General features: G+C 71.3%; 45 protein-coding genes and 3 pseudogenes. 23 read left to right on the top strand and 25 right to left on the bottom strand.

The annotated features are described in order from the left end of the window. Window positions 1-2,259, top strand: a pseudogene (locus EBH09_RS10145) (AfsR/SARP family transcriptional regulator); the annotation flags it as partial. A 35-nt stretch (window positions 2,260-2,294) separates the two neighbouring features. Here the strand turns inward: EBH09_RS10145 and EBH09_RS10140 are convergent. From EBH09_RS10140 to panB, 3 genes are all read right to left on the bottom strand, one after another. Continuing rightward, on the bottom strand, window positions 2,295-3,101 hold the full coding sequence (locus tag EBH09_RS10140) for an ABC transporter permease (protein ID WP_121746683.1): 807 nt from the start codon (window positions 3,099-3,101) through the stop codon (window positions 2,295-2,297). Next, a complete protein-coding gene (locus tag EBH09_RS10135) occupies window positions 3,098-4,123 on the bottom strand; it encodes an ATP-binding cassette domain-containing protein (protein ID WP_121746682.1) in 1,026 nt (341 codons plus the stop codon). Before EBH09_RS10135 ends, EBH09_RS10140 begins: the two co-directional genes overlap by 4 nt. 177 nt (window positions 4,124-4,300) lie before the next feature. Next, the gene (gene panB, locus EBH09_RS10130) at window positions 4,301-5,176 is read right to left on the bottom strand and encodes a 3-methyl-2-oxobutanoate hydroxymethyltransferase (protein WP_121746681.1); all 876 of its coding nucleotides are present in this window, start codon (window positions 5,174-5,176) and stop codon (window positions 4,301-4,303) included. A gap of 314 nt (window positions 5,177-5,490) precedes the next feature. On the opposite strand from panB, the gene EBH09_RS10125 reads away from it, so the two are divergent. From EBH09_RS10125 to EBH09_RS10110, 4 genes are all read left to right on the top strand, one after another. Further along, entirely contained in the window at window positions 5,491-6,543 is a 1,053-nt protein-coding gene (locus EBH09_RS10125) for an endonuclease/exonuclease/phosphatase family protein (protein ID WP_121746680.1), read from the top strand. A gap of 145 nt (window positions 6,544-6,688) precedes the next feature. Beyond that, complete coding sequence (locus tag EBH09_RS10120) at window positions 6,689-7,915, top strand: MFS transporter (RefSeq protein WP_121746679.1); 1,227 nt, start codon at window positions 6,689-6,691, stop codon at window positions 7,913-7,915. A 126-nt stretch (window positions 7,916-8,041) separates the two neighbouring features. After that, window positions 8,042-8,893 carry a helix-turn-helix transcriptional regulator gene (locus EBH09_RS10115; RefSeq protein ID WP_121746678.1) on the top strand — a complete coding sequence of 284 codons (852 nt, stop codon included), beginning with the start codon at window positions 8,042-8,044 and terminating at the stop codon, window positions 8,891-8,893. After that, complete coding sequence (locus EBH09_RS10110; RefSeq protein ID WP_121746677.1) at window positions 8,890-9,096, top strand: DUF397 domain-containing protein; 207 nt, start codon at window positions 8,890-8,892, stop codon at window positions 9,094-9,096. Before EBH09_RS10115 ends, EBH09_RS10110 begins: the two co-directional genes overlap by 4 nt. Before the next feature lie 52 nt (window positions 9,097-9,148). On the opposite strand, the gene EBH09_RS10105 is transcribed toward EBH09_RS10110, so the two are convergent. Then, window positions 9,149-9,382 (bottom strand): hypothetical protein, encoded by a 234-nt coding sequence (locus EBH09_RS10105; protein WP_121746676.1) that lies wholly within the window; start codon window positions 9,380-9,382, stop codon window positions 9,149-9,151. Window positions 9,383-9,914: 532 nt separating this feature from the next. Between EBH09_RS10105 and EBH09_RS10100 the strand changes: the two genes are divergently transcribed. Then, the gene (locus EBH09_RS10100; protein WP_153182625.1) at window positions 9,915-10,730 is read left to right on the top strand and encodes a hypothetical protein; all 816 of its coding nucleotides are present in this window, start codon (window positions 9,915-9,917) and stop codon (window positions 10,728-10,730) included. A gap of 69 nt (window positions 10,731-10,799) precedes the next feature. Here EBH09_RS10100 and glnA read toward each other — a convergent pair whose 3' ends face one another. Continuing rightward, window positions 10,800-12,161, bottom strand: a complete 1,362-nt coding sequence (gene glnA, locus EBH09_RS10095) for a type I glutamate--ammonia ligase (RefSeq protein ID WP_055416613.1) — start codon at window positions 12,159-12,161, stop codon at window positions 10,800-10,802. A gap of 276 nt (window positions 12,162-12,437) precedes the next feature. Between glnA and EBH09_RS10085 the strand changes: the two genes are divergently transcribed. From EBH09_RS10085 to EBH09_RS10075, 3 genes are read left to right on the top strand one after another with little or no spacing between them, the layout of a single operon-like run. Further along, window positions 12,438-13,106: a DUF3105 domain-containing protein gene (locus EBH09_RS10085; protein WP_121746673.1), complete on the top strand. Its 669-nt coding sequence runs from the start codon at window positions 12,438-12,440 to the stop codon at window positions 13,104-13,106. Then, window positions 13,103-13,729 carry a DUF305 domain-containing protein gene (locus EBH09_RS10080; RefSeq protein WP_121746672.1) on the top strand — a complete coding sequence of 209 codons (627 nt, stop codon included), beginning with the start codon at window positions 13,103-13,105 and terminating at the stop codon, window positions 13,727-13,729. The genes EBH09_RS10085 and EBH09_RS10080 overlap by 4 nt, the downstream gene beginning before the upstream one ends. Window positions 13,730-13,783: 54 nt before the next feature. After that, window positions 13,784-15,538, top strand: coding sequence for an NAD+ synthase (locus EBH09_RS10075; RefSeq protein ID WP_121747326.1), 1,755 nt, complete (start codon window positions 13,784-13,786; stop codon window positions 15,536-15,538). 18 nt (window positions 15,539-15,556) lie between these two features. Here EBH09_RS10075 and EBH09_RS10070 read toward each other — a convergent pair whose 3' ends face one another. The 3 genes from EBH09_RS10070 to EBH09_RS10060 form a co-directional block, all read right to left on the bottom strand. Further along, a complete protein-coding gene (locus EBH09_RS10070; protein ID WP_121746671.1) occupies window positions 15,557-16,003 on the bottom strand; it encodes a VOC family protein in 447 nt (148 codons plus the stop codon). 114 nt (window positions 16,004-16,117) lie between these two features. After that, a complete protein-coding gene (locus tag EBH09_RS10065; RefSeq protein ID WP_121746670.1) occupies window positions 16,118-16,372 on the bottom strand; it encodes a Txe/YoeB family addiction module toxin in 255 nt (84 codons plus the stop codon). Then, window positions 16,369-16,632: a type II toxin-antitoxin system prevent-host-death family antitoxin gene (locus EBH09_RS10060; protein WP_121746669.1), complete on the bottom strand. Its 264-nt coding sequence runs from the start codon at window positions 16,630-16,632 to the stop codon at window positions 16,369-16,371. Before EBH09_RS10060 ends, EBH09_RS10065 begins: the two co-directional genes overlap by 4 nt. 166 nt (window positions 16,633-16,798) lie before the next feature. Here EBH09_RS10060 and EBH09_RS10055 point away from each other — a divergent pair, with 166 nt between their 5' ends. Then, window positions 16,799-19,804 (top strand): bifunctional [glutamine synthetase] adenylyltransferase/[glutamine synthetase]-adenylyl-L-tyrosine phosphorylase, encoded by a 3,006-nt coding sequence (locus tag EBH09_RS10055; protein WP_121746668.1) that lies wholly within the window; start codon window positions 16,799-16,801, stop codon window positions 19,802-19,804. 22 nt (window positions 19,805-19,826) lie between these two features. Here the strand turns inward: EBH09_RS10055 and EBH09_RS10050 are convergent, their stop codons facing one another. Next, window positions 19,827-20,720: an NADP-dependent oxidoreductase gene (locus EBH09_RS10050; RefSeq protein WP_121746667.1), complete on the bottom strand. Its 894-nt coding sequence runs from the start codon at window positions 20,718-20,720 to the stop codon at window positions 19,827-19,829. Window positions 20,721-20,790: 70 nt separating this feature from the next. Between EBH09_RS10050 and EBH09_RS10045 the strand changes: the two genes are divergently transcribed. After that, the gene (locus EBH09_RS10045; protein WP_121746666.1) at window positions 20,791-21,378 is read left to right on the top strand and encodes a TetR/AcrR family transcriptional regulator; all 588 of its coding nucleotides are present in this window, start codon (window positions 20,791-20,793) and stop codon (window positions 21,376-21,378) included. Window positions 21,379-21,433: 55 nt separating this feature from the next. Here EBH09_RS10045 and EBH09_RS10040 read toward each other — a convergent pair whose 3' ends face one another. Next, entirely contained in the window at window positions 21,434-22,288 is an 855-nt protein-coding gene (locus EBH09_RS10040) for a phosphatase PAP2 family protein (RefSeq protein ID WP_121746665.1), read from the bottom strand. A 93-nt stretch (window positions 22,289-22,381) separates the two neighbouring features. Next, complete coding sequence (locus EBH09_RS10035; RefSeq protein WP_121746664.1) at window positions 22,382-23,413, bottom strand: LacI family DNA-binding transcriptional regulator; 1,032 nt, start codon at window positions 23,411-23,413, stop codon at window positions 22,382-22,384. A 378-nt stretch (window positions 23,414-23,791) separates the two neighbouring features. Between EBH09_RS10035 and EBH09_RS10030 the strand changes: the two genes are divergently transcribed. The 10 genes from EBH09_RS10030 (at window position 23,792) to EBH09_RS09985 (ending at window position 39,447) form a co-directional block, all read left to right on the top strand. After that, window positions 23,792-25,063, top strand: a complete 1,272-nt coding sequence (locus EBH09_RS10030; protein ID WP_121746663.1) for an extracellular solute-binding protein — start codon at window positions 23,792-23,794, stop codon at window positions 25,061-25,063. A gap of 113 nt (window positions 25,064-25,176) precedes the next feature. Further along, window positions 25,177-26,181: a sugar ABC transporter permease gene (locus tag EBH09_RS10025; RefSeq protein WP_121746662.1), complete on the top strand. Its 1,005-nt coding sequence runs from the start codon at window positions 25,177-25,179 to the stop codon at window positions 26,179-26,181. A gap of 13 nt (window positions 26,182-26,194) precedes the next feature. Further along, window positions 26,195-27,106 carry an ABC transporter permease subunit gene (locus tag EBH09_RS10020; protein ID WP_121746661.1) on the top strand — a complete coding sequence of 304 codons (912 nt, stop codon included), beginning with the start codon at window positions 26,195-26,197 and terminating at the stop codon, window positions 27,104-27,106. A 119-nt stretch (window positions 27,107-27,225) separates the two neighbouring features. Then, window positions 27,226-28,908 carry a glycoside hydrolase family 13 protein gene (locus tag EBH09_RS10015; RefSeq protein WP_121746660.1) on the top strand — a complete coding sequence of 561 codons (1,683 nt, stop codon included), beginning with the start codon at window positions 27,226-27,228 and terminating at the stop codon, window positions 28,906-28,908. Window positions 28,909-29,184: 276 nt separating this feature from the next. Next, the gene (locus EBH09_RS10010; protein WP_121746659.1) at window positions 29,185-29,772 is read left to right on the top strand and encodes a hypothetical protein; all 588 of its coding nucleotides are present in this window, start codon (window positions 29,185-29,187) and stop codon (window positions 29,770-29,772) included. A gap of 118 nt (window positions 29,773-29,890) precedes the next feature. Beyond that, a complete protein-coding gene (locus EBH09_RS10005; RefSeq protein WP_121746658.1) occupies window positions 29,891-32,122 on the top strand; it encodes a glycoside hydrolase domain-containing protein in 2,232 nt (743 codons plus the stop codon). Beyond that, window positions 32,119-32,640, top strand: coding sequence for a hypothetical protein (locus EBH09_RS10000; protein WP_121746657.1), 522 nt, complete (start codon window positions 32,119-32,121; stop codon window positions 32,638-32,640). Before EBH09_RS10005 ends, EBH09_RS10000 begins: the two co-directional genes overlap by 4 nt. Then, on the top strand, window positions 32,637-33,404 hold the full coding sequence (locus EBH09_RS09995; RefSeq protein WP_121746656.1) for a hypothetical protein: 768 nt from the start codon (window positions 32,637-32,639) through the stop codon (window positions 33,402-33,404). The genes EBH09_RS10000 and EBH09_RS09995 overlap by 4 nt, the downstream gene beginning before the upstream one ends. A 203-nt stretch (window positions 33,405-33,607) precedes the next feature. After that, entirely contained in the window at window positions 33,608-39,025 is a 5,418-nt protein-coding gene (pulA, locus tag EBH09_RS09990; protein WP_121746655.1) for a pullulanase-type alpha-1,6-glucosidase, read from the top strand. Window positions 39,026-39,090: 65 nt separating this feature from the next. Then, window positions 39,091-39,447, top strand: a complete 357-nt coding sequence (locus tag EBH09_RS09985) for a 5-carboxymethyl-2-hydroxymuconate Delta-isomerase (RefSeq protein WP_121746654.1) — start codon at window positions 39,091-39,093, stop codon at window positions 39,445-39,447. On the opposite strand, the gene EBH09_RS09980 is transcribed toward EBH09_RS09985, so the two are convergent. The 5 genes from EBH09_RS09980 to EBH09_RS09960 all read right to left on the bottom strand — a co-directional run bounded on the left by EBH09_RS09980 (window position 39,444) and on the right by EBH09_RS09960 (window position 44,729). Beyond that, a complete protein-coding gene (locus EBH09_RS09980; protein WP_121746653.1) occupies window positions 39,444-40,133 on the bottom strand; it encodes a TetR/AcrR family transcriptional regulator in 690 nt (229 codons plus the stop codon). The genes EBH09_RS09985 and EBH09_RS09980 overlap by 4 nt on opposite strands. Window positions 40,134-40,190: 57 nt before the next feature. Continuing rightward, the gene (locus EBH09_RS09975; RefSeq protein ID WP_121746652.1) at window positions 40,191-41,261 is read right to left on the bottom strand and encodes a PDR/VanB family oxidoreductase; all 1,071 of its coding nucleotides are present in this window, start codon (window positions 41,259-41,261) and stop codon (window positions 40,191-40,193) included. Beyond that, complete coding sequence (locus EBH09_RS09970; RefSeq protein WP_121746651.1) at window positions 41,258-42,148, bottom strand: metal-dependent hydrolase; 891 nt, start codon at window positions 42,146-42,148, stop codon at window positions 41,258-41,260. The genes EBH09_RS09975 and EBH09_RS09970 overlap by 4 nt, the downstream gene beginning before the upstream one ends. A gap of 95 nt (window positions 42,149-42,243) precedes the next feature. Then, complete coding sequence (locus EBH09_RS09965; protein WP_121746650.1) at window positions 42,244-44,175, bottom strand: hypothetical protein; 1,932 nt, start codon at window positions 44,173-44,175, stop codon at window positions 42,244-42,246. Window positions 44,176-44,219: 44 nt separating this feature from the next. Then, the gene (locus EBH09_RS09960; RefSeq protein WP_238697256.1) at window positions 44,220-44,729 is read right to left on the bottom strand and encodes a tetratricopeptide repeat protein; all 510 of its coding nucleotides are present in this window, start codon (window positions 44,727-44,729) and stop codon (window positions 44,220-44,222) included. Between the two features lie 131 nt (window positions 44,730-44,860). On the opposite strand from EBH09_RS09960, the gene EBH09_RS09955 reads away from it, so the two are divergent. Continuing rightward, window positions 44,861-45,310: a hypothetical protein gene (locus EBH09_RS09955; protein WP_121746648.1), complete on the top strand. Its 450-nt coding sequence runs from the start codon at window positions 44,861-44,863 to the stop codon at window positions 45,308-45,310. 74 nt (window positions 45,311-45,384) lie between these two features. Here the strand turns inward: EBH09_RS09955 and EBH09_RS09950 are convergent, their stop codons facing one another. The 7 genes from EBH09_RS09950 to EBH09_RS09910 all read right to left on the bottom strand — a co-directional run bounded on the left by EBH09_RS09950 (window position 45,385) and on the right by EBH09_RS09910 (window position 53,091). Continuing rightward, window positions 45,385-46,923, bottom strand: coding sequence for a DUF1996 domain-containing protein (locus EBH09_RS09950; RefSeq protein WP_121746647.1), 1,539 nt, complete (start codon window positions 46,921-46,923; stop codon window positions 45,385-45,387). Window positions 46,924-47,067: 144 nt separating this feature from the next. After that, a complete protein-coding gene (locus EBH09_RS09945) occupies window positions 47,068-47,721 on the bottom strand; it encodes a response regulator transcription factor (RefSeq protein ID WP_121746646.1) in 654 nt (217 codons plus the stop codon). Further along, window positions 47,706-48,983 (bottom strand): sensor histidine kinase, encoded by a 1,278-nt coding sequence (locus tag EBH09_RS09940; protein ID WP_121746645.1) that lies wholly within the window; start codon window positions 48,981-48,983, stop codon window positions 47,706-47,708. The genes EBH09_RS09945 and EBH09_RS09940 overlap by 16 nt, the downstream gene beginning before the upstream one ends. A 52-nt stretch (window positions 48,984-49,035) precedes the next feature. After that, window positions 49,036-50,070 carry an NAD-dependent epimerase/dehydratase family protein gene (locus EBH09_RS09935; RefSeq protein ID WP_121746644.1) on the bottom strand — a complete coding sequence of 345 codons (1,035 nt, stop codon included), beginning with the start codon at window positions 50,068-50,070 and terminating at the stop codon, window positions 49,036-49,038. A 329-nt stretch (window positions 50,071-50,399) separates the two neighbouring features. Next, entirely contained in the window at window positions 50,400-51,329 is a 930-nt protein-coding gene (locus EBH09_RS09920) for a hypothetical protein (protein WP_121746643.1), read from the bottom strand. A gap of 117 nt (window positions 51,330-51,446) precedes the next feature. Further along, window positions 51,447-52,478: a glutamine synthetase gene (gene glnII, locus EBH09_RS09915; RefSeq protein ID WP_121746642.1), complete on the bottom strand. Its 1,032-nt coding sequence runs from the start codon at window positions 52,476-52,478 to the stop codon at window positions 51,447-51,449. 175 nt (window positions 52,479-52,653) lie between these two features. After that, a complete protein-coding gene (locus EBH09_RS09910; RefSeq protein WP_238697255.1) occupies window positions 52,654-53,091 on the bottom strand; it encodes a MarR family transcriptional regulator in 438 nt (145 codons plus the stop codon). A gap of 67 nt (window positions 53,092-53,158) precedes the next feature. Between EBH09_RS09910 and EBH09_RS09905 the strand changes: the two are divergent. Beyond that, a pseudogene (locus EBH09_RS09905) lies at window positions 53,159-54,006 on the top strand (alpha/beta hydrolase). A gap of 3 nt (window positions 54,007-54,009) precedes the next feature. Here EBH09_RS09905 and EBH09_RS09900 read toward each other — a convergent pair. After that, window positions 54,010-54,729: a hypothetical protein gene (locus tag EBH09_RS09900; protein ID WP_121746640.1), complete on the bottom strand. Its 720-nt coding sequence runs from the start codon at window positions 54,727-54,729 to the stop codon at window positions 54,010-54,012. 98 nt (window positions 54,730-54,827) lie between these two features. Continuing rightward, window positions 54,828-55,315: pseudogene (locus tag EBH09_RS09895) on the bottom strand (hypothetical protein); the annotation flags it as partial.

Raw genomic sequence — 55,315 nt, 5'->3', positions numbered from 1 at the left:
GTGCTGTACGGCGCCGGCGCCGAGGAGATGCGGGCCGTCGCCGCCCCCGACCGGCGGGCCACCGCCGTGGAGCGCCTCGTCGAGCACTGCGGCCGGCGCCGCATGCTGATCGTCCTCGACAACTGCGAGCACGTCGTCGACGCCGCCGCCCGCCTCGCCGAGGAACTGCTCGCCCGCTGCCCGGGCCTGACCGTCCTCGCCACCAGCCGCGAACCCCTCGGCGTACCGGGGGAGTCGCTGCGTCCGGTGGAGCCACTGCCCGAGCCGGCCGCGCTGCGGCTGCTCGCCGACCGGGGTGCCGCCGCCCGCCCCGGCTTCCGCACCGACGTGGACGAGGAGACCGCGGCCGCCTGCGCCGAGATCTGCCGCCGCCTCGACGGGCTGCCGCTGGCCATCGAACTGGCCGCCGCCCGGCTCCGCATGCTCACCCCGCGTCAGATCGCCGACCGCCTCGACGACCGCTTCCGCCTGCTCACCTCTGGCAGCCGCACCGTCCTGCCCCGCCAGCAGACCCTGCGCGCGGTCGTCGACTGGTCCTGGGACCTGCTGGACGCGGAGGAACGGGACGTGCTGGGGCGACTGTCCGTCTTCGCTGGCGGCTGCGACCTCACCGCCGCCGAGGCCGTGTGCGGACCCGCCGCCCTGGACGCCCTCGGCTCCCTCGTCGACAAGTCCCTGGTCGTCGCCGCACCGTCCGGCGGCGACGGCATGCGCTACCGGCTCCTGGAGACCGTCGCCGAATACGCCGCCGAACGCCTCGACGAGACCGGCGGCCGGCCCGCCGCCGAGCGCGCGCACCTGACGTACTACCGCGAACTCGCCCGGACCTCGGACCCCTTGCTGCGCGGACCGCGACAGCTCACCGCCATCGAACGGCTGGAGCGCGAGTACGAGAACCTGCGCACCGCCCTGCGCCACGCCATCGCCGAGCGCGACGAACAGGAGGCGCTCAGCCTGTCCCTCTCGCTGGTCTGGTACTGGCAGATGCGCGACCTGCGAGTGGAGGCCCGGAACTGGTTCAGCGAGATCATGGCCCTCGGCCCGGATCCGTTCGCCGAGCCGGTGCGCCCCGCCGAGCCCGTGTGGGAGCGGTGCACGGCCGCCCCGCCCCCGATGACCGGCGAAGTGCTCGCCGAGGCCCGGCGCGGTGCCCACCTCGCGCACCTCGCCTGCATGGACACCGAGCTGGAGGCCTGGCAGCAACCGGCGGCCAGGCGGAAACTGCGCGCCATCGCCGCGACGTACGAACCAGGCATGCCCCAGGTCTGTTCCTCTCCCGGCCTGCTGTGGTTCTTCGCCGTGATGCTCTCCGGTGACGTGGAGCGACTGCGCGAGATCATGGACGCCGCCGTGCGCACCTGCCGTGCGACACCCGGGTTCGAGTGGTCGCTGGCCGGCTGTCTCCAGATGCGCGCCAACTTCCGCGCCAACCGCACCGAGTGGGCGGGCGACGCGGCCGGCGACGCCGACGAGGCTCTGGAGATCTACCGTCGCCTCGGCGACGCCTGGGGCACCGCCGAGGCGCTCGCCGCCCGCGCCGAGGCCCGTGAGCGCAAGGGCGAGTACCAACTCGCCGCCGCCGACTACCGGCTTGCCGCGGTGCACGCCGAACGGCTCGGTGCGCACGCCCAGGTGGACGTCCTGGAGGCCCGCCTCGGCAGCGTGCTGCTGGAGGCGGGCGACGGCGAGGAGGGCGAGCGCATCCTGACCGCCGTGATCGACCGGACCGAGGGGACCGGGCACAACGGCGCCATGCCGGCCGCCCGGCTCTTCCTCGCCGGCTGGCTCGGCATGACCGGCCGGACCGCCGAGGCGCGTATGCAGCTGCGGCTGCTGCGCGAGGACTTCACCATCTCCCACTTCATCGTCTTCGACGCCTTCATCCTCGCCGCGGAGGCCTGGATCGCCACGCTGGAGGACCGTCACGAGGAGTGCCTGGACAAGGTCCGCGAGTCACTGGTGCGGGCCGAGGACCCGCTGTCCGCGGCCATCGCCCCGCACATGCGCTCCGGGTACCTGACCATCGCCGCGATGGCGCTGGCCCGCGTGGACGGCGGGCGCCGGGCCGCGGACGCCGCCCGCTGCGTCGGCGCCGCCGTCGCGATGCTGCCGCCGGAGCACGTCTCGATGGGCCTGGAGCGGGACGCGCGCGCCCGGGCCACCGAGCGGGTCCGCGAGGTACTCGGCGGCGAGGCGTACGAGGCCGCCTACGCCGAGGGCGCCGGTCTCTCCGTGGAGGAGGCCGTCGCCCTCGTCTGACCCCGTCCGACCGCCGGCCGACCGCCGGCCGGCGGTCAGGTCTTGGTCCGGAACTTGTGGATGGCGACCGGCGCCATCACCGCCGTGATCGCCACCGACCAGCCGAGCGTGATCCACAGGTCGTGCGCGACCGGGCCGCCCACCATCAGCCCGCGCGCCGCGTCGGCGAGCGTGGACAGCGGGTTGTAGTCGGTGAAGGCCTGCAGCCAGCCCGGCATCGACTGCGTCGGCGCGAAGATCGAGGAACCGAACTGCAGCGGGAACAGCACCATGAATCCCATCGCCTGCACGGACTGCGCGTTCTTCAGGATCACGCCCAGCGTGAGGAAGACCCACATGATCGAGGAGGCGAACACCGCGGACAGGCCCACCGCCGCGAACAGACCGGGCCAGCTCCGGATGTCGAAGCCGACCAGGACGGCCACGACCATCAGCACGGCGGTCGCGAACAGCATCCGCAGCATCTCCACCGCGATCTTCGCGAAGAGCACCGAGCCGCGCCCGATCGGCAACGACCGGAAGCGGTCCATGACACCGGAGTTGAAGTCCTGGCTGAACCCGGTGCCGACGCCCTGGGACAGCGTCATGCTCATCATCGCGATCATGCCGGGAATCACGTACTGCACATAGCCGTCCTGCCCGCCGCCCAGGGCCTGGCCGATCGACCCGCCGAAGACGTACACGAAGAGCAGGGTGAAGACGACCGGCATCAGCAGGGCGTCGAACATCGACTCCGGGTCCTGCCGGATCCACAGCAGGTTGCGGCGGACCAGGGCGCCGGTGTGCCGCAGATGCCCGCGCGGGGTGATCCGGGCGTCGGGACTGACAGTGGTGGCGCTCATACGGCGACCTCCTCGCGGGCGTCGGCGGGCGCGGGGTCCTGCGGGGCACTGGCGCGGTGGCCGGTGAGGGACAGGAAGACCTCGTCCAGGCTGGGCAGTTCGGTGGTGATGGAGGCGATCGTGACGCCGCGGGCGGTGACCGCGCCGACCACGGCGGTCAGCTGCTCGTCGCTGAGGATCGGTACCAGGACGGCACCGCGCTGCGCGTCCACCGTGGAGTTGGCGAGCCCGGTGATGCCCAGCTCGTCCAGGAAGGCGGCGAGCGGACGCAGCTGGAGCGGGTCGGCCGGGCGTACGCGCAGGGTGCGCCCGCCGACCTTGGCCTTCAGCTCCTCGATGCCGCCGTTCGCGATGACCTTGCCGCGGTCGACGACGGTCAGCTCGGAGGCGAGCTGCTCGGCCTCCTCCATGTACTGGGTGGTGAGCAGTACGGTGACGCCGTCGCCGACCATGCGCTTGACCTCGTCCCACACCTCGTTGCGGGTGCGCGGATCCAGGCCGGTGGTGGGCTCGTCGAGGTAGAGGACCGCCGGGTGCCCGATCATGGAGGCCGCCAGGTCCAGCCGCCGCCGCATGCCGCCCGAGTACGTGGCCGCGGGCCGCTTGCCGGCCTCGGTGAGGGAGAACCGCTCCAGCAGTTCGTCGGCCCGTGCGCGGGCGTCCCTGCGGGGCAGGTCGAGCAGCCGGCCGATCATGTAGAGGTTCTCCCAGCCGGGGAGCTTCTCGTCCACGGACGCGTACTGCCCGGTCAGCCCTATCACCCGCCGCAGCTGCCGCGGCTGCCGTACGACGTCGTAGCCGGCGACGTGCGCCTGGCCGGCGTCGGGCGTGATGAGGGTGGACAGGATGCGGACGAGAGTGGTCTTGCCGGCCCCGTTCGGCCCGAGCACACCCATCACGGTGCCCTCGCGCACGTCCAGGTCGACGCCGTCCAGCGCCTTGGTCTCGCCGTAGTGCTTGACCAGCCCCCGCACGGTGACCGCGCTGCCCGCGGCCGGAGGGTTCTTGTCGAATCGCTTCATGCCGACGACGTTGTCAGCCCCCGCCGACAAACCGCCGACATCCCACCGACAGCCGCCCGGCACCGCCGACAGCCCGCCGACGGGACGGATCGGAGGGCGGCGGGGCGCCGAACGGCGGAAAGCACCGGCCCCGCCGACGGGGGAAGATCGGCGGGGCCGGTGTCGTACCGCGGTGGCTCAGTGGACGGAGTGCTCCTCCTGCGGGAACGTTCCGCCGACGACGTCCTCGGCGAAGGCCTTCGCCGCGCCGCCGATGACCTGACGCAGGTCGGCGTACTGCTTGACGAACTTCGGCATCCGGCCGCCGGTCAGCCCGAGCATGTCGGTCCACACCAGCACCTGCGCGTCCGTCTCCGGACCCGCGCCGATACCGACCGTCGGGATGTGCAGTGTCCGCGTCACCTCGGCGGCCAGTTCGGCCGGCACCAGCTCCAGGACGACCGCGAAGGCGCCCGCGTCCTGCACCGCCTTGGCGTCGCGCAGCAGCTGCTGGGCCGCCTCCTCGCCCCGGCCCTGCACGCGGTAGCCCATGGCGTTGACGGACTGCGGGGTGAGGCCGATGTGCGCCATCACGGGGATGCCGGACTCGACGAGCAGCCGGATCTGCTCGTGCGACCGCTCACCGCCCTCCAGCTTGACCGCCCCGACCCCCGCCTCCTTCACCAGCCGGGTGGCCGAGCGCAGCGCCTGCACCGGACCCTCCTGGTAGGAACCGAAGGGCAGGTCGCCGACGATCAGGGCGCGGCTGGTGCCGCGCACGACCGCGGCCGAGAGCATCGTCATCTCGTCCAGCGTGACGGGCACGGTCGTTTCGTAGCCGAGGTGGCAGTTGCCCGCGGAGTCGCCGACGAGCATGACCGGGATGCCGGCCTCGTCGAAGACGGACGCGGTCATCGCGTCGTAGGCGGTGAGCATGGGCCACTTCTCGCCGCGCTCCTTGGCGGCGGCGATGTCCCGGACGGTGATTCGACGGTTGCTCTTGCCCCCGTACAGCGCCTTGCTCCCGTCGGAGGGCTTGCGCTGAGGCGTCGGGGCAGCCGAAAGCTGCGTCATGGCAACGGCTCCTTCATGTCATCTCGAGGCACCCTGACGGTGTCCCCGGATCCCTTCCATGGTGGCACCTGTCGCGCCCCGACGGCTAGGGGACCTTCGACACGAGCGTGTCCCGAGGAGAGGAGGAGGGGGCGAATGTGATCGTTGTGTCACAGAGCGGCCCGTGTCGACGGTGTTCGGAACTCCGGACGCCGACTCGTACGTCCTCGTGCCAGTACGGCCGTCACGGGACGGCGGGTTCGGAACCGATCATCCCCTAGGGTGCTGAGTCACAGGGGGCGACGGTGTTGCACGGCAGGTTGTGAGGCGACGGTATGGCGCAGCAGGCGTACATGACGGAGACGGACGGCGGCGGCTCGGGACCCGAGCGCCGGGAGCCCCGGATTCGGCGCCTGTTCGAGCGGGCGGTCACCGGCTGGCGCGGCGACCCGCGGATCTGGCGCCGGGGTCTGGTCACCGCCGCGGTGGCCGTCGTCCTGGCCGTCGTCATGGCGGGTCACTCGCGCATCCCGAACGCCATCGGCAACCTCGGCAGCCTCACGGAGACCTTCCTGCCGTGGTTCGGCCTGCTGGTCCCGGTGCTCCTGGTGATCGCCCTCGCCCGCAAGTCGGCGACGGCGCTGATCGCGCTCCTGCTGCCGATTTCCGTGTGGTTCAACCTCTTCGGCGGCCTGCTCTTCGACAAGACCGGCACCGGCGGCGACCTCACGGTGGCCACGCACAACGTCAACGCCGACAACGCCGACCCGGCCGGCACCGCCCGCGCCGTGGCCGCCGCCGGCGCGGACGTGATGGCCCTGGAGGAACTCAAGGCGTCCGCCGTACCGACGTACGAGAAGGCGCTCGCGGCGAAGTATCCCCATCACGCGGTCGTCGGCACCGTCGGGCTGTGGAGCAAGTACCCGCTCAGCGGCGTCAAGGCGGTCGACATCCAGCTGGGCTGGAAGCGGGCGATGCGCGCCACCGTCGCCACCCCGTCCGGGCCGGTCGCGGTGTACGTCGCCCACCTGCCCTCCGTACGGGTGAAGCTGGAGGCCGGTTTCACCGCCCGGCAGCGGGACAAGAGCGCCGAGGCCCTCGGCGAGGCCATCGCCGACGAGAAGCTGCCCCGCAAGATCCTGCTCGGCGACCTCAACGGCACCATGAACGACCGCGCCCTCACCGCGATCACCTCCCAGATGCGCTCCCCGCAGGGCGCCGTGGGCGACGGCTTCGGCTTCAGCTGGCCGGCGTCCTTCCCGATGGCCCGCATCGACCAGATCCTGGTGAGCGGCGTGGAACCGACGACCAGCTGGACCCTCCCGGCGACCGGCAGCGACCACCTCCCGATCGCCGCGCGTGTGAGGGTCGACACAACGGCGTCCTGAAAGTCCCTGGTCAGCGCCGTATGGGCGACTGCCGGAAACCCACGCGGCACCTCACGGAATACTCGGCCTGAGAGGCTTTGTTCCGTACGGGAACATAGCGAAGAAGTCCCGTACGCACCTCCGCTCTCGAAAGGCGAGACACTTCATGCCCCTGGCCCTGCTCGCCCTTGCCGTGGGCGCCTTCGGCATCGGTACGACCGAGTTCGTGATGATGGGCCTGCTGCCCGAAGTCGCGTACGACCTGCACATCTCGATCCCCGCCGCGGGCCACCTGGTCTCGGCCTACGCGCTCGGCGTCGTCATCGGCGCACCGCTGCTCGCCGCGGCGACCGCGCGGATGTCCCGCCGCACGGTCCTCATCGCCCTGATGGCGTTGTTCGTGCTCGGAAACGCCCTGTCGGCGTTCGCCCCCGGTGAGGTCTCCCTCCTCGCCGCCCGCTTCGTCAGCGGCCTGCCGCACGGCGCCTTCTTCGGCGTCGGCGCGGTGGTCGCCACCGGCATGGTCGCGCCGGAACGCAGGGCCCGCTCCGTCTCCCTGATGTTCCTGGGCCTGACCGTCGCCAACATCGTCGGTGTCCCCGCGGCCACCGCCATGGGCCAGCACCTCGGCTGGCGGGCGACCTTCCTCGGCGTGAGCGCCATCGGCGTCGCGGCGATAGCGGCGCTCGTCGCCCTGATACCCCGCGACCACGCCCCCGCCCCCACCACCGGCCTGCGCGGCGAACTGGCCGCTCTGCGCTCCGTCCCCGTCTGGCTGGCCCTCGGCACGACCGTCGCGGGTTTCGGCGCGCTCTTCTCCGCGTACAGCTACATCACCCCGATGCTCACGGACGCCGCCGGATTCGCCGAGGCCGGCGTGACGCTGCTGCTGGCCCTCTTCGGCGTCGGCGCCACCGCGGGCAACCTGCTGGGCGGCCGCCTGGCCGACCACTCCCTGCGGGGCACCCTCTTCGGCGGCCTCGCCTCGCTGGTCGTGGTCCTCGCCCTCTTCCCGCTCCTGATGCGCACGGAGGTCAGCGCGGCCGCAGCGGTGGCCCTGCTCGGCATGGCCGCCTTCGTCACCGGCTCCCCGCTCCAGCTGATGGTCATGGAGAAGGCCGCCGCGGCCCCCTCCCTGGCCTCCTCGGCCAACCAGGCCGCCTTCAACCTCGCCAACGCCGGCGGCGCCTGGATCGGCGGCCTCGCCCTCGCGGCGGGCTTCGGCGCCACGTCCCCGGCGACGGCGGGCGCGGGGCTGGCGGTCCTCGGCCTGGGCGTCGCGGGCGCGGCCTACGCCGTGGACCGGCGCCGGATCGCAGCCGCTCCGGCGGGCGGGCGCGAGCGCGTGGTCGCGACGCACGTGCCCGAGGGGGCGGAGGCGGTACGGCGGTGACGGCCCGGACAGCGCTGCCGGCCCGTCACTCGTTGGCGTGCGCGGAGGCCCGTTCCCGCCCATGGGCGTAGTGCGGCCCCCTACCGTGTGGCCCCTCGCGATACGACGCGTACGGCGGAGGGATGGATGTCGGTGGACGGTGGGGCGGAGGAGCCGGGCTGGGAGGTCGACCCGGACGACGAGTGGGGCGTGGCCGTCCTCACCACAGTGGGGCGGCAACTGAAGCTGCGCCGCGAGGCGGTGGGGATGCGGGCGGGCGACTTCGGAGTGGCCGTCGGATACGGGGAGGACCTCGTCTACAAGGTCGAGGGCGGGAAGCGGATTCCGCGGCGGGAGTATCTGGAGCGGGCGGACCAGGTGTTGCGGGCGGGTGGTCTCGTCGCCGCGGCCTGGGAGGACGTGAAGAAGGTCCGGTACCCCAAGCAGGTGCGGGATCTGGCGAAGATGGAGTCCCGGGCGGTCGAATCGCTCTCGTACGGCAGCTACAGCCTGCACGGGCTTCTCCAGACCGAGGAGTACGCGCGCGCACTGCTCGGCAGGCGACGGCCGGCCCTCACCGAGGACGAGGTGGAGAACGCCGTCGCCGCGCGTATGGGCCGTAAGTCGATGTTCGAACGGGCCCCGGCCCCGGAACTCAGCTTTGTCCAGGAGGAGGCGACCCTCAGACGTCCTGTCGGAGGCATGATGGTTCTGCGTCGGCAACTCGAACACCTGCTGGAAGTCGGGCGATTGCGGCACGTGGAGATCCAGGTGATGCCGACGTCTCGCGGTGACCATCCGGGAGGTGGGCGGATGCAGGTGCTCAAGTTCGAGGACGGCACGGCGGTCGGTCGGGCCGACGACGAGTTCGGCGGCCGGCCCGTCACCGATCCCCGGCAGCTGCGCATCCTCGAACTGCGCTATGGCAGTATCCGGGCCGAGGCACTGTCCGCCCGGGAGTCAGTGGCCTTCATCGAACAACTGCTGGGGGAGACATGAGCCGTAAGGACACATCCGGACACCTCGCCGACCTGGCGTGGTTCAAGAGCAGCTACAGCGACACCAGCAACCCGAGCGACTGCGTCGAGGTCGCGATAACCCCCGCCACCATCCACGTCCGCGACTCCAAGCGCCCCGACGGCCCCCGCCTGGCCATGGCCCCGGCCATGTGGGCCGCGTTCGTGGCGGGCACCGGCACGTGAGAAGCCCCGGACGCGGTGGTCCGGGGCCTCACACGCGCGTCAGCCGTGCGGCTCAGACCATGGTCGTGTGCGCGTGGCCCTGCGCCGTGGCGCCGCCGAGCGACGCGGAGCCGCCGAGACCGGCACCGAGGGCGAACGGGCCGGCCTCCGCGTAGAGACCGGCGCCGACCGCGCCACCGGCCGTTATGACGGCCGCGCCGGCGTCGATGCCGATGTTGCCGCCGGACACCTGGTCCAGGTCCGCGTCGGAGATTTCAGCCGTTTCGACCTGGGGGACGAGGTTCATGGCAGGTCTTTCCTTTCGTGCGAACGAAATGGGAGCGGTGAGGCACGCCCGCCCGGAACGCGAAGTGGGGGGAATCCGGAACCGACCGCCGGCGCGCCGCGCACTGATCCAAGCACGCTGCTCAACGGCCGACTATCGGCACGCTGTCGAGGGGCCGTTCCCGGCGTCTCCGCATCCATCAGTGTGCCCATGCGGTCAGGGAAAGGGCCCCCGTCTTCACGCTACCCACCGGTAAGGAGAGCCCTCCGGAGCCGCGGCGCGCACAGCCGGCCCCATCCGCCTCCGCCACGCCCGTTCTGTGCGACCGAACGATGAACGGTGTGCAGGTCCGAGGGATTTTCGGGGGCGGCCCCGGGCCGGCGGCCGGTTCAGGGGAGTAACACGCCGGGGGCTCGGCCGGGTGACGGACCGAGGACACCGGAGGAATGGAGCAACGAGCATGGTCAGCGCGCGGCAGGCTGGGGAGGAGGCCCGCAGGAGGCGTGCGAGGCATCCCGCCCTGCCGGCGGTCGGTATCGGCTGCTACGTGGTCGTGGTGATCGCGGCGATGTCCCTCCTCGTGGACGGAGCCGGGCCTTTCGCTGAGATCGCTCTGTGGATCCTGCACGGGCTGCTGCTCGTCGCGCTGATCCGAAGGCTCGGGGCGCGGGAGTCGAGCACGTATGCGGCTCTGTTCGTCGTGATCACGTCCGTGATGTCGGTGTACGTGTTCGACCTGGCGCGCGACGACCTCACGCTTCAGCATCGTGGTGAGGGAGTCACTGCCACGGTCGTGAAGGAGAGGATCGACCCGGCGCAGGGGCGCCGGGCCCGCCACTCCCATTACGAGCTGCGGAGGGAAGACGGCTCCCGCGTGCCTGGGCCCGAGATGATGACGACGTCCGATCTCTACGACGTCGGTCAAGTGCTGACCGTGATCGAGGATCCCGAGGGCGCGCTTCGACCCCGGACGCCGGGACAGGCGGATGCCACTGGTGAGCTGTTCGGCGCGGGGGCGCCGGCCTTCGCCGCGCTGGGCGCCGTCGGGTGGATGACGTGGCGCGGATCGGATGCCGCGAGGCGACGCGACGAGAGGATGCGGCCGGGTGGCATGAGCAGGGTGTACAAGCGCGCTACCGGCAACGCCAGCACGCGGGAGGAGCAGGAGGAGAGGCTGCGCGAGGTCCTGCGTACCCAGCCTGCCGACCGGCGCGGCTACATCAAGGTGCAGCCCGAGGAGTACCCGGACGTCCCGCAGCAGCGGGCCGCACGGATCGCCTGGGAGACGGGCCTGCGCGCGGAGGCACTGGGCAACCGGGGCTCGTGGCGGTTCGGGGAAAAGGTGATCGAGGAAGTCCCGCACGACTGAGCCGTCAGCAGGTGAGTCGGTGGGGTCGAAGGGTCGGCGCGCCCCTTCGACCCCGCCCCCGGCGGAGCGTCACAGCACCGGCAACGACTTCCGCAGCTCGAAGGCCGTGACCTGGGAGCGGTACTCCTCCCACTCCTGCCGCTTGTTGCGGAGGAAGAAGTCGAAGACGTGCTCGCCGAGGGTCTCGGCGACCAGGTCGCTGCGTTCCATCAGGGCGAGGGCCTCGCCGAGGTTCTGGGGGAGGGGCTCGATGCCCAGTGCGCGGCGTTCCGAGTCGGACAGGGCCCAGACGTCGTCCTCGGCGCCCGGCGGGAGTTCGTAGCCCTCCTCGATGCCCTTGAGGCCGGCGGCGAGGAGGACGGCGTAGGTCAGGTACGGGTTGGCGCCGGAGTCGATGGAGCGGACCTCGACGCGGGCCGAGCCGGTCTTGCCGGGCTTGTACATGGGGACGCGGACCAGGGCCGAGCGGTTGTTGTGGCCCCAGCAGATGTAGGAGGGGGCCTCGCCGCCGGCGCCCGCCGTGCGCTCGGAGCCGCCCCAGATGCGCTTGTAGCTGTTCACCCACTGGTTGGTGACCGCCGAGATCTCCGCCGCGTGCCGCAGCAGGCCCGCGATGAAGGAGCGGCCGACCTTGGAGAGCTGGTACTCGGCGCCGGACTCGTAGAAGGCGTTGCGGTCGCCTTCGAAGAGGGACAGGTGCGAGTGCATGCCCGAGCCCGGGTACTCCGAGAACGGCTTCGGCATGAAGGTGGCCTGGAGGCCCTGCTCCAGTGCGACCTGCTTCATGACCAGGCGGAAGGTCATGATGTTGTCGGCAGTGGAGAGCGCGTCGGCGTAGCGGAGGTCGATCTCCTGCTGGCCGGGGGCGCCCTCGTGGTGGGAGAACTCCACCGAGATGCCCATCGACTCCAGCATGGTGATCGCCTGGCGGCGGAAGTCCATGCCGATGTTCTGCGGGGTGTGGTCGAAGTAGCCGGAGTTGTCGGCGGGGGTGGGGACCGTGCCGTCGACGGGCTTGTCCTTCAGCAGGAAGAACTCGATCTCCGGGTGGGTGTAGAACGTGAAACCCAGGTCGGAGGTGCGGGCCAGGGCGCGCTTGAGGACGTAGCGCGGGTCGGCGAAGGACGGGGAACCGTCCGGCATGAGGATGTCGCAGAACATGCGGGCCGTGCCGGGGGCCTCCGCGCGCCAGGGCAGGACCTGGAAGGTGGAGGGGTCCGGCTTGGCGATCATGTCGGACTCGTAGACCCGGGCGAAGCCCTCGATCGCGGAGCCGTCGAAGCCGATGCCCTCGTCGAAGGCCTGCTCCAGTTCGGCCGGGGCCACGGCGACGGACTTGAGGAAGCCCAGTACGTCCGTGAACCACAGGCGTACGAACCGGATGTCGCGCTCCTCCAGCGTCCGGATCACGAACTCCTGCTGCTTGTCCATCTTCCGCTTCCCCATCCTTGCTGGTCAGGCCGCCTGTCTCCGGTACGGGGGGAGGCGGTCGGGCACCTGAGCATCACACCACAGCACGGTTTCGTACGCGTTGCGGGCCTCGATCGGACCACCGGCTCTCCCCGCAGCGTAGAGGCCACCTGTTCGATCGGGCCATTCCTGGGCTCCCGCCGCGACGGATCCTGTGATCTCCCTACGATTCAGCCCTCCTCCGCCATTACGATCAGCGGACTCCACCGCCTCCCTTTTCCCAGAAGGGCACTCCCCATGGGTTCCGCCAAGAAGAGCAGCAACACGGCGCGACAGACACGCATAGCCGAGATGCGGCGCGCCGAGGAGGCCCGCGACCGCCGGAACCGGATCCTCACCATCGCGGTCAGCGCCGTGGTCGTCGCCGGTCTCGTCGTCGGCGGGGTCGTCCTCGTCCGGTCGCAGTCCGGTGACTCCGACGACGCCGCGGCGTCGGACGGCAAGACCTCCGGCAAGTTCGCCGCCGGGGCGGACGGGGTGCGGACCTGGAAGGGCGACCTGTCCCGCAACCACGTCGCCAAGAAGGTGTCCTACCCGGCCGAGCCCCCGGTCGGCGGCGACCACAACCAGGTCTGGATGAACTGCAACGGCGACGTCTACACCAAGCCGCTGGAGAACGAGAACGCCGTGCACTCGCTGGAGCACGGCGCCGTCTGGGTGACGTACACCGACAAGGCGCCCGAGGCCGAGGTGGAGAAGCTGGCGGCGAAGGTGAAGAAGACGCCGTACTCGCTGATGAGCCCGAACGACAAGCAGAAGGACCCGATCATGCTCACCGCCTGGGGCCACCAGCGCACGGTGACGGGCGCCGACGACCCGAACGTGGACAAGTTCTTCGAGAAGTTCGTGCAGGGCGAGCAGACCCCGGAGCCGGGTGCCGCCTGCACGAACGGCCTGTCGCAGTGACACCGAAACGGGCCGGCTGGATCGCGGGGGCCGCCGCCGCGGCCCTCGTCGCGGCCGGCGGCATCACCTACGCCGTCGCCGGGGACGACGGCGCGGGCCGGGTCCCGACGGCCGACTCCGCGGACGCCGGCTTCGCGCGGGACATGTCGGTGCACCACCAGCAGGCCGTGGAGATGTCGTACATCGTGCGCGACCGCACGAAGGACGAGGAGGTGCGGCGCCTCGCGTACGACATCGCGCAGACCCAGGCCAACCAGCGAGGCATGATGATCGGCTGGCTCGACCTGTGGGGGCTGCCGAAGGTGTCGTCCGACCCGCCGATGAGCTGGATGGGCATGGGCGGCATGCCGTCGGCGGGGGAGGGCTCCCTGATGCCGGGGATGGCCACCGACGCCGAGATGGAGAAACTGGCCACGCTCGACGGGAAACGGGCGGAGGTCTACTACCTCCAGCTCATGACCGAGCATCACAAGGGCGGCGTCCACATGGCCCAGGGGTGCGCCGACACGTGCGCGGTCGGGGTGGAGAAGCGGCTGGCGCAGGGGATGGTGGAGTCGCAGGAGTCGGAGATCCGGCTGATGGCGGACCTGCTGGCGGAGCGGGGCGCGAAGCCGCGGACATGAGGCGGGTACCGGCACGCCACCCCATCGCGTCGTTCTGACGATTACACTGTGCGCGTGCCTCAACTACGACTCGCCCTGAACCAGATCGACTCGTGTGTCGGCGACATCGCCTCGAACGCGGAGTCGGTCGTCCGCTGGACCCGGCACTCGGCCGAGCGGGGAGCGCACCTGGTGGCGTTCCCGGAGATGGTCCTGACCGGGTACCCCGTCGAGGACCTGGCGCTCAGACCGTCCTTCGTGGAGGCGTCCCGCGCGGCCCTGCGCTCGCTGGCGGCGCGTCTGGCGCGGGAGGGCTTCGGCACCCTGCCGGTGGTCGTCGGCTACCTCGACCGCTCCGCGACCGCCCAGCCGAAGTACGGCCAGCCGGCCGGCGCCCCGCAGAACGCGGCGGCCGTGCTGTACGGCGGCGAGGTGGTGCTGAGCTTCGCCAAGCACCACCTGCCCAACTACGGCGTCTTCGACGAGTTCCGGTACTTCGTGCCCGGCGACACCATGCCGGTGGTGCGGGTGCGCGGCGTCGACGTGGCGCTGGCCATCTGCGAGGACCTGTGGCAGGACGGCGGCCGGGTGCCGGCCGCTCGCTCGGCGCGGGCCGGGCTGCTGCTCTCCGTCAACGCCTCGCCGTACGAGCGAGACAAGGACGACACCCGGCTGGAACTGGTGCGCGGGCGCGCCCGGGAGGCCGGCTGCACGACCGCCTACCTCGCGATGACCGGCGGGCAGGACGAGCTGGTCTTCGACGGCGACTCGATCGTGGTCGACCGGGACGGGAAGGTCGTGGCGCGGGCGCCGCAGTTCTCCGAGGACTGCGTGGTCGTCGACCTGGACCTGCCGGCCGCCGAGGCGGACGCGCCGACCGGCGTGGTGGACGACGGCCTGCGCGTCGACCGGGTCGTGCTGTCCGAGGAGCCGGTGCCGGCCTACCCGCCGGAGCTGTCCGGCGGGCACGCGGAGCGGCTCGACGACGACGAGGAGGTCTACTCGGCGCTGGTCGCCGGACTGCGGGCGTACGTCGCGAAGAACGGCTTCCGCTCGGTGCTGATCGGACTGTCCGGAGGCATCGACTCCGCGCTGGTCGCGGCGATCGCCTGCGACGCGGTCGGCGCGGAGAACGTGTACGGCGTCTCGATGCCGTCCAAGTACTCCTCCGGGCACTCCCGGGACGACGCGGCGGAGCTGGCGCGGCGCACCGGACTGAACTACCGCACCGTGGCGATCGAGCCGATGTTCGACGCGTACATGGGGGCGCTGGACCTGACCGGACTGGCGGAGGAGAACCTCCAGTCGCGGGTGCGCGGGACGCTGCTGATGGCCATCTCCAACCAGGAGGGCCACCTCGTGCTCGCGCCCGGCAACAAGTCGGAGCTGGCGGTGGGGTACTCCACGCTGTACGGCGACTCGGTCGGCGCGTACGGACCCATCAAGGACGTGTACAAGACGTCCGTCTTCCGCCTCGCCGAGTGGCGCAACCGGTCGGCCGGGGAACGTGGCCGGACCCCGCCGATCCCCGAGAACTCGATCACCAAGCCGCCGAGCGCGGAGCTGCGCCCGGGCCAGGTCGACACGGACTCGCTGCCGGACTACCCGGTGCTGGACGCGATCCTCGAGCTGTACGTCGACCGGGACCGGGGCGCGGACGAGATCGTGGCCGCCGGGTACGACCGGGAGCTGGTGACGAGGACACTGCGCATGGTCGACACCGCGGAGTACAAGCGGCGCCAGTACCCGCCGGGCACCAAGATCTCGCCGAAGGGCTTCGGCAAGGACCGCCGGCTCCCGATCACCAACCGGTGGCGGGAGGCCGACTGATCCGAACGGCCGTCCCTCCTAGCCCTGCCGCTTCTGGTCCGCCAGCAGCTGGTGCAGCGGCTCCGTCGCCCGGCGGCGGTACTCCTGGACCGCCCAGCCGTTGCCGTCCGGGTCCTTGAAGTACATGAACGTGGCGCCGTCGTCCGGCGCGTACTGCACCGGCTCGGAGACCTCGAGGCCGCGCCCCACCAGCTCCGCGTGGGCCGCCTTGATGTCGGTGACGCACAGCTGGAGTCCCTGGTACGAGCCGGGGGCCGGCGTGGTCTGGCCCTGGGCCATGTCCCAGATGGCCTCGCCGAGGGCGATGGAGCAGCCCGAGCCGGGCGGCGTCAGCTGGACGATGCGCATGCCCGGCATGACCTCCTGGTCGATGTCGACGTGGAAGCCGACCTTGTCCCGGTAGAAGTCCCGGGACCGGTCGATGTCGGTCACGGGCAGCGGGATCACTTCGAGCGTGAAGTCCATGGCATGGCTCCTTCGACGTCCTTGTCGAGCACGGTGTCGTGATGCGTGATGCGTGATGCGTGATGTCGTGATGCCGGTTCTGTCGGTATCCGTATCGTCAGCCGTCGGTATCCGTCAGTAGTGGTACCGCGCCTGCACGATGACCAGCACACCGTCGGCGGGCTTGTACACCAGACGGTGCGTGTCGTCGATGCGTCGTGACCAGTAGCCCGACAGGTCGCCCTTCAGGGGTTCCGGCTTGCCGATGCCCTTGAACGGGTCACGTGTGATGTCGGTGATCAGTCTGTTGATCCGCTTGGTCACCTTCCGGTCGCTCTCGGCCCAGTGGACGTAGTCCTCCCAGCCGTGCGACGTGAAAGTGATCTTCACGTGCGCTCCGCGTCCGGATCGATCAGCTCGCGCCGCCGTGCGCCGCCGGACTCGGCCTCGGCGATGGAGTCGAGCAGGCGGCGGGCGTTCTTGGGGGAACGCAGGAGGTGCACCGTCTCCGTCCAGGCCGTGAAGTCCTCCTCGGACATGAGCACGGCGTTGCCCTTGCGGGAGGTGATGTGCACCGGGGCATGGTCCTCGTTGACCTGCTCTATCAGGGGGAACAGGTTCTGACGGGCTTCGCTTGCGGTAATGGACATACCGGTGCCTCCCTTCACGGCTTGTACAAGATATCGTACGAGTGTGGAGCGGTCCACCGGAGGCCGGAAACGGGGAGCGAGAGCGGTGCCCCGGCGCCCCCGCGCTGCTCCCCGGTTACGCTCAGGCCGTACGACCTTGATCCCACAGGTCCGACAGGAGGCCGAGATGACGGCGCCGGGGCGCAGGAGCAGTACCTTCACGCGGCTGCTGCGGCACGGCTTCACCGATCCCTCGGCCGCCGAGCGGCTGCTGGACGGCGTGGAGCTGGCACCGGTCCGCAGCGACCCGGTCCTGCTGGAGGCGCTGGGCGCCACCGCCGACCCGGACCTCGCCCTGCAGGGACTGGTCCGGCTCCTGGAGGCGCAGCCCGAGCCCACCGCCCGCCAGGAGCTGCTGGACACCCTGATAGCGGCCAAGCCGCTGCGCGACCGTCTCCTCGGTGTGCTCGGCGCCTCCGAGGCGCTCGCCGACCACCTCGCCCGGCACGCCGGCGACTGGCAGGCCCTGGTCACCTACGAGCCGCAGGACCTGCACCGCGGGGTGACGGAGTTCGAGCGCGGCCTCGCCGAGGCCACCGACCCCGTCTCCCTGCGCGTCGCCTACCGGCGCTGCCTGCTGTCCATCGCCGCCCGCGACGTGTGCGGCACCATCGACGTCGCCGAGACCGCCGCCGAGCTGGCCGACCTCGCCACCGCCACGCTGCGCGCCGCCCTCGCGCTCGCCGAGGCCGACGCGCCCGAGGACGCGGCGCTGTGCCGGCTCGCGGTGATCGCGATGGGCAAGTGCGGCGGACACGAGCTGAACTACGTCTCCGACGTGGACGTGATCTTCGTCGGCGAGCCCGCGGAAGGCGCGGACGGAGCGGCCGACGAGGCCAGGGCGATGCGGGCCGCGACCGCGCTCGCCTCGCACCTGATGCGGATCTGCTCCGAGACCACCGTCGAGGGCTCCATCTGGCCGGTCGACGCCAACCTACGCCCCGAGGGACGCAACGGCCCGCTGGTGCGCACCCTCAGCAGCCACCTCGCCTACTACCAGCGCTGGGCCAAGACCTGGGAGTTCCAGGCGCTGCTCAAGGCCCGCCCGGTGGCCGGCGACCCCGGCCTCGGCGCCGAGTACGTGGCCGCCCTCCAGCCGCTGGTGTGGCAGGCCGCCGACCGCGAGAACTTCGTCCCGGACGTGCAGAAGATGCGCCGCCGGGTGGTGGAGACCATCCCCGTCGCCGAGGTCGACCGGCAGCTGAAACTGGGTCCGGGCGGGCTCAGGGACGTCGAGTTCGCCGTCCAGCTGCTCCAGCTGGTGCACGGGCGGTCGGACACGTCCCTGCACAGCGGTACGACGCTGGACGCGCTGGAGTCCCTCGCCGCGGGCGGGTACGTGGGCCGGGCGGACGCCGCCCAGCTCGACGAGGCGTACCGCTTCCTGCGTTCCATGGAGCACCGCATCCAGCTCCACCGGCTGCGGCGCACCCACCTCGTCCCCGAGGGCGAGGCCGACCTGCGCCGCCTCGGCCGCTCCCTCGGCCTGCGCACCGACCCGGTCACCGGGCTGCTGCGTGCGTGGAAGCGGCACGCGTCCGTCGTACGCCGGCTGCACGAGAAGCTGTTCTACCGGCCGCTGCTCGACGCCGTCGCCCAGCTGGCGCCCGGCGAGGCCCGGCTGAGCCCCGAGGCGGCGAGGGAGCGGATGGTCGCCCTCGGGTACGCCGACCCGGCCGCCGCGCTCCGCCACCTGGAGGCGCTGGCGTCCGGCGTCACCCGCAAGGCGGCCATCCAGCGGACCCTGCTGCCCGTGCTGCTCGGCTGGTTCGCCGACTCCGCCGACCCGGACACCGGCCTGCTCAACTTCCGCAAGGTCTCCGACGCGCTCGGCACGACGCCCTGGTACCTGCGGCTGCTGCGGGACGAGGGTGCCGCGGCCGAGAACCTCGCCCGGGTGCTCTCCGCCGGGCGGCTCGCCCCCGACCTGCTGATGCGGGCGCCCGAGGCCGTCGCACTGCTCGGGGACGGCAACGCCGGAGGGCTGGCGCCGCGCGGGCGGCTCCAGCTGGAGCAGGAGACACTCGCCGCGGTCCGCCGGGCCGACGGCGCGGTGCAGGCGGTCACGGCGGCGCGCGGGGTCCGGCGCCGGGAGCTGTTCCGTACGGCCGCCGCGGACATCGTCGGCTCCTACGGCACCGAGGCGCAGCCCGTCGAGGCCGACCAGGGCGCCCTGGTGGACCTGGTCGGCGGCGCCGTCTCCGACCTGACGGCGGCGACCCTGGCGGGCACGCTCCGGGCCGTCGTACGGGAGGGCTGGGGCGACACGCTGCCGACCCGGTTCGCGATCATCGGCATGGGCCGGTTCGGCGGGCACGAGCTGGGCTACGGCTCGGACGCGGACGTGCTGTTCGTGCACGAGCCGCGCGACGGGGTCGAGGAACGGGAGGCGTCGGACGCGGCGAACAAGGTCGTCTCCGAGATGCGCCGCCTGCTCCAGGTCCCCAGCGCCGACCCGCCCCTCCTCATCGACGCGGGCCTGCGTCCCGAGGGCAAGTCCGGCCCGCTGGTGCGGACCCTGAAGTCGTACGAGGCCTACTACCGGCGCTGGTCGCTGGGGTGGGAGCGGCACGCGCTGCTGCGGGCCGAGTTCGTCGCCGGCGACGCGGACCTGGGGCGCCGGTTCACCGAGCTGGTCGATCCGCTGCGGTACCCGGCGGACGGGCTCGGGGAGGACGCCGTACGGGAGATCCGGCGGCTCAAGGCCCGGATGGAGTCCGAGCGGCTGCCGCGCGGCGCGGACCCCAAGCTGCACGCCAAACTGGGGCCGGGCGGGCTGTCCGACGTGGAGTGGACCGTGCAGCTGATGCAGCTGCGGCACGGGCACGCGGAGCGGGGGCTGCGTACCACCCGGACGCGCCAGGCGCTGTCCGCCGCCTGCGACGCCGGGCTCATCTCGGCGGAGAACGCCGGGACACTCGACGAGGCGTGGGTACTGGCGACGCGCGTCCGCAACGCGGTGATGCTGGTGCGCGGCCGGGCCGCCGACACCTTCCCGACCGACCCCCGCGAACTGGCGGCGGTGGGCCGCTACCTGGGCCACGGCCCGGGCCGCGCGGGCGACATGCTCGACGAGTACCGCCGCACGGCCCGCCGGGCCCGGGCGGTGGTGGAGGACCTGTTCTACGCCTAGCGGGCGTCGCTCGGATCAGGGCTCAGACGACCACGACCCGCCGCCCGCGCGTGTGGCCGGCCTGGCTGTCGATGTGCGCCGCCGCGGCCTCGGCCAGTGGGTACGACTTCTCGACCGGGATGTGGAGCCTTCCCCGTGAGATGAGGTCGACGGCCTCGGCGAGCGCGTCCGGCACGCTGCCGGCCACGCCGGAGAACCGGACACCGGACTCCGGCGCACCGAGGTCGGCGATGGACACTACCCTGCTCGGGTCCCCCGTCAGCTCGACGAGCTCGCGGATCACGCCCGCGCCGGCCAGATCGAGAGCCGCGTCGACGTGGCCGAGCCCCCGCACCCGCTCGACCCAGCCCTCCCCGTACGTCGTGGCGTGGGCACCCAGGCTCCGCAGGTAGTCCTGGTTCGCGGCCCCGGCCGTGCCGATCACCTTGATGCCACGGTCGCGGGCGATCTGCAGCACCGCCGACCCGACACCCCCGGACGCACCGCTGACCAGCAGCGTCTGCCCGGGCCGCACTCCGACCTCGCGGATGACGCGCAGCGCGGTCTCCACCACCGAGGGGTATCCGGCCGCCTCCTCGAACGTCAGCCCCTCGGGCATCCGGGCCCAGGCGCCCAGCACGGCGAACTCCGCGTAGGTGCTCGAACCCTCACCGAACACGTGGTCGCCGACCTCGACGCCTTCGACGCCCTCGCCGACCTCGTCCACCACCCCCGAGGCGTCCAGCCCGACTCCGGCGGGCAACCGGAGCGGATGGGCCCGCAGCATCTGGCCTTCACGGACCCGCCAGTCGACGGGGTTGACGCCCGCGGCCCGCACGGCGACGCGCACCTGGCCGGGGCCCGCGTGGGGCTCCTCGGCGTCTATGACTCGCAGGACGTCCGGACCGCCGAACTCGGCGAAGCTCACTTTTCTCATGTCGGCGACCGTAACACTAACGGTTAGGTTTTCGAAACGGTTACACCTTCGGATTTGGTAGTGTCAGCGCATGACCGTGCCGACCGGGCGCCGGGAACGCAAGAAGGCCGCGACCCGCCAGAAGATCGCCGACGCCGCCCTGCGGCTCTTCCTGGAACGCGGCTACGACGCGGTGGGCATCCGGGATGTGGCCGCCGAGGCCGACGTGGCCGTCACCACGCTCTTCGCCCACTTCGCCTCGAAAGAGGCCCTGGTGTTCGAGCAGGACCGGGACTTCGAGCATCGCCTCACGCGGGCGGTCACCGACCGGGCGCCGCACGAGCCGCTCGTCCCCGCGCTGCGCCGCGAGGTCCTGGCCCTGGTGCGGCACTGCACGGCGGACGGCGCCGCCCCGATCCGGCGCATGGTCGACGGATCACCCGCCCTGCGGGAGTACGAGGAGTCGATGCGGCTTCGCCACGCGGAGTCGCTGGCGGCGGCCATCGCCGCCGATCCCGGCCTGACGCAGGGCACGACGGTCTGCCGGACGATCGCGAGGTTCGCGGTCGACGCCTATTCGCTGGCCCGTGAGGCGCCCGATCCGGAGGCCGCGCTGGATGAGATCTTCCGGATGATCGAGGCGGCCTGGGAGGTCACCCGCCCTCCTCGGTGCGGCTGAGGAGCCGTCCCGCCGCGCGGGGCCGGGGCCGGAGCCCGTCCGGGGGCGGCCGGCCCTACGCCCGCGTGGGCGACCACGCCCGCCACCGCGCCGGCACCGTCCGCGGCAGCGCGTACGGCAGGCGTCCGTACCAGGCCGCCGCCACCATGTATCCGAACCCGAGACACAGCATCCCGCCCACCGCGTCCAGCCAGAAGTGGTTGGCGGTGGCGACGATCACGACCAGAGTCAGCGCCGGATACACCAGCCCCAGCACCCGCACCCACGGCACGGAAGCCAGCGCGAAGATGGTCAGCCCGCACCACACCGACCACCCGATGTGCATCGAGGGCATCGCCGCGTACTGGTTCGACATGTTCTTCAGGTCGCCGGACGCCATCGAGCCCCACGTCTCGTGGACCATCACCGTGTCGATGAAGCGCCCGCCGTTCATCAGACGGGGCGGGGCGAGCGGATACAGGTAGTAACCGACCAGGGCGACGCCCGTCGTCGCGAAGAGCACGAGCCGGGTCGCCGCGTACCGCCCGGGGTGGCCGCGGTACAGCCACACCAGCACACCCAGGGTCACCACGAAGTGCAGCGTGGCGTAGTAGTAGTTCATGCCGACGACCAGCCAAGTCACCGAGTTCACGGCATGGTTGACGGTCTGCTCCACGGCGATGCCGAGCTGCTGCTCGACGCGCCAGATCCAGTCGGCGTTGCGCAGCGCCTGCGTCCGCTGCTCCGGTACCGCGTTCCGGATGAGGGAGTACGTCCAGTAACTGACGGCGATCAGCAGGATCTCGAACCACAGCCGGGGTCGGCGCGGTGCACGGAGCCGGCGCAGCGGGCCCCGCCCCGTCTCCTCCGTGACGGGGTGCGGAACGCCCTCTTCCAGGCGTTCCGAAGTCCTCACGGTCGCGTCACCCATAGGCATGAAGTCTGCCAGAAAAGCCCTCTCCCACCGATCATCCCCCAGTCGGATCCGGGCCGCATCCGGCCACCTCGCGGAGGAGGGGCAGGGCTACCGGTTGCGTTCGCCCGGCGCCGACGCCGTCGAGCCGCGCACCACCAGCTCCGGCATGAACACGAACTCACTGTGCGGCGCGGGCGTTCCGCCGATCTCCTCCAGCAGCGTGCGCACCGCCGCCTGCCCCATCGCCGGGACCGGCTTGCGGACGGTCGTCAGCGGCGGGTCGGTGAAGGCGATCAGCGGCGAGTCGTCGAAGCCGACGACCGAGAAGTCCTTGGGCACCTCCAGGCCCCGCTGCCGGGCCGCCCGTATGGCGCCCAGCGCCATCATGTCGCTGGCGCAGACCACCGCCGTGCAGTTCCGCTCGATGAGCGCGGTGGCCGCCGCCTGGCCGCCCTCCAGGGTGTAGAGGGAGTGCTGGACGAGATCCTTCTCCACGGTCTCGGCACTCAGGTCCAGTTGGTCCTGGATCGTGCGGACGAAGCCCTCGATCTTGCGCTGCACCGGCACGAACCGCTTCGGGCCGAGGGCCAGCCCGATGCGGGTGTGGCCGAGCGAGACGAGGTGCGTGACCGCGAGGCTCATCGCGGCGCGGTCGTCGGGTGAGATGAACGGCGCCTGCACCTTCGACGAGAAACCGTCGACGAGGACGAAGGGCACGCCCTGTGCGCGCAGCCGTTCGTAGCGCTGCATGTCGGCGGTGGTGTCGGCGTGCAGCCCGGAGACGTAGATGATGCCGGCGACCCCTCGGTCGACCAGCATCTCCGTCAGCTCGTCCTCCGTGGAACCGCCCGGGGTCTGGGTGGCGAGGACCGGTGTGTAGCCCTGACGTGTCAGCGCCTGGCCGATGACCTGGGCGAGCGCCGGGAATATCGGGTTCTCCAGCTCCGGCGTGATCAGGCCGACCAGGCCCTCGCTGCGCTGCCGCAGGCGCACGGGACGTTCGTAGCCCAGGACGTCGAGGGCGGCGAGTACGGACTGTCGGGTGGTGGCGGCGACGCCCGGCTTCCCGTTGAGGACGCGGCTGACCGTCGCTTCGCTCACCCCCGCCTGGGCGGCGATGTCGGCAAGCCGTGTGGTCACAGGGGTGGACTGTACCTGTCGGCCGCCGCCTTGCACACCGATAGGGCGCCGTGCACGGCCTGTTGGACGGCCCGGCGCGGGCTGCTGCGTCATCGCGCTCCCTCGAGAAAGTGGCGGCAAGAGCTTGCAGAGTCTTGCACAACCGGCCCGATACCGCTCGACCCTCGTAAACAAGCGTCTCATGACGGTCGCCAGGAGGTCACGCACGGATAACTTCGGAGATCTCTTGCACTTTTTTGCTGCAAGCACTTTCGCGCCGCTTACAACGCTGTTACGTTCACGTCGCCCGACGGCGGCAAGGACGCGGTCGGTGTCGGCAGGAGCGGCGGACGGGCCCGCACCCTGCACCACACGGGCTTTCACCCTCAAGGAGAACTCATGCGGCGTGGCATAGCGGCCACCGCTCTGGTGGCGTCCCTCGCCCTCGCGGCGACGGCGTGCGGCGGGGACGGCGACAGCGACAGCGAGTCGGGCGGACCGGTCACCATCACGTACTGGGACACCTCGAACGCGACCAACGAGGCGCCGACCTACAAGGCCCTGGTCAAGGAGTTCGAGGCCGCCAACAAGGACGTCAAGGTCAACTACGTCAACGTCCCCTTCGACCAGGCGCAGAACAAGTTCGACACCGCCGCCGGTTCCAAGGGTGCCCCCGACGTGCTGCGTGCCGAGGTCGGCTGGACCCCCGCCTTCGCCAAGAAGGGCTTCTTCCTGCCGCTGGACGGTACCGAGGCCCTCGCCGAGCAGGACAAGTTCCAGCCCAACCTGATCGAGCAGGCCAAGTACGAGGGCAAGACCTACGGCGTCCCGCTGGTCACCGACACCCTCGCCTTCGTATACAACAAGGCACTCTTCGAGAAGGCCGGCGTCGAGGCCCCCAAGACCTGGGACGACCTGAAGAAGGCCGCCGCCACCATCAAGGACAAGACCGGCACCGACGGCTACTGGGCCTCCACGGCCGGGTACTACGCGCAGCCGTTCCTGTACGGCGAGGGCACCGACACGGTCGACGCCGAGGGCAAGAAGATCACCGTCAACTCGCCCGAGGCGAAGAAGGCGTACGGCACCTGGCTGAGCCTCTTCGAGGGCAAGGGCCTGCACAAGGCCGACGTCACCGCCGACGCCTACGCCCACATCCAGGAGGCGTTCGTCAGCGGCAAGGTCGCCTCGATCGTCCAGGGCCCGTGGGAGATCACCAACTTCTACAAGGGCTCCGCCTTCAAGGACAAGAACAACCTCGGCATCGCCACCGTCCCGGCCGGCTCCACCGGCAAGGCGGGCGCCCCGACCGGCGGCCACAACCTGTCGGTGTACGCCGGCTCGGACAAGGCCCACCAGGAGGCGTCGCTGAAGTTCGTGAAGTTCATGACCTCGGCGAAGTCCCAGGAGACCGTCGCCCTGAAGAACTCCACGCTGCCGACCCGCGACGACGCGTACACCGCCGAGGTCAAGGCCGACCCGGGCATCGCCGGCTTCCAGACGGTCCTGCCCGCCGCCCAGCCGCGTCCGGCCCTGCCGGAGTACAGCTCCCTGTGGACGCCGCTCGACGACGAGCTGCCCCAGATCGCCGGCGGCAAGAAGTCCCTGGACGAGGGGCTGAGCGACGCCGAGACCGCGATCGCCAAGCTGGTGCCGGACTTCAGCAAGTGAGTCCGGGTGGCCGCCGGGTCCCCAACCGGAGGGGAGGGACCCGGCGGCCACCGCACCGAGCGCCGCACCCCCTGACGTTCCGCTCGTCCTGATGCTCCCGAAGGTGTCGAACCATGACAGTCGCCATCGACCGCGCGACCGGCAAGCGCCGCGGTGACCGCACCCCGCGGCCCGGCCTTGGCCGGCGTCTGAAAGACGGCTACCAGAAGCACTGGTACGCCTACGCCATGATCGCGCCGGTGGCCGTCGTGATCGGCGTCCTCGTGCTGTACCCGCTGGGTTACGGCCTCTACCTCACCCTCACCGACGCCAACAGCCTCAACACCGGGCGCACGATCGGCGTCAACGAGATCGAGGCCACGTACGAGTTCGTCGGCCTGGACAACTACGCCGACATCCTGTGGGGCCCGACGGCGTACGACCGCTTCTGGTCGCACTTCATCTGGACCATCGTGTGGACGGCGGTCTGCGTCGGCCTGCACTTCTTCATCGGCCTCGGTCTGGCCCTGCTGCTCAACCAGAAGCTGCGCGGCCGCACCTTCTACCGGCTGATCCTGGTCCTGCCGTGGGCCGTGCCCACCTTCGTCACCGTCTTCGGCTGGCGCTTCATGCTCGCCGACGCCGGCATCGTCAACTCCGCCCTGGACTGGCTGCACCTGCCGACCCCCGCGTGGCTGGAGGACACCTTCTGGCAGCGGTTCTCCGCGATCATGGTCAACACCTGGTGCGGCGTGCCGTTCATGATGGTCTCGCTCCTCGGCGGCCTGCAGTCCATCGACAACACGCTCTACGAGGCCTCCGAGATGGACGGCGCGAACGCCTGGCAGCGGTTCCGCCACGTCACTCTCCCCGGTCTGCGGGCGGTCAGCTCCACGGTCGTCCTGCTCGGCATCATCTGGACCTTCAACCAGTTCGCCGTGATCTTCCTGCTGTTCGGCAACACCGCTCCCGAGGCGCAGATCCTCGTCACCTGGGCCTACCAGCTCGGTTTCGGACAGCAGCCGCGCGACTTCGCGCAGTCCGCCGCCTACGGCATCCTGCTGCTGGCCATCCTGATCGTCTTCACCTCCTTCTACCGCCGCTGGCTGAACCGCAATGAGCAGCAGCTCGCGAACTGAGGCAGGAGCCGCCATGAGTACTACAACCGCGCCCACCAAGGCCCCGGCGGAGCAGGCCGACGCGTCCACCGCGCCGCCGCGCCGGGTGCGCGGCCGCGGCGAACGCAGCCGCGCCGCGTCCCTCGCCTCCCACGGCATCCTGTCCGTCGCGAGCCTCATCGCGCTCTTCCCGGTCGCCTGGCTGGTCTACCTGTCGCTCGGCCCGGACAAGAACGACTACCTGCACCCCGAGCGCATCTGGTCGAAGATGACCTTCGACAACTACGCGTTCGTGCTCCAGCACACGCAGTTCTTCGACTGGCTGAAGAGTTCGCTTATCGTCTCGCTGGGGACCACGGTCATCGGCGTCATGGTCGCCGCCACCACCGGCTACGCGGTCTCGCGGATGCGCTTCCCGGGCTACAAGAAGCTCATGTGGGTGCTGCTGGTCACCCAGATGTTCCCCATCGCCGTACTGATCGTGCCGATGTACCAGATCCTGTCCGAGCTCCAGCTCGTCGACAGCTACCTCGGCCTGATCCTCGTCTACTGCTCGACCGCGGTGCCGTACTGCGCGTGGCTGCTCAAGGGCTACTTCGACACCATCCCGTTCGAGATCGACGAGGCCGGGCGCGTCGACGGGCTGAGCCCCTTCGGCACCTTCTTCCGGCTGATCCTGCCGCTCGCCCGGCCGGGCCTCGCGGTCGCCGGCTTCTACAGCTTCATCACCGCTTTCGGCGAGGTCGCCTTCGCCTCGACGTTCATGCTGAGCGACACGAAGTACACCTTCGCCGTCGGCCTGCAGAGCTTCGTCAGCGAGCACGACGCGCAGCGCCACCTGATGGCGGCCACCGCCGTACTCGTGGCGATACCCGTCTCCGCGTTCTTCTACCTGGTGCAGAAGAACCTGGTGACCGGCCTCACCGCCGGCGGCACGAAGGGCTGACGCCCCGCCGGGAAAACGTCCGGCCGCGGTGCCCATCCGACCCCGCTGCACCGCGGCCGGCCGCCTCGTCGCCCACCCGTACCTCCATGACCCGAACTCCGTCACATCACAAGGACGACATGAGCCAGCAGCACTCCGCCGCACCGGCCTCCGCCTCCGCCGTCGCCACCGTCGCAGGGCGCCACGACTGGTGGCGGGACGCGGTCATCTACCAGGTGTACCCGCGCAGCTTCGCCGACAGCAACGGCGACGGCATGGGAGACCTGGAGGGCGTCCGCACCCGCCTGCCGTACCTGCGCGACCTCGGCGTGGACGCCGTGTGGCTCAGCCCCTTCTACGCCTCGCCGCAGGCCGACGCCGGCTACGACGTCGCCGACTACCGGGCCGTCGACCCCATGTTCGGCACCCTGCTGGACGCCGACGCGCTGATCCGCGACGCCCACGCGCTGGACCTGCGCATCATCGTCGACCTGGTCCCCAACCACTCCTCCGACCAGTACGAGTGGTTCAGGCGCGCCCTCGCCGAGGGCCCCGGCTCGCCGTCGCGCGACCGCTACCACTTCCGCCCCGGCAAGGGTGAGAACGGCGAACTGCCGCCCAACGACTGGGAGTCCATCTTCGGCGGCCCCGCCTGGACCCGGGTCACCGAGCCCGACGGCACGCCGGGGGAGTGGTACCTGCACCTGTTCGCCCCGGAGCAGCCCGACTTCAACTGGGAGCACCCGGCTGTCGGCGACGAGTTCCGCTCCATCCTGCGGTTCTGGCTGGACATGGGCGTCGACGGCTTCCGGATCGACGTCGCGCACGGCATGGTGAAGGCCGAGGGTCTGCCCGACCTTGGATCACACGAGCAGCTGAAGCTGCTGGGCAACGATGTCATGCCGTTCTTCGACCAGGACGGAGTCCACGACATCTACCGCCAGTGGCGGCTCATCCTGGACGAGTACAGCGGCGAGCGCATCTTCGTCGCCGAGGCGTGGACCCCCACCGTCGAGCGCACCGCGAACTACGTCCGCCCCGACGAGCTGCACCAGGCCTTCAACTTCCAGTACCTGGGAACCCACTGGGACGCCGAGGAGCTGCGCACGGTCATCGACCGCACGCTGGACGCCATGCGCCCGGTCGGCGCCCCGGCCACCTGGGTCCTGTCCAACCACGACGTCACCCGGCACGCCACCCGCTTCGCCAACCCGGCGGGGCTCGGCACCCAGATCCGTCTGGCCGGCGACCGTGAACTGGGCCTGCGCAGGGCGCGCGCGGCGACCCTGCTGATGCTGGCGCTGCCCGGCTCGGCCTACGTCTACCAGGGCGAGGAGCTGGGTCTGCCGGACGTCGTCGACCTGCCGGACGAGGTGCGCCAGGACCCGGCGTACTTCCGGGGCGCGGGACAGGACGGCTTCCGCGACGGCTGCCGGGTGCCGATCCCCTGGACGCGCACGGGGACGTCGTACGGCTTCGGCGACGGCGGCAGCTGGCTGCCGCAGCCGGCGGGCTGGGGAGAGCTGAGCGTCGAGGCGCAGACCGGCGAGCCCGGTTCGACCCTGGAGCTGTACCGCGCCGCGCTGGCCGTGCGCCGCGAGCAGGCCGACCTGGGCGCGGGCGACGCCGTCGAGTGGCTGCGCGCGCCCGAGGGCGTCGTCGCCTTCCGGCGCGGCGAGTTCGTGTGCGTCGCCAACACCACCGGCGAGTCGGTGCCGATGCCCGCGTACGGGCGGGTACTCCTGGCCAGCGGTGAGGTGACCGAGGCGGCCGGCGAGGCGAAGGTGCCGGCGGACACGACGGTGTGGTGGGCGACCGGCTGACGGACCGTCGGTCCGGCGCATCGGCGTCCGGGCGGCCACGAGGGCCCGCCGCCCCCTGCTCCAGGGGGCGGCGGGCCCTCACTCGTATGCGTCCGCGCGCGGGGGGAGAGGGTTGTACGCCCGGGCGCATCGATTGCGCATCCATGCGATTGCAAGATCATAAGCAGATCGGGGGAACCCGGCCGAACGGCGCGAAGCGGTCTTGCTCCGGCAGTCGATCTTCATGAAGGGTTCACACGTTTGGCAATTCCTTCGAAGTCGACAGGAGAAAATTCCATGCGTTTCCTTCGCAACATACGGCGTGCCGCTGTGGCCGCGACCGCCACTCTCGCCCTGGTGGGATGGGGGTCCCAGACGACGGTGTCGGCCGCCGGGCAGAGTGCCGGCGGATACGAGTGGAACCTCAGCGAAGAGATGCCGCAGGAAATGCGCGAATTCGTGACCGCCCACTACCCCGAAGGTCCCCCGCGCGACGGCGCCACGCTGACCCGCGGCGCGATCGGCGAGCCGTGCACCGGCACCCTCCAGCGCGCCGTCCCGCTGCCGGCCGGAGTGGACCCGTCCGTCCGCAAGGCCACGCTCTTCACGTACTGGAACAACAGCACCGAGACGTCCTGCGCGCTCATGGACAACAACACCTCGGGCGCGAAGTACATGGTCCTGAGCCTGTGTTCCAACACCTTCCCCGCGGGGATGGACCAGCCCTGCATCGTGGACGCGGGCAACTTCACCTACTACGCCGGTGAGGTCAAGCTCTACGCCACCGACTACGCCACCCGCTGCGACAACGTCTACGCCTACATGCGGGACTCCGCCGGAAAGGTGCTCGTGAAGCACAACACGCCCCTTTCGTACTGCGACTAGGGCTTCATCCGCCCTCCACCGAAAAAGGGCGACATCGGCGGCGGATGCGGTGCATTTCATGTGCGGTTTCCGCCGCCTTCTCGGCTCCACTCATTTTCACTCTCAGTAGGGATGCGGCATGGCCGACGAAATGGTGCTTCGGGCACAGAGATTCGTGAACGAGACATACGGCAGTGTCATCGGCATGACGGTCGAGGAAAACGGGCAGACCGGCTGGAACACGATGTACGCCCTCACCAGGGCGCTCCAGTACGAGCTGGGAATATCCGCGCTGTCGAACAATTTCGGGCCGACCACCCTGTCGACGCTCCGGTCGAAGTACCCGTCGATCACCGCCTCGACGTCCCTCTCCGAGAACTTCTGCCGGATCATCCAGTCGGGCCTGTACTGCAAGGGCTACGACGGTGGCGGCATCGACGGGGTCTTCAGCTCCCGGGTCGAGACCTCCCTGACCCAGCTCAAGGCCGACATGGGCGTCGGCCAGGCGTACCCGGGCAGTGCCCTGACGCCGAAGGTGTTCAAAGGGCTGCTCAACATGGACGCCTACGTCACCGTGAACGGCGGCTCGGGCGCCGTCCGCAGCGTGCAGCAGTGGCTCAACGGCCGGTTCGTCGACCGGCGGGACTTCTACGTCATCCCCTGCGACGGGCACCACTCACGGGACGTCGCGAAGTCCATGCTCTTCGCCGTCCAGTACTCGCTGGGCATGGCCGACGGCGTGGCCAACGGCGTCTTCGGTCCCGGGACCCGGGCAGGCCTGCGGGAACACACGGTGTCCACCGGCTCCACCGGGGTGTGGGTGCAGCTCTTCTCCGCGGGCATGGTCCTCAACCAGCGCCCGGTCTCCTTCACCAGCACCTTCACCTCGGCGCTCGCGGCGGCCGTCAGCGACTTCCAGTCCTTCGTCAAACTCCCGGTCACGGGCAGCGGCAACTTCTCCACCTGGGCTTCGCTCCTCGTCTCCTACGGCGACCAGGACCGCAACGGCGAGGCGTGCGACGGCGTCACCATGATCACCTCCGCCCGCGCGCAGACGCTCAAGGCGGCGGGCATCAAGTACGTGGGCCGCTATCTGACCAACCCCAGCACGACCAGCCTGCCCGAGAAGGCGATCCAGCCGGGCGAGCTGCAGACCATCGCCGACCACGGGCTGCGCTGCTTCCCGATCTACCAGACCTACGGCCGGGACGCCGACGGCTTCACCTACCCGGCCGGGCGGGCCGCCGGGCAGGCCGCCGTGAACGCGGCCCTCGACCACGGTTTCAAGCGGGGCACCCGCATCTTCTTCGCGGTCGACTTCGACGCCCTCGACTACCAGGTCACCGACAACGTCCTCCCGTACTTCAAGGGCATCGAGGACGCGATGGCCAACAACGGGAACGTCTACACGGTCGGCGTCTACGGCCCGCGCAACGTGTGCACCCGGGTCGGGGAGGCCGGGCACGCCACCGCCTCGTTCGTGTCCGACATGTCCTCGGGCTTCTCCGGCAACTTCGGCTACCCGCTGCCCGCGAACTGGGCCTACGACCAGATCGTCACCCGGACCATCGGATCCGGCACCGGCTCCATCAACATCGACGTCAACATCGCCTCCGGCCGCGACACCGGCCAGGGGTCCTTCGACCCGCCGGCCTCGCACGCCCCGGACGTCCTGTTCAACACGGCCTACTGGCCCGGACTGCTCGCGGACGTCCGGAACTACATGGAGTCCATCGGCTTCGCCGAGTCCGACGGGCGCATCTACACCACCACCCAGTGCCTGGAGACGATCCTCGCCCACGACGTCGCGGTGACCAACACGGCGCGGGCGTACGGCATGCGCAAGGCGCTGATCCAGGCCACCTCGTTCTGGGAGTTCCGGCACTACGGCAACGAGGACCTCGGCAAGGACGCCGCGGTGTGGCTCTACCACAACGGCTACGTCCCCGACTGGGCCCAGGACCTGCCAGTGGTCGAGTCGCTGCGGGACAGCAGCACCGGAGTGGCCCAGATGTTCGGCTTCGCCGGCATCCTCGCCTGGAACAACTCGATCCGCAGGGGACTGGTCACCGGCACGCCCAAGGACACGGCGAAGGACGCCGACGTCTTCAGCGTCTGGGACAAGCTGCGCACCGACAACGACTTCGCCCTCACCAGCGTCGGGCACGCCCACATGTGGGCGGCCGACGGCAAGCCCGGCGGCGACGAGGAGGAGCCGATGGACCGCCTCCCCACGCTGGACTACACCGACTCCGAGATCTACGAGGTTCTGCGCCGCTACCAGGGACCGAAGGAGCCGGCCTTCACCGACGCGCGCAAGAGAATGCCGCTGTACTACATCTTCGAGAAGTACAACAGGATGATGCGATGAGCCACGGCACGCCCATCGCCGCCGGGGAATCCGCGGCGGCCGTCGGCATCGGGGGGATCGCCCTCCTCTTCGTCCTGCTGATCGGCCTGATACTCGTCCTCTCCCTGATCGCCTACCTGTGCTCCAGCGTCGCGCGCCGCGGACAACTGCCCCCCGGCAGGCTGCGGTTCCGGGCCGGGGTGGTCCTGAGTGTCTGCGGGGCCGTCTGCGTGTACCTGTGGGGCCTGCTCCACATGCCCTCCGACGAGGCCGAGTACCTGCGCCAGGCGTGTACGCGGGCAGGCGGGGAGCAATGGGCGGCCAGGGTCGACGGCTATGAGACGAGCTTCGTTCCGCTGCGGTTCGTCTGCCGCGTCGACGGGGACGGCGGCGTCTCCGCCATCCCGTCGTGGATCAACCCGACCGTGGGCGTGCTGGCCTCGCTGGCCCTGATCAGCGCGGCGGCCGCGCTGCTCACCCGTGGCACGTCCGGTGGCCGCACCAAGCAGACCACTCCGAAAGGGAACTCGAACCCATGACCGACTCCAACCTGACCCGTCGCGGTCTGCTCGCCCGGTCGGGGGCGGTGGCCGGCGCGGCACTCCTGGCCTCCGTGGCCGGATCGGTGGTGCTCTCCACACCGGCCTACGCCGACTCCGCCGCCACCACACCCACCGGCGAGGACATCCGCGAGGCGCTGCGCCGCTACGAGACCAACCGCGGCCGGGTGCGCAGCGGCAAGCCCAGCCCCAACGGCTGGGAGATGGAGAAGAGGACCGACGGCGGGGGGAGCGTCTGGACCCGGCCGGTGCCCGGCACCCCGCTCGACGGGGTCGCCGTCCGCATCGGTGAGGTGGAGGCCGTCCTGGTGCACGTGATCCGGCGCTTCCACTACGAGATCGACCAGCTCCGCAAGGGCGAGGTGACCGGCTGGCGCAGTCCGGGCAAGGTACGCAAGGGCCTGCCCGAGGGCAACCAGGCGTCCGGTACGGCGGTCCGGATCCGACCGGAGTTCTACCCCGCGGGGTCGACCGGCGGCTTCTTCCCGCACCAGCTCCTGGTGATCCGCGACATCCTGGCCGAACTCGACGGCGTGGTGCGCTGGGGCGGGGACGACCGCAAGGCGGACGAGTCCCTCTTCTACATCGACGTCAAGCCGGGGGACCCCCGGCTGGCCGCACTGGTGGAGAAGCTCCGAACCTGGCAGGACACACCGTCAGAGGGCGCCGGGACGCCGGTCGACGTGCTGGCCGACGACCGGCGCAGGGCCGCCAAGGCGCTCCAGCGCAGCCAGCGGTCGTAGCTTCTCCAAGCAACTTCCGACGGCCCGCTGCCCTTTCGGGTGGCGGGCCGTCGGCAGCTGCGTCACGGAACCCGGGAGCCCTCCTGAAGGGTTGTGAAAATTCTTGCCGCTGCTTTCACAGCTCTTGCCGCAAGTCTTGCGTGAGCGTTACCGTCTCGCCGGGGTCGGACCCAACGAGCCGCAAGCACAAGGAGTTCACGCCTGTGATACGGAGATGGGTGGCGCCCCCGACGCGCCGCACCGCCCACGCGAGACGGGTCGCGACCGTCACCGTGGCCGCGCTCGCCGCAGCGCTCGTCCAGCCCCTCGCCGCGCGGGCCGACGCCCCGCCCGCGCCCCCGTCGGACGCCAGGCTCGCGAGGGCCGACGCCCGGCACGACCTCACCCGCGAGCAGTTCTACTTCGTCCTGCCGGACCGCTTCGCCAACGGCGACGCCCGCAACGACCGGGGCGGTCTGACCGGCACCCGGCTCGCCACCGGCTACGACCCCACCGACAAGGGCTTCTACCAGGGCGGCGACCTCAAGGGCCTGACCGAGAAGCTCGACTACATCAAGGGCCTGGGCACCACCTCCATCTGGATGGCGCCCATCTTCAAGAACCAGCCCGTGCAGGGCACCGGGGAGAACGCCTCCGCGGGCTACCACGGCTACTGGATCACCGACTTCACCCAGGTCGACCCGCACTTCGGTACCAACCAGGACCTCAAGAACCTCATCTCCAAGGCGCACGCCAAGGGCATGAAGGTCTTCTTCGACGTCATCACCAACCACACCGCCGACGTCGTCGACTACGAGGAGAAGTCCTACGACTACCTCTCCAAGGGCGCCTTCCCGTACCTGACCAAGGACGGCGAGCCCTTCGACGACGCCGATTACGCGAAGGGCGACCGCCGGTTCCCGCGCGTGGACGCCGGCTCCTTCCCGCGTACGCCGGTCGTCCCCGCCGCCAAGAAGGACCTCAAGGTTCCGGGGTGGCTCAACGACCCGGCGATGTACCACAACCGCGGCGACTCCACCTGGGCCGGCGAGTCCGCCACCTACGGCGACTTCTCCGGCCTCGACGACCTGTGGACCGAACGGCCCGAGGTCGTCGACGGCATGGAGAAGATCTACCAGCGGTGGGTCGAGGACTTCGCCATCGACGGCTTCCGCATCGACACGGTCAAGCACGTCAACATGGAGTTCTGGACCCAGTGGGCCACCGCGCTGGACGCCTACGCGGCGAAGAAGGGCCGGGACGACTTCTTCATGTTCGGCGAGGTCTACTCCGCCGACACCGCCGTCACCTCCCCGTACGTCACCCAGGGCCGCCTGGACTCCACGCTGGACTTCCCCTTCCAGGACGCGGCCCGCGGCTACGCTTCCCAGGGCGGCAGCGCCCAGAAGCTCGCGGCCGTCTTCGGTGACGACTGGAAGTACACGACCGACAAGGCCAACGCCTACGAGCAGGTCACCTTCCTCGGCAACCACGACATGGGCCGCTTCGGCACCTTCCTCAAGCAGGACAACCCGAAGGCGACCGACGCCGAACTGCTGAAGAAGGACAGGCTCGCCAACGAGCTGATGTTCCTCAGCCGGGGCAACCCGGTGATCTACTACGGCGACGAGCAGGGCTTCACCGGCGCGGGCGGCGATAAGGACGCCCGCCAGCCGATGTTCGCCTCCCGCACCGCCGACTACCTGGACGACGACCAACTCGGCACCGACCGCACCCACGCCGACGCCGCCTACGACACGCGAGCGCCGCTCTACAAGCAGATCAGCGCTCTCGCGAAACTCCGCAAGGCCCACCCCGCCCTCGCCGACGGCGTCCAGACCGAGCGCTACGCGGCCGACGGCGCCGGCGTCTACGCCTTCTCCCGTACCGACGCCGCACGCGGCACCGAGTACGTCGTCGCCTTCAACAACGCCGACGAGGCGAAGTCCGCGACCTTCGCGACCGGCTCGGCCGACATGACCTTCCGCGGCCTCTACGGCACCGACGCCACCGTGAGGTCCGGCGCCGACAAGAAGGTCACCGTCACCGTCCCCGCCGGGTCGGCCGTCGTCCTCAAGGCAGCCGGCCGGCTCGCCGAGCCCGCGACCAAGCCGACGGTCACCCTCACCGCCCCCGAGCCCGGCGCCACCGGCACCGTCGAGCTGACGGCCGGCGTCACCGGGGGACAGCTGAACCGCGTCGTCTTCGCAGCCCAGACCGGCGACGGCAAGTGGCGCACCCTCGGCTCCGCCGACCACGCCCCCTACAAGGTCACCCACACCATCGGCGAGGACACCCCGGCCGGCACCGCCCTGCGCTACAAGGCGGTCGTCGTCGACTCGGCGGGCCGCACCGCGAGCACCACGGCCGCCTCGACGACCGGCACCCCGCCCCAAGAGCAGCCGCCCACCGCCGCCTCCCGCGACCACGCGATCGTCCACTACAAGCGGGAGGACGGAAACTACGAGGACTGGGGCCTGTACGCCTGGGGCGACCTCGCCGACGGCCAGGCGACCACCTGGCCCGACAGTCACCCCTTCACCGGCCGCGACGCCTACGGCGCCTTCGCCTACGTCAAGCTCAAGCCCGGCGCGAGTGACGTCAGCTTCCTCGTCGTCGACAAGGACGGCAACAAGGACGTAGCCGCCGACCGCACCATCGACGTCACGCGGACCGGCGAGGTGTGGATCGAGCAGGGCAAGGAGCCGGTCGCCACGGAGCGGCCCGACTACCCCGCCCAGGACACCACCAAGGCCGTCCTCCACTACCACCGCGCCGACGGGAACTACGACGGCTGGGGACTGCACGTCTGGGGCGGCGCGGCGAACCCCACGGACTGGTCGAAGCCCCTGATGCCGGTGAAGACCGACTCCTATGGCGCGGTCTTCGAGGTACCGCTCACCGAGGGTGCCACCGGTCTCGGCTACATCGTCCACAAGGGCGACGAGAAGGACCTGCCCACCGACCAGTCCCTGGACCTCAGGGCCAACGGGCACGAGGTGTGGCTGGTGAGCGGCGAGGAGAGGTACCTGCTGCCGCAGCCGGCCGGTTCGGCGGAGGCCGTCGACCTCGACACGGCCAAGGCGGTCTGGATCGACCGGAACACCATCGCCTGGAACGGCACCGAGGGCGCCGCCTCCACCCAGCTCCTCGCCTCCCGCGCCGGCGCGATCAAGGCGGAGGGCCCGATCCTGACCGGCGACGACGAGACCACGTGGCTCCGCCTCGCCAGAACCACCCTGACCGACGCCCAGAAGGCGAAGTTCCCGCACCTGGCGGAGTACACCGCCTGGTCCGTCGACCCGCGCGACCGCGACCGGGTGCGCGAGGCCCTGCGCGGCCAGGTCGTCGCCGCCCAGCGCGCCGCCACCGGCGCCGTGCTCGCGGCGACGGGCGTGCAGATCGGCGGCGTCCTGGACGACCTGTACGCGGCCGACGCGACGAAGGCCGACCTCGGCCCGGCCTTCCGCCACGGCAGGCCCACGCTTTCCGTGTGGGCGCCGACCGCACAGGACGTGAAGCTGGAGATCGGCGACCGCACGGTCCGCATGCGGCGCGACGACGACACCGGCGTCTGGTCCGTGCGCGGCCCGCGCTCGTGGAAGGGCAAGCCCTACCGCTACGCCGTGAAGGTGTGGGCGCCCGAGGCCGGGAAGGTCGTCACCAACAAGGTCACCGACCCGTACTCCCTCGCCCTGACCACCGACTCCGAGCGCAGCCTCGTCGTCGACCTGGGCGACCGCTCCCTCGCCCCGCGCGGCTGGCACAGCTACGACAAGCCCGAGGCCGTGCCGCTCAGCGACGCCCAGATCCAGGAGCTGCACGTCCGCGACTTCTCGGTCGCGGACCGGACGGCGGACGCGGACCACAGGGGCACCTACCTCGCCTTCACCGACAAGGACAGCGACGGCTCCGGGCACCTGCGCGAGCTCGCGGAGGCGGGCACGTCGTACGTCCATCTCCTTCCGGCCTTCGACATCGCCACCATCCCCGAGAGGAAGTCCGACCAGGCCACCGTCGACTGCGACCTCGCCGCGCTCCCGGCCGACTCCGCCAAGCAGCAGGAGTGCGTGGCGAAGGCCGCCGCCGAGGACGCCTACAACTGGGGCTACGACCCGTACCACTACACGGTCCCCGAGGGCTCCTACGCCACCGACCCGGACGGCACCGCCCGCACGGTCGAGTTCCGCGAGATGGTCAAGGCGCTCAACGAGGACGGCCTGCGCGTCGTCATGGACGTCGTCTACAACCACACAGCGGCGAGCGGCCAGGCGAAGACCAGCGTCCTCGACCGGGTCGTCCCCGGCTACTACCAGCGGCTCCTCGCCGACGGCTCGGTGGCGAACAGCACCTGCTGCGCGGGCACCGCCACCGAGAACGCCATGATGGGCAAGCTGGTCGTCGACTCGGTCGTCACCTGGGCCAAGGAGTACAAGGTCGACGGCTTCCGCTTCGACCTCATGGGCCACCACCCGAAGGCCAACATCCTCGCGGTCAGGAAGGCCCTCGACGCGCTGACGCTCAAGAAGGACGGCGTCGACGGCAAGAAGATCATCCTGTACGGCGAGGGCTGGAACTTCGGCGAGGTCGCGGACGACGCCCGCTTCACGCAGGCCACCCAGAAGAACATGGCCGGGACCGGCATCGCGACCTTCTCCGACCGCGCCCGCGACGCCGTGCGCGGCGGCGGCCCCTTCGACGAGGACCCCGGCGTCCAGGGCTTCGCCTCGGGCCTGTTCACCGAGCCCAACGGCTCGGAGGCCAACGGCACCGAGGCCGAGCAGAAGGCCCGCCTGCTGCACTACCAGGACCTGATCAAGGTCGGCCTGACCGGCAACCTCGCCGACTACACCTTCACGGACACCGACGGCAAGGAGGTCAAGGGCTCCGAGGTCGACTACAACGGCGCCCCCGCCGGATACGCCGAGGCCCCGGGCGACGCTCTCGCCTACGCCGACGCGCACGACAACGAGTCCCTCTTCGACGCGCTCGCCTTCAAGCTGCCGGCGACCGTCGGCGCCGACGACCGGGCCCGCATGCAGGTCCTCGCCATGGCGACCGCCTCCCTCTCGCAGGGCCCGGCGCTCTCCCAGGCCGGCACCGACCTGCTGCGCTCCAAATCGCTGGACCGCAACTCCTACGACAGCGGCGACTGGTTCAACGCCGTCCACTGGAACTGCGCCGACGGCAACGGCTTCGGCCGCGGCCTGCCCCCGGCCGCCGACAACGAGGACAAGTGGCCGTACGCCAAGCCCCTGCTCGGCACGGTCGAGGTCGGCTGCCCGCAGATCACCGGCGCCTCGGCGGCGTACCGGGACCTGCTGAGGATCCGTACGAGCGAGCAGGACTTCTCCCTCGCCACGGCGGAGCGGGTACAGTCCCGGCTCTCCTTCCCGCTCTCCGGGAAGGAGGAGACGCCCGGCGTGCTCACCATGCTCCTCGGTGACCTCGTGGTCGTCTTCAACGCCACCCCGCAACAGCGGGAGCAGCGGATCGAGGCGGCGGCCGGTACCGGCTACCGGCTGCATCCGGTGCAGGCGGCGGGCGCGGACCCGGTGGTGAAGAAGTCCGCGTACGCGGCCGGGACCGGCACGTTCACCGTCCCGGGCCGTACGGTCGCCGTCTTCGAGCGCACCGGCTGACGGCCGTAGGACGGCGGTGGTATGCGGTTAGGGTGAGCCCTGCTGTTCACGCAACGGGAGGGCTCATGCCGCAGATCACCGTCGACTACTCCGCCCAGCTCGCGGACGACTTCGACCGGCCCGCGTTCGCGCGGGCGCTGCACACCGCCGTCGTCGAGATCGCGGCCGCCAAGCCGCCGGCGTGCAAGACGCAGTTCCGCCGCGGCGAGGACACCACGGTCGGCCCGGACACCGAGGGGCACGCCGTCGTGCACGTCACCCTGGGACTGCTCGCGGGCCGCACCGGAGAGACCAAGGCCCGGCTCACCGAGGCCGTCCTGGAACTGCTGCGGCAGTACGTGAAGCCGGGCGACGGCCTCGCCCTGCACGCCTCCGCCGAGGTCCGCGACCTGGACCCGTCGTACCGGAAGTTCGAGAGCTAACCGGCAATACCGATGAGCCGGCCGACCAGGTCCCCGAAGGGGCCGTCGGCCGGTTCGTCCTCGATGACGCGGCGCAGCAGGGCGCCCATCTCCTCGTCGTGGGCGGCGCTCACCGCCGTCAGCGCGGCGAAGTCGTGCACGAGCTGGGTCTCCAGCTCGGCGCGCGGGATGCGGCGCCCGTCCAGCCAGATCAGCGCCGTCGACTCCGCGAGTGAGATCCAGGAGCGGACGACCAGTTCCAGGCGCGCGGGCGGATCGGTGACGCCCAGGTGCGAAAGGATCTGGACATACGCGGCCTGCCGTACGGAGTCCACGAGGGCGTTGGTCGTGGACGAGCCGACCGCCGGACCACCGCGCATCAGGGCCGAGAAACCGGGGCCGTGCTCGTCGACGAAGTCGAAGTAGCGGCCCATCACCCGCAGTAGCCGCGCGCCCAGCGGGCCCTCGTGCGGCTCCATGAACCGGGCCGCCAGATCGTCCGAGGCACGCTGCAACGCGGCCTCGTACAGGCTGAGTTTGCCGGGGAAGTAGTGGTAGACCAGCGGGCGCGAGATGCCCGCCGCCGACGCTATCTCGTCGATGGAGACCTCGTCGGGCGAGCGGCGGCTGAACAGATCGAGCGCGACGCCGATCAACTGCTGCCGCCGCTCCTCGACGCCCATTCTGCGGCGTACCCCGGTAGTCATACGAACACCTTACCGATCGAATCCAGCCCCCGAACGGGCCGGACCGGTCGCAGGTGTTCAGATGTCCAGCACGAGCCGCGTTCCCCGGGCGCGGGACACGCAGATGAGCATCGAGTCGCCGCGCTCCGAGTCGGTCAGCAGCTCGTCCCGGTGATCGATCTCGCCCTCCAGCACCTTCTGTTGGCAGGTCCCGCACCAGCCCTGCTCGCAGGAGTACGGGGTGTTCGGCAGCTCGGCGCGCACGGCGGCCAGCACCGAGGTGTCCCCGTCCACGGTGAGCGTGCGCCCGCTGCGGTGCAGCTCGACCTCGAACTCCCCGTCGCCGCCTGCCGTCGTACGCGGCGCGAACCGCTCCAGGTGCAGTGCCGTGCCCGCCGGGAGGCGTTCCTCGACGGCGGCCATCAGGCCCTCCGGGCCGCAGCAGTACACCGCCGTGCCCTCGGGGAGGTCCGCCAGGAAGGCGTCGAGCCCCGGGTGCCCGTCCTCGTCCTCGGCGACGACGGTGACCCTCCCCCCGCTTCGCTCGCGGTCCGGGGCCAGCTTCTCGATCTCCTCCAGGAACGGCATCGAGGCCCGCGTCCGCCCGCCGTACAGCAGCCGCCACTCGGTGCTCTCCGGCAGGGCCCGCAGCATGGGCAGGACCGGCGTGATGCCTATGCCGCCGGCGACGAAGGCATAGGCGGGGGCCTCTACCAGCGGGAAGCGGTTGCGCGGGCCGCGCACCTCCAGCTCCACACCCTCCTGCACCTGCTCGTGCACCTCGCGCGAGCCGCCCCGCCCGTCCTCGACCAGCCGCGTGGCGACGGTGTACGACGAGGTGTCCTCCGGATCGCCGCACAGCGAGTACTGCCGCACAAGACCCGACGGCAGCACCAGGTCCAGGTGGGCGCCCGGCTCCCAGCGCGGCAGGTCGTGTCCCTCCAGGCGGATCCGGACCACCCCGTCGGCTATCCGCTCGTGCGCGGTGACCAGCAGCGTCAGCGCCCGCGATCGGGGCCGCCCGGAGACCGACGGGTCCAGCGCGGGCATCGGCCACAGCGGCGAGGCCTGGATACGGCGCCGCAGCGCCCGGCGGACGACGAGCGCGGCACCGGCCGCGAGCACCAGGGTCATCGGCTTGGGCTTCATACGGCACCTTCCTGCGACTTTTCGGTGGCGACAGCGGCGACCGCGGCGGGCGACGCGGCGAGGTAGGCCACGGCCTGCTCGGTCGACCCCTCCTGGGACGGGTGGTAGCCACGGCTCAGATAGCGCGGCACGGAGCGGGCCACGGCACCGGTCGAGGGCAGCAGGCCGCGCCGGCCGCGCCGGTGGAAGTCCCGGAAGGTGGCGCGGCCGTCGATGAGCGTCGGGTCGTTCTCCATGAAGTACCTGGTCCCGCGCTGCCACAGGAACACCAGCGCCGCGAACGCGGTCGCCCAGGTGCGAGCCCGCCGCGCATAGCCCCCGTCCACGTGCAGGAACACCTCGAAGGCCACGGAGCGGTGCTCGACCTCCTCGGCGCCGTGCCAGCGCAGCAGGTCCAGCATGGTCGGATCGGCGCCGCGCCGGTCGAGCGCGTCGGCGTTGAGCACCCAGTCGCCGAGGAACGCCGTGTAGTGCTCGATGGCCGCTATCAGCGCCACCCGCTCCATCAGCCACCACCGGCGCGGCCGGCCCGGCGGCAGCGTGCGGTCGCCGAGCAGCTTCTCGAAGAGCCAGTCGACCTGCGCGGTGTACGGCGTCGGGTCGAGCCCCTGGTCCTTCAGGTGCGGCAGCACCTCGTCGTGGGCCTGGGAGTGCATCGCCTCCTGCCCGATGAACCCGATGACGTCCTCGCGCAGCCGCTCGTCCCGGATGTACGGCAGCACCTGCTTGTAGACGTGCACGAACCAGCGCTCGCCGGCGGGCAGCAGCAGGTGCAGCACATTGATCGTGTGCGTCGTGAACGGGTCCCCCGGCACCCAGTGCAGCGGGGTGTCCTCCCAGGCGAAGGAGACCTTCCGTGCCTTGAGCGGGACATGCTTATTAGACATGGCGTCAATGTACTGACGGGTAGGACTCCGGGGAACCCTCGTGCCGGCACTTGTTGACGCCGGTGTCAGCCGGCGCCGCCCGGCCCGGACAGGTCCTAGCGCAGACCGCCGATCGTCCGGCCGTTCTCCAGGGTGCCCTTCAGCTCGGCCTGCGCGCCCTGCTCGGCCTTCGCCGTCAGCAGGTTGCCGTCGGCGGAGTCGTTGATCCCGCCCGTCGCCTCGACCGACTCCGTGTCGCGTCCGCCGGCGGCGAGCAGGTACCAGTGCCCGCCCTCCGACTTCCACAGCACCCCGGCCAGCACGTGCGGGTCGCGCTCGCCGCAGGCCTGCACTCCCTCTGCCTTCGCCGCCACCGCGCCCTGCGCCCCGCCCGGCGTCCGGAACTGGGCCATCACCCGGGCCCCGTCACCCCGCCAGGTCTCGGCCCGGGTGCACACCCACGCGGCCGACCCGCTGGAATCGGGCAGCGGCTGCGTCGCGAACTCCCAGGCGTTCACCGACCGCACGCCCTGCCCCCGCACCGCGCCCAGTGAGCAGGCGTACGGCGCCCAGGTGCCCAGCGCCTCGGCGCCGGAGGCGTCCTTGGCCGAGCCGGGGCGCCCGGTGGTGAGGCGGGCCGGGACCAGTTCGCCGAGGTCGGTCACCAGGCGGGTGTCCGAGCCGTCGGTCAGCGCCAGGACGTCCCAGGACGCGCACGCCCCCGACTGCTGCTGCACGGGGCTGGCCACCGGCGAGGTCATGCCGTCGGTCAGCGTCAGGTCCCGGGTGCCGGCGCCCGGGTCGGTGAGGTCCCGCCCGGCCGCCTTCGTCACCCAGGGCGCCGTCAGATAGCGGACGTTGCCGTCGGCCCGGCCCAGGACCACGGCGTTCGCCTCGGCCCGGCCGGCGCCGTCGGTGCGCGCGAAGTCCAGGGCGGCCCCGGCCGTGCCGTCCTTCGGCTCGGCGTACCTGGCGATGCGCAGACCGTCGTGCAGGATCACCACGCGCGCGTTGTCGACGGTCCCGGCGTACAGCAGCTGCGGCGGGCCGGACGGGCCGCCGGTCGGGGTGCCCGGTGTCGCCGAGACCCTCACCTCCTCGCCGGGCCGGGCCCAGACGGCGAGGGCGCGCCGCAGCAGTTCCTCGTCGCCGGTGAGGTCACCGCGGGCCGGCCACACCGAGAAGTCGGTGCGCGCGGACGTCTCCCACGCGGCGGCGGCGACCTTCGTCAGCCTGCCGGGGTCGAGGGCGGCCTCGGCCGCCGGGTTCCGCGCGTACGGCGGGGCGGCGGCGCCGTCCGGCCCCCAGCCCTCACCGGGCAACCCCAGCAACGCCCCGCACACCACCAGGGCCGCCCCGGCGACCAGCGCCGCCTTCGTGTGCTGCCGGCGGCGCATCAGGTCGGTCGGGCGGGCCTGCAGCGAGCAGGGGTCGAACTCGGGGGAGCCGAGCAGCGCGTACTGGCCGGGCACCTCGTCGGCCTCCCGCAGCGCGGCGCCCGCGTCGGCCACCCCGGCGGCCCCGAGCAGCTGCCGTACGTCGTCGTCGGGGAGCTTCTCCAGACCGCGCAGCACGTAGGCCGCCCGGCCCGGCGCGGAGAGGGCGGAGAGTCGCTGGTCGAGGGCGAGTTCGTCGGCGCCGCCGGAGCGCGGGAAGAGCTTGAGCCCCCGCACCTGGGGCAGCAGCGGCGGCAGCTGGGAGCGCTTGGGCCACGCGCGCCGCCTGAGCGGGAGGCCCGCCTCCAGCGCCGTACGGACGACCCGCAGCCGGACCAGGGCGTAGCCGGGGTCGACTCCGCGGCCGGTCGACTGGGCCGGGATCACTGGTGTCGTCGTCCGGTTCCGGGGCAGCGCGCGCTGGGTGAGGGCGTGCGCGGTCAGGACGCGGCGGCTCCGGCCGAGGCGTGGCGGCAGCACCAGATAGGCGAGCCGGACCAGGCGCGGATAGTGCTCGACGAGTGCTGCCTCGGCCTGCTCGACGTCGACGACCGGGTCGGCCGAGGAGGCTGAGGACGGTGCGGGGCGCGGGGCGACATCCTGTGACTGCACGTTCAGCAGAACGAGCGAATCGGTGGTTGGTCACCGTGCCCGGGTCAATCCTGGGGTTCCACCAGCTGCCGTGCGTAGGCGGCCATCGAGCGCTGGTAGCGCGGCAGATGGGGCGCCAGCGCGCCGAGCGCCAGCGACAGACCCTCACGGTCGCGGCCCATGCTCGACAGGCAGAGCGCGAGCGTGGCCCGTACCGCGTCGTCCAACTCGTCGGACGGCGCGAGCAGTTCGGGCGACAGCAGCTTGACGCCCTCCTCCGGGTGCCCGGTGTTCCGCAGGGAGCTGGAGAGCTGGATCTTCGCCCGGCGGCCCTTGTAGCCGCTGACCTCCCCCAGGCCGCGCGCCAGCGCCTCGCGGTACAGCGGCACGGCCCGGTCGGAGTGGCCCGTGGAGTCCCAGGCGCAGGCCCGCTCGAACAGGCCGAGGGGGCTGTCCGCGGGCAGCTCGTCGGCGAGGGCGTCGATCACCGCGCGGAAGGCGGCGGCGTCGTCCTCGGCGTAGTCGTCGAACGTCGACCACGCGGCGGTCACTCGGTCTTCCCAGTCCTGGTCCACTGCGCCACTTTCGCACGGGCGTGCTCGGGGCACCAGGATCGCTGAGTACTTCGCGGCTCGCGGCCGTATCGATGGCGAGAGCCCTGCCGGGGCTCCGTGCGGCATGTCGCCGGAACGGACCGGAGGAACACATGAGGCTGACCCGACCGATGCTCGCGCTGGCCGGAGCGGCGGCGGTACTGGCGCTGACCGGCTGCGGATCCGACGGGGACGGCGAGGCGGCCGTGCCCGAGACGGTCACCGGCAGCCTGGAGCACCTGGCCGCCGAGGTGAAGTGCGCCCCGAACATGCAGACCGACGCCGACACCATCCGTCAGGCGCTCTGCGAGAAGGGCGACGAGAAGTACGTCCTCGCCACCTTCTCCACCGACCGCGGCCAGCGCGAGTGGATCAACACGGCCAAGGACTACGGCGGTTACTACCTCGTCGGCCGCAAGTGGGTGGCCGTCGGCCACGAGGACGTCGTGGCGGACCTGCGCGGGCGGCTCGGCGGGACCCTGGAGCAGGGCACGCAACACGGCGGCGGCACGCACTCGGCCGGCGACGGTGAGAGCGGCGGCCACAGCGGTCACGGCGGCTGACCGGACGCCGGGACGGCGAAGAGGGCCGGTGACGGGTTTCCGTCACCGGCCCTCTCAGCGGGGCGCCGCGTGGACTACTGGCAGTCCTCGCCGCTGTTGATGCAGTCGACCACCTCGTTCATCAGGTCATCGTCCATGACGTTGATGAAGTCGTTGTGATCGGTGATCGGCTTGTGCAACTGCTCGGGGAAGCCGTCCACGGCGTACGGGTTCTGCACCTGACCGTTCTCGACGGTCGGGGTGGGCACGTCGTACACCAGACGGACCTGCAGCTGGGGGATGGCCTGGAAGCCGTTCGGGCAGCTGCCGTCCTGCTGGACGAAGGCCACGTGGTCGCGGTGGTTGGCGCTGTCGATGTTCTGGCCGTCCCAGCAGCTCTGGAAGTTGGACGTGCGCACGACCTGGCTGCCCTCCGGGCAGAGCACGTACTTGTCCGTCACCTGCCTGTCCTCGAAGCCGGTACAGCTGAACGAGCTGTTGGCGTTGGCGACACCGTTGGTGAAGGCCTTGGCGTCACCGGTGATGATGCGCAGGAACTTGGGCATCGCGACGACGTCGCTCCGCTTGTTGCCCACGAACTTGATCTCCGCCTGTGCGGCCTTGAGGATCTTGCCGACGTTGCCCTCGGCGCCACCACCCAGGTCACCCGCGTCGAACTCCTGGGTGCCGTCCTGGAGACGGAGCACCGGCCAGTAGTAGGTGGACTTGTCGCCCTGGTTCTGGCACGACGTCTCGGCGCCCGCCAGGTCCTCGTCGCTGGAGAAGGCGTCGTTGTCCTGGTTGCCGACGTAGTCGTGCGTGTGGTGCGCGCCGTTGTCGACGCCCGGGGCCACGATCAGGTTGTCGCTGTTGAACAAGTTGTTCTCGTTGACACCGCAGTTCGTGGTGAAGGAACCAGTGGACCCGCCCTCCCCGTTGGCGGCCAGCCCGTTCTCCAGGTCCCGGGAGTTGGGCTGGACGTCGTTGATGTCGACGAAGTCATCGGCGAAGGGGCCCGCGGCCCCGTTGCCGTTGTCGCCCTGGTTCTGGCCGTTGTCCTGGCCTTGGTCCTGGCCGTTGTCCTGGTCACCGTTGTTCTGGTCACCGTTGTCCTGGCCGTCCTGGCCGTCCTGGCCGTTGCCGTCGTCGCCGCCGTCGGGCTGGTCGGCCACCATTCCCTTGCACTCGGCGAATTGGTCCAGCCCGTCGGGGGCACTGCCCCCGACCCGCCGGATGTTGATCCCGATGCGGTCGAGGGCCGCTGTCCGCTTGGACTTCAGCGGACCGAGAATCGCGTTCTGGACGAACCCGGCGTCTCCCGCCTGGTCCCGGCGGGTCGACGCGAGGCGGGCGTACGCCTCGGTGATCTGCTTGTCGAGCTTGGCCAGCTCCTGGTCGACACCGGCGCGTGCGCCCTTCGGCACGTCCCGCAGGTTCTGCCCGACGTCGGGGCACTGGATCGTGGCGATCTCGGCACCTGCGGACCTGGTCCGGTTGTGTCCCGGATTCTCCTCGTGCGCCGAGGCGTAGAAGTTGGCCCAGACCAGCCCGCCCCCGCCGACCGCCAGGGCCGCCGCCCCGGCTACGACCTTGGTGGCCAGCGGCGTACGGCGTTTTCTTGTGTTGCGTCCCATGGAACTCCTCTGACTTCCTTGCGGGGCATCGAGGGCGCCCGACAGGAGTGAAGCGGCGCCCTTCCATACGGAGGCCGTCCCAGGGGTGTTCAGTCGTCTCGGAAATTGCTGGGTCCTGTGGGGCTGGTGGGATCGGCGACGGGGTCAGCGGCCGCGGTCCAGATACGCCAGAACCGCCAGTACACGCCGGTTGTCGTCGTCCGAGACCTCAAGGCTCAGCTTCGCGAAGATGTTCGCCGTGTGTTTCGCGATCGCCCGCTCCGTGACGACGAGCTTGCCGGCGATCGCCGCGTTGGTCCGCCCCTGCGCCATCAGCTCCAGCACCTCCAGCTCCCGGGGCGTCAGCCGTTCCAGCGGCCGGTCCTCCGCCGCACGCCGGGTGAGCAGTTGCTGGATGACCTGCGGGTCCATCGCCGTACCGCCCGCCGCGACCCGCCGTACGGCGTCCACGAACTGCTCCGCGTCGAAGACCCGGTCCTTGAGCAGGTACCCCACCCCGCCACTGCCGTCGGCGAGCAGCTCACGCGCGTACAACTGCTCCACGTGCTGGGACAGGACCAGGACCGGCAGCCCCGGCCGCTTGCGACGGGCCTCCAGCGCGCACTGCAGGCCCTCGTCGGTCAGCGTCGGCGGCAGGCGTACGTCGATCACGGCGACGTCCGGCTCCAGTTCGGCCAGCGCCCGGGACAGCTCGGGGCCGGTCTCGACGGCCGCGGCGATCTCGAAGTCGTGGGCCTGAAGGAGCCGGACCAGGCCGTCCCGCAGCAGGAACAGGTCTTCGGCTAGGACAACGCGCAAGGGATCTCCATGGTGACCATGGTGGGACCGCCGGCGGGCGAGCTGACGGCCAGGACGCCGTCGAATGTACCGAGTCGGCGCTCCACCCCGGCCAGGCCCGACCCCGCTCCGGTCACCGCTCCACCCTTGCCGTTGTCGGTGACGGCGATGCGCAGATGACCCTCGGCGTGGTGCATGTCGATCCAGATCCGGTCGGCGCCGGAGTGCTTCACCGCGTTGGTGAGGATCTCGCTGACCGCGAAGTACCCGGCCGACTCCACGGGTGCCTCCGCGCGGCCGGGCAGGTCCACCTCGACCTCGACGGCGACGGGCAGCCGCAGCGCCAGGGCCCGTACCGCGTCGCCCAGGCCGCGTTCGGCGAGTACCGGCGGGTGGATGCCGCGTACGAGTTCACGTAGTTCGGTCAGGGCGTCGGCGGAGGACCGGCGGGCCTGCGCGAGCAGTTCCCTGGCCTTCTCCGGGTTCTTCTCCAGCAGGGCCTCGATGGTGCCCAGGTCCATGCCCATGGCGACCAGCCGGGCCTGCGCCCCGTCGTGCAGGTCACGCTCGATGCGGCGCAGTTCGGCGGCGGAGGTGTCCACGGCGTCACGGCGGGTCTCGGTCAGTACGCGCACCCGCTCGGCGAGTTGGCCCTGGCCGGAGCCGAGGACCGCGCCGGTGAGCCGGAAGTGGGCGTGCAGCGTGCGAGGGGTGAGCCAGAGGGCGACGAGGAGGAGCACGGCCCCGAGGCCCGCGGCGTAGAAGGCCGAGGTCTGGTCGGTGACCCGGACGAAGCCGTACCAGTACCCGTCGGGCAGGACCCGCCACAGCCCGGCCGCTATCCCGAACCCTTCCAACGGGTACAGCGGCAGCGCGAAGGCCAGCAGCGCGGTGACGGTACCCGCCGTCATGTCGACCGGCAGCCACAGGACGTCCCGCCAGGTCGCCGGGTCGCTGAGCATCCCGAAGGTGCGCGCCCACGGATTGGCGTTCGCGGGCAGCGGCCGGTACGCCCGCTGGATCCGCACCCCGCCCCACTCGGCGGCGAGCAGCCGGCGCCAGTCCGCGAACGCCCGCACGCCCGTGAGCACCCACGGAGTGGTGACGAGGCCGATCCCGATCGGGACGAGGGCGACGGAGACAAGGGTCAGGCAGAAGCACAGCACCGAGCCGACCAGGGAGATCGGGGTCAGTGCCAGTCCCCGCACGGCCGACAGTGCCACGCCCGGCGCCCGTGTCGTCCGGTCGGTGCGCCGGTCGTCGCTCTTCGTCTCGATGTTCATGCCGTCAGTCTCGCCGAGGCGACGGTACGGGTCACTGGGCCGAACCCCCCGGTCAGGGGGTGGTGTCAGGTACACCTTCGCGGGGCCCGCTCCGGTCGGCCGCGAGCACCTTCGCCTCCGTCTCGGGCTCCAGCCCGACCGGCGGCCGGTCCGGACGCCGGGGCGCCGTGCCGCCGATGCCCCGCAGCCAGGTCCAGGTGTCGGCGACGGTGGCGCCGACCGGTCGGCAGCTCAGTCCCGTCGCCAGCGCCCGGGAGACGTCCGCGCCGTGCAGGGCGTCGTGCAGGTCGCTGCCGGGCGGCGTCCACACGGGCAGTCGCCCCCACGGCTCGATGCCGGCGGCCAGAATGGTCTCGGGGGCGGTCCAGCGCAGCTCCGCCGCTCCGCCCGTCGCCGTCGCGCAGGCGTCGAGCAGGGCGCCCATGGTGGTGTGCCCCGGCGGCGAGACCAGGTTGTACGGTCCGCTCAGCTCCTGCCCGACCGCTCCGAGGGTCCAGTCGGCGAGGTCGCGGACGTCGACGTACTGGAGGGGGAGGTCCCGAGGGCCCGGCGCGAGCACGGGGCCGCCGCGCGCGACGCGGTTCAGCCACCACGGCAGCCGCCCGATGTTCTCGTACGGGCCGAGGATCAGCCCGGCCCTGACGAGCACCGAACGGTCCGCGCCGAAGGCGTCCAGGACGGCCAGCTCGGCGCCCCGCTTGTCCCGGGCGTAGTCGGTCTGCCCGGCGTCCGCCGAGGCGCCGTCGACGAGCGGGGCGTCCTCGGTGTACCCGGCGGGCGGGGCCCAGGCGTACACCGAGCAGCTCGACACGTACACGTACCGGCCGACGCGGCCCCGCAGCAGCCGCGCCGCGTCCCGCACGGCGCCGGGCGCCGCCGACCAGGTGTCGACGACGGCGTCCCACGTGCCGTCGGCCAGGGCGGTGAGCCCGTCGGACGCGGTGCGGTCGCCGTGCAGCGACCGCGCTCCGGGCGGTGCCGCGTGCCGTCCTCGGTGGAAGACGGTCACCTCCCAGCCGCGCCCGAGCGCCGCCTCCACCACGGCCCGCCCCACGAACTCCGTACCGCCCAGCACCAGTAGCCTCATGCCGTTCACTGTGCCCCGGCGCCGCGGCCGGAGGGAACGCCTGTCTGCCGACAGCAGAGACAGCGGAGACAGCAGAGACAGCAGAGACAGCGGAGACAGCGGAGACAGCAGAGACAGCGGAGACAGCAGAGACAGCGGAGACAGCGGAGACAGCGGAGACAGCAGAGGCGGGCGGAGGCGGCAGAGACAGCGGAGACGGGCGGAGGCCGAGGTGGCTCAGCGTCCGGTGAGCGGCGTGTACGTGTAACCGACGCGCCGCACGGTCTGGACCGTCCGCCGGTGTTCGGTGCCGTGGACGCCACGGCGGCGCGGAGCCGAGGACGGTCCGGTCAGCCCACCAGGCGTTTGCGCCAGTCCAGTGGGGTGACGGTGATGGCCTTGCCCGGGTCGCCGTTCCACTCCGTGGACAGCCCGGCTGCCGTGAAGGCCGCCACGACCTCGTGGCCGACCGCGGTGGTCGTGTCCTCGGAGCCGTCGAAACCGCCGTAGTGCAGGGCGAGTCCGTACCCTTCGGCCGCGCCCTCCGTGCTCTGCTGGTGGAAGAAGACGAAGCCCCGGGCTCCCTCGCGCTCGGCGCCTATCTCCGTCGTGCCGCAGCCGCGGCAGCAGGTGAAGTTCTCCCGGGCGGTGATGCCGGTGGCGTCCAGGGTCTCGAAGACCCGGGTGAGCCGGTCGGGGTCGGTGGTCACGGCGCCCCACGCCTCCTGCTCCGCCAACCGCTCCAGCCACAGCCGGTCCACCAACCGCCGTGCCTGGTCCTTCGACACCGGCCGTTCTCCGTGCTCACCGCCGACCAGGTGGTCCTCGGCGATCCCGGCCAGCACCTGCCGGCTGTCGTAACCGCAGCGCAGGCGCTCCCGCACGCACTGCTCGACCTTCTCCCGGACGTCGTCCGGCAGTTCCGGGACCTCCTTCTGCGGCCCGAGGGCGATCGGCTCCCAGTCGACGCCGGTGTCCCAGCCGGGCCGCTCGCGCGCCCAGCCGGTCAGGAGATCCGCCACCCGGCCGGGGTCGTCGAGATCCGTCCCGAAGAAGAGGTGCCCGGCGGCCCGGTACTCCAGCCGGTAGTCGCCGCCCTCTTCGTGCCACACCTGTGCGAACACGTCGGGGATGTCCGGTATCCGCTGGACGACCAGGAACCGGTCTCGGGTGCCGCCGATCCGTGCCACCAGATCGCGCAGCCGGGCCGCCGGAATCCGCGCGTGCGTCTGCCGGTTCTCCGTCTCGACCTTGATGGCGAGGTCCCCGTCGATCTCCATGGGCCCACGATGCCACGCACCACTGACAACGCGATCACCGTGCGGTCCGCGGCCAACGCGAAGGGGCGCCCACCGTCGCGGTGGACGCCCCTCCGGGCGAAGCGGGGCGGGGCCGGATCAGACCTGGCCGGCCTTCTCCAGCGCGGTGCAGCAGGTGTCCACCAGCAGGCGGGTCACCACGTACGGGTCGACGTTGGCGTTCGGGCGGCGGTCCTCGATGTAGCCCTTGCCGTCCTTCTCGACCTGCCACGGGATGCGGACCGAGGCACCGCGGTCGGAGACGCCGTAGGAGTACTCGTTCCACGGGGCGGTCTCGTGCAGGCCGGTGAGGCGGTCGTCGATGCCGGCGCCGTAGTTCTTGACGTGGTCCATCGGCTTGGAGCCCTCACCGAGCGACTCGGCGGCGGTGATGATCGCGTCGTAGCCCTCGCGCATCGCCTTGGTGGAGAAGTTGGTGTGCGCGCCCGCGCCGTTCCAGTCGCCCTTGACCGGCTTGGGGTCCAGGGTGGCGGAGACCTCGAAGTCCTCGGCCGTGCGGTAGAGCAGCCAGCGGGCCACCCACAGCTGGTCGGAGACCTCCAGCGGCGCCAGCGGGCCGACCTGGAACTCCCACTGGCCCGGCATGACCTCGGCGTTGATGCCGGAGATGCCCAGGCCCGCCTTCAGGCAGTTCTCCAGGTGCGCCTCGACGACGTCACGGCCGAAGATCTCGTCCGAGCCGACACCGCAGTAGTAGCCGCCCTGCGCGGCCGGGAAGCCGCCCTCGGGGAAGCCGAGCGGGCGGGCGCCCTTGAAGAAGGTGTACTCCTGCTCGATGCCGAAGATCGGCTCCTGCGCGGCGAAGCGCTCGGCGAGCTCGGCCAGCGCGGCGCGGGTGTTGGTCGGGTGCGGGGTCATGTCCGTGTCGAGGACCTCGCACAGCACCAGGATGTCGTCGCCGCCGCGGATCGGGTCGGGGCAGGAGAAGACCGGCCTGAGCACGCAGTCCGAGGAGCTGCCCTCGGCCTGGTTGGTGGAGGAGCCGTCGAAGCCCCAGATCGGCAGGGCGTCCAGGCCCGCGGGGGCGTCCGTGATGATCTTCGTCTTGGAACGGAGCTTGGCCGTCGGCTCGGTGCCGTCGATCCAGATGTACTCGGCCTTGAAGGTCACGGGGACACATCCTTCGGGGGTGGGTCTGGGCGCACTGCGGGTGCTGCGGCGCCGGGGCGACCTGGGCGTCGCGTCTACTGCGGAGCAGCGTGCCAACAGGCGATTTCCCGGCCGTTGCCCATATGTGAACCCCGTGTTACCTGGTGCCGGTGTGGCGGGTCTCTCACTGGCCCCGTCACGACTCCCGCCCCTCCCCGGCCGCCGCCTCCCGCACGCCGGTCAGGAAGGAGCCGATTGCCTCCAACTCCCGCTCGTCGTAACGCCGCAGCACCTCCACCACCTGACCGATCAGCGGCCCGAAGTGGGACCGACCGAGGGCGACCGCCCGCTCGTCCACCTCGACGGTGACCCTGCGCCGGTCCCGCTCGTCGCGCACCCGCCGCACATGGCCGGCCCGTTCCAGCCGGTCGACCAGGGCCGTGGTCCCCGCCGAGTTCAGGCCGAGAGCGGCGCCCAGCCGCCCGGCGGTCATCCCCTCACCCGCCCGCGAGGCGTCCATGAGCTCGATCAGCGCGCGCACGTCGGTGGGGTGCATGCCGTTGCGCTGCGCGAACCGCGCGCTGTGCGCGCCCAGTTCGACGGCGACCGCGCGCAGCAGATGGACGATCTCCATCTCCGGGCCCTGCTCTGCTCGCGATACGTACGACGCCGGCCGTCTCCAAGCGGCGTACGACAAGGTCATGGCCAGGTGGCCGACGCGGCCCGAGTCGGTGACCGTACCCACGCCCTTCGGAGTGACGCACGTCCACGTGACCGGCCCGGCCGACGGCCCGCCGCTCGTCCTCCTCCCCGGTGGCGGTGCGGCGACCTCGGCCTCGTGGTACGCCCAGGCCGGTGAGCTGTCCCGCACCCACCGCCTCCACGCGGTCGACCTGATCGGCGCCCCGGGCCGCAGCACGCCGGCCGGCGACCGCCACCCCCGTACGGTCGCCGACCTCGCCGGCTGGCTGGACGCTCCCCCACTGCCTCAAGGACGTGGGAGGTGCCCCCACCTCGACGGCCTCGGCATCGAGGAGACGGACCTCGGCGGCCACTCCTACGGCGCCTGGATCGCCCTGCACCACGCCCTGCACCACCCGAGCGGGTACGCCGCCTGTTCCTCCTGGACCCGACCCAGTGCTTCGCCGGGTTCAAGGCGGCCTACCTGCTGCGCGCGCTGCCGATGCTGCTGCGGCCCACGCCCCGACGCGTCCGCGCCTTCCTGGAGTGGGAGACCGGGGCGACTCCACTCGACCCCGACTGGGCGGCCCTCCAGGAGGCCGCCGTCGGCTTCCCCGGCCGCAGGCCGGTGACCGGACCGCGTCTGGCGCCGGACGCGCTGCGCGGACTGGACGTGCCTGTCCTGCTGCTCCTGGCCGGGAACAGCAGGACCCATGACCCGTCCGAGGTGGCGGCCCGGGCGCGGGCCCTGCTGCCGTGCGTGGAGGCGTCCGTCCTGCCGGACGTGTCCCACCACGCGCTGCCGCAGTGTGCCCCGCCCGAACTGGGCCGCCGCCTCGGCGGTTTCCTGGCTCCGTCAGGTGGCTGAGCCTCAGCCCACCTTCTCGATCAGCGCCCGCCGGATCAGGAACTTGCCCTGCTCCCGGACCTGTTCGAACGCCGCGTTGTTGAGCAGCACGCAGCTTCCCGAGACGGAATTGACCTCCACCGTCGTGGACTTGTCGTTGTCGAGGTTGGTCACCTTGAGCTTGGTGCCCACCGGGAACTCGTTGCTGGACGCGGCAGGGGCGCCGCCCTCGCCGGAGAGGGTGACGGTGGAGCCGTCGCAGACCTGCTCACCGGCCTGTGCGGCACCTCCGGCCTGGCCCCCGGCCTGCTGGCCGGCGTCCTGACCTGCCTCCTGGCCCGTACCCTGGCCCGCCTCCTCCTGTCCGGCGCCCTGACCTGTTTCCTGGCCGTCCTGCGGCGGCTGCGGGGTCTGGGAGTCCTGAGCCGACTCCCCAACCGCGCACCCGGACGCCGCCTGCTTGCGCCCTATCTCCGCGATGACCGCCTCGCGGTTGGCGATCCGGGCCTCCGACTGGGCGTCGGGATCGGCCCGCTGGCCGTCGATGAAGCGCTGGTTGTTGCCGAGCGCGGTGGCCAGGCCCTGGCAGACGGAGGAGTCCTGGGCGGCCTTCGTCTGCGCGTTCGTGGTCGGCGAGGCGTTCGAGGCGTTCGCCGCCACGAACGCCCCACCGCCGGCCACCGCCGCCGCGCTGAGCAGCAGCGCGATCTTCTTCTTCGTGCCGAGAGTTCTCCTGCGCGACATGCGCGCCTCCTGAAGAGGTAGGGGAGCGTACGCCGCTATGTACGAGATACCGAACGGAGTTACTCAGCGGTCGCGCCGATGGGCACGGGTAACCTGCGTCACACACCGCCCTGTTCGTACGCCACCACGTGGTCGTTCACGTACCGGAGCAGGCCCTCCGTCTGCCGGGTGAGCGCGGCCTCCCCGGTCTCCGCCCCGTCGCCCCACTGGCCGTTCGCGAACACCACCGACCGTACGGTCATCAGCCGCCTGAAGACGCCGGCCGACCCGGGCGGCACCGTCGGCAGCCCCGCCTCGGGCGGCGGGTCGAGCGAGACCGTCTGGTACGTCACCGGGTCCATGGAGGCCATCGCGAACACCGTCCCGGCGTCCTCCGCGCGCACGAAGCTCGCCACGGTCACGCTCACCTGCGAGCGCCGCTCGGCGTCCGTGAACAGGGCCGTGGTGAGCCGCAGGCAGCCCTCGCCCTGGTCGGCCAGGGCGGCGAGCTCCGGGGACATCCCCTGCGCGCACTCGGTGGCGGTGACCAGGTCGACGCGCTTGTACCGGGAGCCGTCGGACAGCCGCACGTTCGTCTCCGGGAAGG

This window comes from Streptomyces sp. E2N166, from assembly GCF_003671715.1.
GTDB lineage: Bacteria > Actinomycetota > Actinomycetes > Streptomycetales > Streptomycetaceae > Streptomyces > Streptomyces thinghirensis.
This window is presented reverse-complemented; position numbering and strand designations above follow the sequence as displayed.

Coding starts and splice junctions, on each gene's coding strand:
- EBH09_RS09980 (WP_121746653.1), bottom strand. CDS start 40,133: ATGACTACCGGGGTACGCCGCAGAATGGGCGTCGAGGAGCGGCGGCAG.
- EBH09_RS09975 (WP_121746652.1), bottom strand. CDS start 41,261: ATGAAGCCCAAGCCGATGACCCTGGTGCTCGCGGCCGGTGCCGCGCTC.
- EBH09_RS09995 (WP_121746656.1), top strand. CDS start 32,637: ATGACCGACTCCAACCTGACCCGTCGCGGTCTGCTCGCCCGGTCGGGG.
- EBH09_RS09920 (WP_121746643.1), bottom strand. CDS start 51,329: ATGGAGATCGACGGGGACCTCGCCATCAAGGTCGAGACGGAGAACCGG.
- EBH09_RS10015 (WP_121746660.1), top strand. CDS start 27,226: ATGAGCCAGCAGCACTCCGCCGCACCGGCCTCCGCCTCCGCCGTCGCC.
- EBH09_RS10055 (WP_121746668.1), top strand. CDS start 16,799: ATGACGGCGCCGGGGCGCAGGAGCAGTACCTTCACGCGGCTGCTGCGG.
- EBH09_RS10010 (WP_121746659.1), top strand. CDS start 29,185: ATGCGTTTCCTTCGCAACATACGGCGTGCCGCTGTGGCCGCGACCGCC.
- EBH09_RS10105 (WP_121746676.1), bottom strand. CDS start 9,382: ATGAACCTCGTCCCCCAGGTCGAAACGGCTGAAATCTCCGACGCGGAC.
- EBH09_RS10040 (WP_121746665.1), bottom strand. CDS start 22,288: ATGGGTGACGCGACCGTGAGGACTTCGGAACGCCTGGAAGAGGGCGTT.
- EBH09_RS09940 (WP_121746645.1), bottom strand. CDS start 48,983: ATGAACATCGAGACGAAGAGCGACGACCGGCGCACCGACCGGACGACA.
- EBH09_RS10085 (WP_121746673.1), top strand. CDS start 12,438: ATGGGTTCCGCCAAGAAGAGCAGCAACACGGCGCGACAGACACGCATA.
- EBH09_RS10045 (WP_121746666.1), top strand. CDS start 20,791: ATGACCGTGCCGACCGGGCGCCGGGAACGCAAGAAGGCCGCGACCCGC.
- EBH09_RS09985 (WP_121746654.1), top strand. CDS start 39,091: ATGCCGCAGATCACCGTCGACTACTCCGCCCAGCTCGCGGACGACTTC.
- EBH09_RS09950 (WP_121746647.1), bottom strand. CDS start 46,923: ATGGGACGCAACACAAGAAAACGCCGTACGCCGCTGGCCACCAAGGTC.
- panB (WP_121746681.1), bottom strand. CDS start 5,176: ATGACGCAGCTTTCGGCTGCCCCGACGCCTCAGCGCAAGCCCTCCGAC.
- EBH09_RS10025 (WP_121746662.1), top strand. CDS start 25,177: ATGACAGTCGCCATCGACCGCGCGACCGGCAAGCGCCGCGGTGACCGC.
- EBH09_RS09935 (WP_121746644.1), bottom strand. CDS start 50,070: ATGAGGCTACTGGTGCTGGGCGGTACGGAGTTCGTGGGGCGGGCCGTG.
- EBH09_RS10070 (WP_121746671.1), bottom strand. CDS start 16,003: ATGGACTTCACGCTCGAAGTGATCCCGCTGCCCGTGACCGACATCGAC.
- EBH09_RS09955 (WP_121746648.1), top strand. CDS start 44,861: ATGAGGCTGACCCGACCGATGCTCGCGCTGGCCGGAGCGGCGGCGGTA.
- EBH09_RS10020 (WP_121746661.1), top strand. CDS start 26,195: ATGAGTACTACAACCGCGCCCACCAAGGCCCCGGCGGAGCAGGCCGAC.
- EBH09_RS10050 (WP_121746667.1), bottom strand. CDS start 20,720: ATGAGAAAAGTGAGCTTCGCCGAGTTCGGCGGTCCGGACGTCCTGCGA.
- EBH09_RS10000 (WP_121746657.1), top strand. CDS start 32,119: ATGAGCCACGGCACGCCCATCGCCGCCGGGGAATCCGCGGCGGCCGTC.
- EBH09_RS09970 (WP_121746651.1), bottom strand. CDS start 42,148: ATGTCTAATAAGCATGTCCCGCTCAAGGCACGGAAGGTCTCCTTCGCC.
- EBH09_RS10110 (WP_121746677.1), top strand. CDS start 8,890: ATGAGCCGTAAGGACACATCCGGACACCTCGCCGACCTGGCGTGGTTC.
- EBH09_RS10030 (WP_121746663.1), top strand. CDS start 23,792: ATGCGGCGTGGCATAGCGGCCACCGCTCTGGTGGCGTCCCTCGCCCTC.
- EBH09_RS10120 (WP_121746679.1), top strand. CDS start 6,689: ATGCCCCTGGCCCTGCTCGCCCTTGCCGTGGGCGCCTTCGGCATCGGT.
- EBH09_RS09910 (WP_238697255.1), bottom strand. CDS start 53,091: ATGGAGATCGTCCATCTGCTGCGCGCGGTCGCCGTCGAACTGGGCGCG.
- EBH09_RS10125 (WP_121746680.1), top strand. CDS start 5,491: ATGGCGCAGCAGGCGTACATGACGGAGACGGACGGCGGCGGCTCGGGA.
- EBH09_RS09900 (WP_121746640.1), bottom strand. CDS start 54,729: ATGTCGCGCAGGAGAACTCTCGGCACGAAGAAGAAGATCGCGCTGCTG.
- EBH09_RS10060 (WP_121746669.1), bottom strand. CDS start 16,632: ATGTCCATTACCGCAAGCGAAGCCCGTCAGAACCTGTTCCCCCTGATA.
- EBH09_RS10005 (WP_121746658.1), top strand. CDS start 29,891: ATGGCCGACGAAATGGTGCTTCGGGCACAGAGATTCGTGAACGAGACA.
- EBH09_RS10140 (WP_121746683.1), bottom strand. CDS start 3,101: ATGAGCGCCACCACTGTCAGTCCCGACGCCCGGATCACCCCGCGCGGG.
- EBH09_RS10115 (WP_121746678.1), top strand. CDS start 8,042: ATGTCGGTGGACGGTGGGGCGGAGGAGCCGGGCTGGGAGGTCGACCCG.
- EBH09_RS10135 (WP_121746682.1), bottom strand. CDS start 4,123: ATGAAGCGATTCGACAAGAACCCTCCGGCCGCGGGCAGCGCGGTCACC.
- glnA (WP_055416613.1), bottom strand. CDS start 12,161: ATGGACAAGCAGCAGGAGTTCGTGATCCGGACGCTGGAGGAGCGCGAC.